Annotated in this window: 53 protein-coding genes and 1 pseudogene (2 of these 54 cut by a window edge); 28 read left to right on the top strand and 26 right to left on the bottom strand. The window is 70.6% G+C overall.

Going from position 1 to position 55,576, the window contains the following annotated elements; genetic code table 11:
- Positions 1–226, bottom strand: partial view of a MarR family winged helix-turn-helix transcriptional regulator gene (locus tag ACZOOI_RS31990; protein ID WP_465283042.1) — the start only. It extends 320 nt beyond the left edge of the window; only the first 226 of its 546 coding nucleotides appear in the window; it begins with the start codon at positions 224–226; its stop codon lies off the left edge, out of view.
- 85 nt (positions 227–311) lie between these two features.
- On the opposite strand from ACZOOI_RS31990, the gene ACZOOI_RS31985 reads away from it, so the two are divergent.
- From ACZOOI_RS31985 to ACZOOI_RS31970, 4 genes are all read left to right on the top strand, one after another.
- Complete coding sequence (locus ACZOOI_RS31985) at positions 312–1,346, top strand: alpha/beta hydrolase (protein WP_465283041.1); 1,035 nt, start codon at positions 312–314, stop codon at positions 1,344–1,346.
- Positions 1,347–1,632: 286 nt separating this feature from the next.
- Positions 1,633–2,229 (top strand): DUF7691 family protein, encoded by a 597-nt coding sequence (locus ACZOOI_RS31980; protein ID WP_465283040.1) that lies wholly within the window; start codon positions 1,633–1,635, stop codon positions 2,227–2,229.
- Between the two features lie 191 nt (positions 2,230–2,420).
- Positions 2,421–2,729 carry a hypothetical protein gene (locus ACZOOI_RS31975; RefSeq protein WP_465283039.1) on the top strand — a complete coding sequence of 103 codons (309 nt, stop codon included), beginning with the start codon at positions 2,421–2,423 and terminating at the stop codon, positions 2,727–2,729.
- 343 nt (positions 2,730–3,072) lie between these two features.
- The gene (locus ACZOOI_RS31970; protein ID WP_465283038.1) at positions 3,073–4,596 is read left to right on the top strand and encodes a M1 family metallopeptidase; all 1,524 of its coding nucleotides are present in this window, start codon (positions 3,073–3,075) and stop codon (positions 4,594–4,596) included.
- Between the two features lie 448 nt (positions 4,597–5,044).
- Here the strand turns inward: ACZOOI_RS31970 and ACZOOI_RS31965 are convergent, their stop codons facing one another.
- Positions 5,045–6,043, bottom strand: a complete 999-nt coding sequence (locus tag ACZOOI_RS31965) for a hypothetical protein (protein WP_465283037.1) — start codon at positions 6,041–6,043, stop codon at positions 5,045–5,047.
- Between the two features lie 284 nt (positions 6,044–6,327).
- On the opposite strand from ACZOOI_RS31965, the gene ACZOOI_RS31960 reads away from it, so the two are divergent.
- The 4 genes from ACZOOI_RS31960 (at position 6,328) to ACZOOI_RS31945 (ending at position 8,932) form a co-directional block, all read left to right on the top strand.
- Entirely contained in the window at positions 6,328–7,161 is an 834-nt protein-coding gene (locus tag ACZOOI_RS31960) for a hypothetical protein (protein ID WP_465283036.1), read from the top strand.
- Positions 7,162–7,308: 147 nt separating this feature from the next.
- Positions 7,309–7,812 (top strand): OmpA family protein, encoded by a 504-nt coding sequence (locus ACZOOI_RS31955; RefSeq protein ID WP_465283035.1) that lies wholly within the window; start codon positions 7,309–7,311, stop codon positions 7,810–7,812.
- A 132-nt stretch (positions 7,813–7,944) separates the two neighbouring features.
- Positions 7,945–8,091: a hypothetical protein gene (locus ACZOOI_RS31950; RefSeq protein ID WP_465283034.1), complete on the top strand. Its 147-nt coding sequence runs from the start codon at positions 7,945–7,947 to the stop codon at positions 8,089–8,091.
- Positions 8,092–8,116: 25 nt separating this feature from the next.
- Positions 8,117–8,932: a TY-Chap domain-containing protein gene (locus ACZOOI_RS31945; protein ID WP_465283033.1), complete on the top strand. Its 816-nt coding sequence runs from the start codon at positions 8,117–8,119 to the stop codon at positions 8,930–8,932.
- A gap of 136 nt (positions 8,933–9,068) precedes the next feature.
- Here the strand turns inward: ACZOOI_RS31945 and mtnK are convergent, their stop codons facing one another.
- Together mtnK and ACZOOI_RS31935 are read right to left on the bottom strand one after the other, a co-directional pair.
- Positions 9,069–10,373 carry an S-methyl-5-thioribose kinase gene (gene mtnK, locus ACZOOI_RS31940; RefSeq protein ID WP_465283032.1) on the bottom strand — a complete coding sequence of 435 codons (1,305 nt, stop codon included), beginning with the start codon at positions 10,371–10,373 and terminating at the stop codon, positions 9,069–9,071.
- 111 nt (positions 10,374–10,484) lie between these two features.
- On the bottom strand, positions 10,485–12,167 hold the full coding sequence (locus tag ACZOOI_RS31935) for a flavin monoamine oxidase family protein (protein WP_465283031.1): 1,683 nt from the start codon (positions 12,165–12,167) through the stop codon (positions 10,485–10,487).
- Positions 12,168–12,372: 205 nt separating this feature from the next.
- Between ACZOOI_RS31935 and ACZOOI_RS31930 the strand changes: the two genes are divergently transcribed.
- The 3 genes from ACZOOI_RS31930 to ACZOOI_RS31920 all read left to right on the top strand — a co-directional run bounded on the left by ACZOOI_RS31930 (position 12,373) and on the right by ACZOOI_RS31920 (position 16,952).
- Positions 12,373–13,131 carry a hypothetical protein gene (locus ACZOOI_RS31930; RefSeq protein WP_465283030.1) on the top strand — a complete coding sequence of 253 codons (759 nt, stop codon included), beginning with the start codon at positions 12,373–12,375 and terminating at the stop codon, positions 13,129–13,131.
- 30 nt (positions 13,132–13,161) lie between these two features.
- Positions 13,162–14,706, top strand: coding sequence for a flavin-containing monooxygenase (locus ACZOOI_RS31925; RefSeq protein ID WP_465283029.1), 1,545 nt, complete (start codon positions 13,162–13,164; stop codon positions 14,704–14,706).
- Positions 14,707–14,855: 149 nt separating this feature from the next.
- Positions 14,856–16,952, top strand: a complete 2,097-nt coding sequence (locus tag ACZOOI_RS31920; protein ID WP_465283028.1) for a SpoIIE family protein phosphatase — start codon at positions 14,856–14,858, stop codon at positions 16,950–16,952.
- Between the two features lie 21 nt (positions 16,953–16,973).
- On the opposite strand, the gene ACZOOI_RS31915 is transcribed toward ACZOOI_RS31920, so the two are convergent.
- Both ACZOOI_RS31915 and ACZOOI_RS31910 read right to left on the bottom strand, forming a co-directional pair.
- A complete protein-coding gene (locus tag ACZOOI_RS31915; protein WP_465283027.1) occupies positions 16,974–17,273 on the bottom strand; it encodes a nitroreductase/quinone reductase family protein in 300 nt (99 codons plus the stop codon).
- A gap of 8 nt (positions 17,274–17,281) precedes the next feature.
- Positions 17,282–17,428, bottom strand: a pseudogene (locus tag ACZOOI_RS31910) (hypothetical protein); the annotation flags it as partial.
- A 117-nt stretch (positions 17,429–17,545) separates the two neighbouring features.
- On the opposite strand from ACZOOI_RS31910, the gene ACZOOI_RS31905 reads away from it, so the two are divergent.
- The gene (locus ACZOOI_RS31905) at positions 17,546–18,781 is read left to right on the top strand and encodes an epoxide hydrolase family protein (RefSeq protein WP_465283026.1); all 1,236 of its coding nucleotides are present in this window, start codon (positions 17,546–17,548) and stop codon (positions 18,779–18,781) included.
- A 13-nt stretch (positions 18,782–18,794) separates the two neighbouring features.
- Here ACZOOI_RS31905 and ACZOOI_RS31900 read toward each other — a convergent pair whose 3' ends face one another.
- From ACZOOI_RS31900 to ACZOOI_RS31875, 6 genes are all read right to left on the bottom strand, one after another.
- Positions 18,795–19,070 (bottom strand): DUF4873 domain-containing protein, encoded by a 276-nt coding sequence (locus ACZOOI_RS31900; protein ID WP_465283025.1) that lies wholly within the window; start codon positions 19,068–19,070, stop codon positions 18,795–18,797.
- Positions 19,067–19,327, bottom strand: a complete 261-nt coding sequence (locus ACZOOI_RS31895; protein WP_391583174.1) for a hypothetical protein — start codon at positions 19,325–19,327, stop codon at positions 19,067–19,069. The genes ACZOOI_RS31900 and ACZOOI_RS31895 overlap by 4 nt, the downstream gene beginning before the upstream one ends.
- A 230-nt stretch (positions 19,328–19,557) precedes the next feature.
- Positions 19,558–19,716: a hypothetical protein gene (locus ACZOOI_RS31890; protein ID WP_465283024.1), complete on the bottom strand. Its 159-nt coding sequence runs from the start codon at positions 19,714–19,716 to the stop codon at positions 19,558–19,560.
- A complete protein-coding gene (locus ACZOOI_RS31885) occupies positions 19,713–20,846 on the bottom strand; it encodes an aminotransferase class I/II-fold pyridoxal phosphate-dependent enzyme (protein ID WP_465283023.1) in 1,134 nt (377 codons plus the stop codon). Before ACZOOI_RS31885 ends, ACZOOI_RS31890 begins: the two co-directional genes overlap by 4 nt.
- 5 nt (positions 20,847–20,851) lie before the next feature.
- Positions 20,852–21,496 (bottom strand): helix-turn-helix transcriptional regulator, encoded by a 645-nt coding sequence (locus tag ACZOOI_RS31880; protein ID WP_465283022.1) that lies wholly within the window; start codon positions 21,494–21,496, stop codon positions 20,852–20,854.
- A 397-nt stretch (positions 21,497–21,893) separates the two neighbouring features.
- Positions 21,894–22,646 carry a M50 family metallopeptidase gene (locus tag ACZOOI_RS31875; protein ID WP_465283021.1) on the bottom strand — a complete coding sequence of 251 codons (753 nt, stop codon included), beginning with the start codon at positions 22,644–22,646 and terminating at the stop codon, positions 21,894–21,896.
- Positions 22,647–23,244: 598 nt separating this feature from the next.
- Between ACZOOI_RS31875 and ACZOOI_RS31870 the strand changes: the two genes are divergently transcribed.
- Together ACZOOI_RS31870 and ACZOOI_RS31865 are read left to right on the top strand one after the other, a co-directional pair.
- The gene (locus tag ACZOOI_RS31870; protein ID WP_465283020.1) at positions 23,245–24,006 is read left to right on the top strand and encodes a hypothetical protein; all 762 of its coding nucleotides are present in this window, start codon (positions 23,245–23,247) and stop codon (positions 24,004–24,006) included.
- Between the two features lie 360 nt (positions 24,007–24,366).
- Complete coding sequence (locus ACZOOI_RS31865) at positions 24,367–25,356, top strand: PI-PLC domain-containing protein (protein ID WP_465283019.1); 990 nt, start codon at positions 24,367–24,369, stop codon at positions 25,354–25,356.
- A gap of 814 nt (positions 25,357–26,170) precedes the next feature.
- Here the strand turns inward: ACZOOI_RS31865 and ACZOOI_RS31860 are convergent.
- Entirely contained in the window at positions 26,171–27,724 is a 1,554-nt protein-coding gene (locus ACZOOI_RS31860) for an MFS transporter (RefSeq protein WP_465283018.1), read from the bottom strand.
- A 334-nt stretch (positions 27,725–28,058) separates the two neighbouring features.
- On the opposite strand from ACZOOI_RS31860, the gene ACZOOI_RS31855 reads away from it, so the two are divergent.
- Positions 28,059–28,190, top strand: a complete 132-nt coding sequence (locus tag ACZOOI_RS31855) for a hypothetical protein (RefSeq protein ID WP_465283017.1) — start codon at positions 28,059–28,061, stop codon at positions 28,188–28,190.
- Positions 28,191–28,432: 242 nt separating this feature from the next.
- On the opposite strand, the gene ACZOOI_RS31850 is transcribed toward ACZOOI_RS31855, so the two are convergent.
- Positions 28,433–28,999: a PadR family transcriptional regulator gene (locus tag ACZOOI_RS31850; protein ID WP_465283016.1), complete on the bottom strand. Its 567-nt coding sequence runs from the start codon at positions 28,997–28,999 to the stop codon at positions 28,433–28,435.
- Between ACZOOI_RS31850 and ACZOOI_RS31845 the strand changes: the two genes are divergently transcribed.
- Positions 28,985–30,730, top strand: coding sequence for an FAD-dependent monooxygenase (locus ACZOOI_RS31845; protein ID WP_465283015.1), 1,746 nt, complete (start codon positions 28,985–28,987; stop codon positions 30,728–30,730). The genes ACZOOI_RS31850 and ACZOOI_RS31845 overlap by 15 nt on opposite strands.
- Positions 30,731–30,902: 172 nt before the next feature.
- On the opposite strand, the gene ACZOOI_RS31840 is transcribed toward ACZOOI_RS31845, so the two are convergent.
- A complete protein-coding gene (locus ACZOOI_RS31840; RefSeq protein ID WP_465283014.1) occupies positions 30,903–31,874 on the bottom strand; it encodes a helix-turn-helix domain-containing protein in 972 nt (323 codons plus the stop codon).
- A gap of 115 nt (positions 31,875–31,989) precedes the next feature.
- On the opposite strand from ACZOOI_RS31840, the gene ACZOOI_RS31835 reads away from it, so the two are divergent.
- Complete coding sequence (locus ACZOOI_RS31835; protein WP_465283013.1) at positions 31,990–34,014, top strand: WD40/YVTN/BNR-like repeat-containing protein; 2,025 nt, start codon at positions 31,990–31,992, stop codon at positions 34,012–34,014.
- A gap of 783 nt (positions 34,015–34,797) precedes the next feature.
- Positions 34,798–35,040: a hypothetical protein gene (locus ACZOOI_RS31830; protein ID WP_465283012.1), complete on the top strand. Its 243-nt coding sequence runs from the start codon at positions 34,798–34,800 to the stop codon at positions 35,038–35,040.
- Positions 35,041–35,184: 144 nt separating this feature from the next.
- On the opposite strand, the gene ACZOOI_RS31825 is transcribed toward ACZOOI_RS31830, so the two are convergent.
- Together ACZOOI_RS31825 and ACZOOI_RS31820 are read right to left on the bottom strand one after the other, a co-directional pair.
- Positions 35,185–35,823: a TIGR03086 family metal-binding protein gene (locus ACZOOI_RS31825; RefSeq protein WP_465283011.1), complete on the bottom strand. Its 639-nt coding sequence runs from the start codon at positions 35,821–35,823 to the stop codon at positions 35,185–35,187.
- Positions 35,820–35,954 carry a hypothetical protein gene (locus ACZOOI_RS31820; RefSeq protein ID WP_465283010.1) on the bottom strand — a complete coding sequence of 45 codons (135 nt, stop codon included), beginning with the start codon at positions 35,952–35,954 and terminating at the stop codon, positions 35,820–35,822. The genes ACZOOI_RS31825 and ACZOOI_RS31820 overlap by 4 nt, the downstream gene beginning before the upstream one ends.
- A 127-nt stretch (positions 35,955–36,081) precedes the next feature.
- On the opposite strand from ACZOOI_RS31820, the gene ACZOOI_RS31815 reads away from it, so the two are divergent.
- Both ACZOOI_RS31815 and ACZOOI_RS31810 read left to right on the top strand, forming a co-directional pair.
- Positions 36,082–37,083 (top strand): RNA polymerase subunit sigma-70, encoded by a 1,002-nt coding sequence (locus tag ACZOOI_RS31815; protein WP_465283009.1) that lies wholly within the window; start codon positions 36,082–36,084, stop codon positions 37,081–37,083.
- 232 nt (positions 37,084–37,315) lie between these two features.
- A complete protein-coding gene (locus ACZOOI_RS31810; protein WP_465283008.1) occupies positions 37,316–37,765 on the top strand; it encodes a GNAT family N-acetyltransferase in 450 nt (149 codons plus the stop codon).
- A 22-nt stretch (positions 37,766–37,787) separates the two neighbouring features.
- Here ACZOOI_RS31810 and ACZOOI_RS31805 read toward each other — a convergent pair whose 3' ends face one another.
- Positions 37,788–38,435 carry a TetR/AcrR family transcriptional regulator gene (locus ACZOOI_RS31805; protein WP_465283007.1) on the bottom strand — a complete coding sequence of 216 codons (648 nt, stop codon included), beginning with the start codon at positions 38,433–38,435 and terminating at the stop codon, positions 37,788–37,790.
- A gap of 146 nt (positions 38,436–38,581) precedes the next feature.
- On the opposite strand from ACZOOI_RS31805, the gene ACZOOI_RS31800 reads away from it, so the two are divergent.
- Positions 38,582–40,051 (top strand): MFS transporter, encoded by a 1,470-nt coding sequence (locus tag ACZOOI_RS31800; protein WP_465283006.1) that lies wholly within the window; start codon positions 38,582–38,584, stop codon positions 40,049–40,051.
- A 121-nt stretch (positions 40,052–40,172) separates the two neighbouring features.
- On the opposite strand, the gene ACZOOI_RS31795 is transcribed toward ACZOOI_RS31800, so the two are convergent.
- From ACZOOI_RS31795 to ACZOOI_RS31785, 3 genes are all read right to left on the bottom strand, one after another.
- A complete protein-coding gene (locus ACZOOI_RS31795; protein ID WP_465283005.1) occupies positions 40,173–40,613 on the bottom strand; it encodes a hypothetical protein in 441 nt (146 codons plus the stop codon).
- A 167-nt stretch (positions 40,614–40,780) separates the two neighbouring features.
- On the bottom strand, positions 40,781–42,082 hold the full coding sequence (locus ACZOOI_RS31790) for a glycosyltransferase (RefSeq protein ID WP_465283004.1): 1,302 nt from the start codon (positions 42,080–42,082) through the stop codon (positions 40,781–40,783).
- A complete protein-coding gene (locus tag ACZOOI_RS31785; RefSeq protein ID WP_465283003.1) occupies positions 42,072–42,677 on the bottom strand; it encodes a TetR/AcrR family transcriptional regulator in 606 nt (201 codons plus the stop codon). The genes ACZOOI_RS31790 and ACZOOI_RS31785 overlap by 11 nt, the downstream gene beginning before the upstream one ends.
- Positions 42,678–42,835: 158 nt before the next feature.
- Between ACZOOI_RS31785 and ACZOOI_RS31780 the strand changes: the two genes are divergently transcribed.
- The gene (locus tag ACZOOI_RS31780; protein WP_465283002.1) at positions 42,836–43,126 is read left to right on the top strand and encodes a helix-turn-helix domain-containing protein; all 291 of its coding nucleotides are present in this window, start codon (positions 42,836–42,838) and stop codon (positions 43,124–43,126) included.
- A 381-nt stretch (positions 43,127–43,507) separates the two neighbouring features.
- Here the strand turns inward: ACZOOI_RS31780 and ACZOOI_RS31775 are convergent, their stop codons facing one another.
- A complete protein-coding gene (locus ACZOOI_RS31775) occupies positions 43,508–43,906 on the bottom strand; it encodes a VOC family protein (protein WP_465283001.1) in 399 nt (132 codons plus the stop codon).
- 124 nt (positions 43,907–44,030) lie between these two features.
- On the opposite strand from ACZOOI_RS31775, the gene ACZOOI_RS31770 reads away from it, so the two are divergent.
- Both ACZOOI_RS31770 and ACZOOI_RS31765 read left to right on the top strand, forming a co-directional pair.
- Positions 44,031–44,924 carry a sigma-70 family RNA polymerase sigma factor gene (locus tag ACZOOI_RS31770; protein WP_465283000.1) on the top strand — a complete coding sequence of 298 codons (894 nt, stop codon included), beginning with the start codon at positions 44,031–44,033 and terminating at the stop codon, positions 44,922–44,924.
- 265 nt (positions 44,925–45,189) lie between these two features.
- Positions 45,190–45,585 (top strand): SHOCT domain-containing protein, encoded by a 396-nt coding sequence (locus tag ACZOOI_RS31765; protein WP_465282808.1) that lies wholly within the window; start codon positions 45,190–45,192, stop codon positions 45,583–45,585.
- 94 nt (positions 45,586–45,679) lie between these two features.
- Here ACZOOI_RS31765 and ACZOOI_RS31760 read toward each other — a convergent pair whose 3' ends face one another.
- On the bottom strand, positions 45,680–46,894 hold the full coding sequence (locus ACZOOI_RS31760; RefSeq protein WP_465282999.1) for a hypothetical protein: 1,215 nt from the start codon (positions 46,892–46,894) through the stop codon (positions 45,680–45,682).
- 332 nt (positions 46,895–47,226) lie between these two features.
- Here ACZOOI_RS31760 and ACZOOI_RS31755 point away from each other — a divergent pair, with 332 nt between their 5' ends.
- Positions 47,227–47,649, top strand: coding sequence for a hypothetical protein (locus tag ACZOOI_RS31755; RefSeq protein WP_465282998.1), 423 nt, complete (start codon positions 47,227–47,229; stop codon positions 47,647–47,649).
- A gap of 92 nt (positions 47,650–47,741) precedes the next feature.
- Positions 47,742–49,298: a DUF1254 domain-containing protein gene (locus ACZOOI_RS31750; protein WP_465282997.1), complete on the top strand. Its 1,557-nt coding sequence runs from the start codon at positions 47,742–47,744 to the stop codon at positions 49,296–49,298.
- Positions 49,299–49,328: 30 nt separating this feature from the next.
- Here ACZOOI_RS31750 and ACZOOI_RS31745 read toward each other — a convergent pair whose 3' ends face one another.
- Entirely contained in the window at positions 49,329–50,642 is a 1,314-nt protein-coding gene (locus tag ACZOOI_RS31745; RefSeq protein WP_465282996.1) for a cation:proton antiporter, read from the bottom strand.
- Positions 50,643–51,282: 640 nt separating this feature from the next.
- Between ACZOOI_RS31745 and ACZOOI_RS31740 the strand changes: the two genes are divergently transcribed.
- Positions 51,283–52,734, top strand: coding sequence for a DUF1254 domain-containing protein (locus tag ACZOOI_RS31740; protein WP_465282995.1), 1,452 nt, complete (start codon positions 51,283–51,285; stop codon positions 52,732–52,734).
- 455 nt (positions 52,735–53,189) lie between these two features.
- A complete protein-coding gene (locus ACZOOI_RS31735) occupies positions 53,190–53,696 on the top strand; it encodes a DUF1269 domain-containing protein (protein ID WP_465282994.1) in 507 nt (168 codons plus the stop codon).
- Positions 53,697–54,129: 433 nt separating this feature from the next.
- On the opposite strand, the gene ACZOOI_RS31730 is transcribed toward ACZOOI_RS31735, so the two are convergent.
- Both ACZOOI_RS31730 and ACZOOI_RS31725 read right to left on the bottom strand, forming a co-directional pair.
- Positions 54,130–54,624, bottom strand: a complete 495-nt coding sequence (locus ACZOOI_RS31730) for a hypothetical protein (protein WP_465282993.1) — start codon at positions 54,622–54,624, stop codon at positions 54,130–54,132.
- A gap of 496 nt (positions 54,625–55,120) precedes the next feature.
- Positions 55,121–55,576 carry the 3' portion of an SAM-dependent methyltransferase gene (locus ACZOOI_RS31725; RefSeq protein ID WP_465282992.1) on the bottom strand. Its footprint extends 396 nt past the window's final position, so 456 of the gene's 852 nt are visible here — the last part of the coding sequence; its start codon lies off the right edge, out of view; it ends in the stop codon at positions 55,121–55,123.

Raw genomic sequence — 55,576 nt, 5'->3', positions numbered from 1 at the left:
GCTCGCCGGCGGAGCGCAGCCGCCAGAGGATCTCGTATTCCCACATCTTCAACCTGCGTTGGCCGAGCCCTGCTTCCTTGCGACGCTGGAGATGGCGCACCAGCATCTGCATCCGGGTGACGACACCCTCGACCATCGGGTCCAGATCGGCAACCTCGTGCCTCCAATGAGCGATGTGCCGGTCGACCGAGTCGGCAGCCGGGCCCTGGTCGTGCGTCGTGTCCATCGCGCCAGCATACCGGCAAGTATTACCAATTCATATAATTTGAAATCGTAGTAACGTCGAGGCTTCCCGTTCCGAGGAGGTTCCGATGGCCCCATGGCCCACCGCGCTCGCAGGCCGCATCGACGAGCACGTCATCGACAGCGTCCTGTTGCGCGACAATCCCCTGGGCGACGCGGCGAAAAGGCCGTTGTGGGTCTACACCCCGCCCGGCTACGACACCGATCCCGGGCGCCGCTATCCCGTCACCTATCTGCTGCTCGGCTACGCCGGGACCCTCCCGGTCTGGCGCAACCACACCCCTTACCGCCGGCCGGTGCCCGAACTCGTCGACGGGATCTTCGACCGCGGCGAGGCACCGCCGATGATTCTGGTGTTCGTGGATGCCTGGACCACGTACGGCGGCAGCCAATACGTCGACTCGCCGGGGACCGGCCGCTACCACTCGTATCTCTGCGAGGAGATCGTGCCGTGGGTCGATGCCCACTACCGGTCGCTCGCCGACCGCGATCACCGGGCGCTGGCAGGCAAGTCGAGCGGCGGGCTCGGCGCGATGATCACACCGATGCTCCGTCCCGACCTGTTCGGCGCGTTCGCGACGCACTCGGGCGATTCGTTGTCGGAGGCCCAGTACATCCCTCATTTCCTCATGGCGGCACGCCACTTGCGGGCATATGACGGCGACATCCTCCGCTGGTGGGACGACTTCCGCTCACGAGTGGCCTTCACCAGGGACGAGGACCTTCGGCTGCTCGAACTGCTCGGCGTCTCGGCCTGCTTCTCGCCCGCTCCGGACGGCGCACCACAGTTGCCCTTCGACCCACGCACCGGTGCGCTCCGGCCGGAGATCTGGCAGCGCTGGCTGGACTGGGACCCGGTCAGGATGGCGCCACTGCACGCCGAGGCGCTGCGCTCCCAGCGGGCGATCTGGATCGACGCGGGCACCCGCGACGAATGGTTCCTCGACCTGGGGGCCCAGGCGTTCCGCGATGCCCTCGTCGAGGCCGGAGTGGATGAGGACGTCGTCCGCTTCGAGTTGTTCGACGGAGGACACCACGCCGTGGAATACCGGATGCCGCCCGCACTCGCATGGCTCGCCCATCGGATCGCGCAACCGCGGTAGTGGTCGCGGGCGTTCCACGTGCCCGAGCCACCTGGGTGACACCTTCCGCGCCGAACTCCGCCCGGAATTGGCGACTTCGGGCAGCGCGACACCGCCCGCACCGATGTCGGTACGCACGTGGAGCCGCCGGCACTTGCGTTGTTGTGGCGGCGCGGCGGCACCGGCACCCGTTGCGGTGTGTGCTCACCCCCGCGGTCCCGTTCCGAGCCGGGCCGGCGACGGGACAGGGCCGGGGACGGAACGAGACGGGCCGAACGTGTCGTTCGGGGTGGTTAGGTTTGGCGGTATGAGTCTTTCCCTGAGCATTTTTGTCGTCGATCCCGAGGTCACGCGTGCGGTGGTGGGATCGCGGGACGTACGCGTGCGGCGGGCCATCGGCGGGCGGTTCAAGCAGGAGATGGCGCAGGACGACGACTACTTCGCGAGCGAGATCGAGGCCGGGGCGCCGACGCGGTACGAGGCGCTGACCGCAGTGGTCGACGGCGGACCGTTCAACGAGACGCACGCGTTCCAGTACGGCTACGCGTACCGGATGATCTGCGCCTTTCACGGGCGGAGGCAGTGGGGCAACAGCTACTCGCCGTTCAAGTTCGCGTGGCTGGGACACGTGGACGAGGCACTCCGGTCCCTCGGGATCACCGCGGTGCAGGTCTCGGAGTTCGGCTACGGGCTGCCCGCCCCGCTGCCACGCACCGACCTGCCGGGCCACGGAGTCTGGTCCCCGGAGGAGTGCGCCACCGCGCTCACGCAGTTCGAAGCGGTGACCGAGGCGCAACTGGCCGCTCTGGACGACGACGTACGTGAAGCGGTCGAGGAGTGCGCGGGCTGGCTGCACGCGGCGCGAGCGAGCGAGGGGCGGGGGGTGGTGGGCTTCATGTCCTGAGGCCGAGGCCCCCGGACGCCGACCCGGCCAGGTCGGGCCCGACTTGGCCCGGCCCGACCGGGCGAGTCCGGTCCGCCGAGGGTGACGCGTCCGGCACGCAACGGGGTGGGTGCTCGGAAGTCGGAAAAGATCTTCCCGGTGTCACCGGCGCGCAGTACGGTGCAGGGCCGATGATCTCGGAGGTGAACCCCATGTGGGTCATCCGTGAATGGCGCGACGGCGACGGACACAGAGTCAAGGTGGTACTGGACCCGCTCCGGGCCGCGCGGTCGGACGCCGAACTCCGGGAACGCTACCGCCGCATCCTCGATCACGTCACCGGGCCCGAACCGGCCGTGATCGACCGCGCCGAGCCCACCGGCGTCGTCGTCGGCGCGTTCACCCCGGCACTCCATGCAGCCCCTCGCACCCGCCGCCACCTCGTCGGGCTCGACGACCTCGTGCCCGGCCTGCTGCAACTCGACCTCGACCTCGACCTCGATCTGCGGCCGTCGGCCTGACCGGCCGAAGGTCGAACGCCGCCTTTCCTGGCCGCGAGCGGGGAACGGCGGGCCCCTGCCCGGCGTAGGCCATGCCCGAGTACGCGAGACCGGGCAACGAGCGCCGGGACTCCCGCGCCGGAACTCCGGCGCGGACCGGATCCCGGCCTCGGTATGCGGACGAGCCTGCGCGATCGCCGCCTCGAAGGGGCGGCCGCGGTGTCGTGACGAGGTCGCAGTGCCGCCACCGCCATGTCGGCTCGCTTTCTTCTTGCGAACATCCGGTCGTTCGGGCGTAGGACGGGCTCCGTTGGGACAAGGATCGATCCGACCCGTTGTCCCAGTGACCCTGTGGAGGACCACTGTGCGCAAGAGGCTGATCGTCTCTGCCGCTGCCGGCGCATTCGCCCTGCTCCTGTCCGTCCCCGCTTCGGCCGCCCAGGTCGGCCCGGGAGCGGCGGGCATCGGCGACCCCTATTACCCGACCGCCGGCAACGGCGGCTATGACGTCTCGCACTACGACATCCGGCTCAAGTACCAGCCCACCACCGACGAGTTAGAGGGCACCACCACGATCCTGGCCACCGCCACCCAGGACCTCACCCGCTTCAACCTCGACTTCGTGCTCAAGGTGAAGGAGGTGCTGGTCAACGGCCGCACCGCCGAGTTCGCCGGCACCGGTGAACACGAGCTGGAGATCACCCCCGCCCGGCAGATCACCAAGGGCAGCCGGATCACCGTCGTCGTCCGCTACGCCGACAAGCCCGGCGAGGTCGAGCGCGGCGGCCAGTCGGCCTGGCTGCGCACCCCCGACGGCGGCGTCGCGGCCAACGAGCCGGAGAGCGCGGCCTGGTGGTACCCGAGCAACGACCACCCGACCGACAAGGCCACCTTCGACGTCTCCGTCCAGGTGCCCGACGGCACCCAGGTGATCAGCAACGGCACCTCGACCCAGAGCTCGCGGGCCGGCTGGACCCGCTACAACTACCGGCAGACCAAGCCGCAGGCCACCTACCTGGCCACGCTGGCGATCGGCAAGTTCGACATCCGTACCGACACCACCCCGGGCGGGCTGCCCGTCATCACCGCGTACAGCAAGGACCTCGGCGACAACGCCGGCGCGGCGCAGGCCAGTGTGGAGCGCACCGGTGAGCTGGTCGACTGGCTGAGCGGCTACTTCGGCGCATACCCGTTCGGCACGGTCGGCGGCTATGTGCCCAACGTGCCCACCGGATACGCACTGGAGACCCAGGGGCAGATCTTCTACAGCCCGGCGCAGTTCGCCCGAGGCTCCAACACCTCCGTCGTGGTGCACGAGTTGGCCCACCAGTGGTACGGGGACAGCGTGTCCGTGCAGCGCTGGAGCGACATCTGGCTGAACGAGGGCTTCGCCCGGTACTCGCAGTGGCTGTGGTCCGAGCACGAAAACGAGGGCACGGCCCAGGAGTTGGCCGACTACGTCTACAACCTCTACCCGGCCGACCACGCGTTCTGGACCATCAAGCCGGGCGACCCGGGCGCGGACCATCAGTTCGCCAGTGCGGTCTACGACCGCGGCGCGGTGGCGGTGCAGGCGCTGCGCAACGCCGTCGGGGACGAGAAGTTCTTCCGGATCCTGAAGGGGTGGCCGACCGAGCGCAAGTACGGCAACGCCACCATCGAGGAGTTCCGGGCGTACGCCGAGCGGATCTCCGGCAAGCCGCTGGGCGAGCTGTTCAACACCTGGCTGTTCACGGCGGCGAAGCCTGCGGCGGGGTCGGCCGGTGTGGCCACGCCGAGCCCGGCGAAGCAGGGTCCGGCGCCGAATGGCACGGCGAACGTGCCGGCGGAGCCGAGGTCCTGGAAGAAGATCCAGGCGACCAACACGGTGCACGAGCACAAGGGTTGACGACTCGTCCGACCTGAATTCCCGACCGGCCCGGCCCTCCGCAGGCGAGCGGACGGCCGGGCCGTCCGGCGCGCCCGACTCCGGAGGGGACCGGGCCACGGGCAGGCAACCCTTCACCGCCGAGAGCACCCGGGTCGCGACCGAGCAATTCGCCTACTGCTTTGACTTCCCGCAGTTCCGCGCACACGACGCCGTCACCGTCGCCGACATCCAAGTCCGCACCCACCTGTGGGTGTTCTGGTGGGACCAGGCAAGGTATGGGACTAGGCATGGTATGGGGCGAGACAAGGTATCCGTGGCCGGCCTTGCGAGTGGCGGTTGCGACTTGAATGCGGCCGATCGGATAGGCGGAGCTGTGCGCCCGCGGCCTCGTTCGACGCGTACGCCTGGCCACTGATGATCCCGCCCGCCGTGATGGACCCGGCGAGGGTCGGTGTCCGGGGGTGGGTCAGTCGAAATCCTGTCCGCTCAGGACCCAGGTCAGCCCTTGGCGCGGGTCCTCGATGGCGAGGTGTTCGTACCAGATCTCGTCGGACGGGTCGTGCCAGGTGACGCACCGCAGCCCGGCGACGAACTCGCCGAGTGCGGCCGGGTCGAGCGACGGGCCGGCCGGGGAGGCGAGGCCGGAGAAGACACCGAGCATGCGCCACACGTTGATCCGGCCGTAGGTCTCGGACAGGCGTGCACCGTACGCCGCGGCGCCGCCCGCCGTGGTCAGCATGCTCGGGTAGGCGTGGGCGAAATCAACTTCGGCGCCGTACTGTTCGTGTCCGTCGTATCCGGCGCGGATCCACGCGAGCGCGGCCCCGTCCCAGGCGGTTCCGGCCACCTCGAAGGGGTCCTCGACGATCCAGTGGGAGTCGGGAAGCAGCCACGTGCGGGCGTCGAGCATGACCGACTCGAACGCGACCGCCGCGCGCGGGTCGATCCGTGTCCGGCCGACCGGGTCGTGCGGGGGATAGCCGCAGAGCCCGCCGACCGAACCGCTTCGGGAGTACCGGCTCATTTGGTTCGGTTCCCACTGGGACTCCCAGGGCACCGGTGCGAACGGCAGGCCCGAGTACACGGTGGGGTCCAGGCCGGTCGCGTGCGAGAGGTCCTCCCCGCGCAATACCCGTGCGTGCGCGACGAGATGTCGCACCTGCCGGTGGGTCAGATGCGGGTCCAGTTCCGCCCATGGGCGCATCGCCAGGATCTCCCAGATCCGCGGCGGCCAACGGCCAGGGTCGTCGAACTCCCGGGTCGTGGCATGGATCGCGTCCCGCGTCGGCGCCGCCACCGCCGACAATCGGGCCACGATCGCGCGATCACCGCGAGCCCGGTCGGCGGCGTCCGCACCGTCGCCCGCCGCCTCGGCGACCGCGTCGTCGAGGCGGTCGAAGAGCGCCCGGAGTTCGGGCCATCGGCCGGCGTCGGCGAGTTCGTGCGCGGCCCTGTACACGTTCACCCCCGCATTGAACCGCACCCCGGTTCGCCGAGCGAGTGTGTGGCGGGCGGAGCCCGGACGCACCCCGGGCGGGTGGGCCTCGGATCGGCGTATCCCGGCGGCCCGAGGGACGAAGACGCGGGCGGTGGGTGGCCCGCCGTGTGCGGACGCGGTGCGGGAGCGCGGCTCGCCACGGCGGGCAACGCGGGAAACGGGCGGCCCACCGGTGGGCATGGGTCCTCGAACTGGGGGCAGCAGACGGTTACTTGCGATCGGATGTGACCGATGTGGGAGATAAAATGAGCATGAGTGTGAATACCCGGACCCGTGGTCTGGCGGTAGCCTCCGTCGCGGGACTTCTGCTGCTCGCCGGCTGTGGTGACGACTCGAAGGACGACAAGGAGACCGCCCCGGCGGGGGATACGGCCGCACCGTTGCCCGGCACGTCGAGCACCGGTCCCGGGAAGAACCCCGGCTCGGGCGAGGGCGACAACACCAAGCTCGACGACGCGGCGCTGCGTACGAAGGTCCAGGAGTCCGCAGCCGCGACCAAGACCGTGCACACCGTGGGTACCGTGCGCAGCGCGAACGGCGAGACCCGGTTGGACCTGCGTGTGGACAACACCACGAAGAACTACTCCGGGACGTTGACCGCCTCGGGTCAGACCGTCGAAGTGATGCGACTGGGCCCGGACATGTACCTCAAGGCCGGCGCGGACTTCTGGACCAAGAGCGCGAAGGTGACCAACCCGAACGTGGTCGCCCTGCTCCAGGACAAGCACGTCAAGCTCAAGGCCGACGACCCCAGGTTCAAGGACATCACCTCGATCGCGGACCTGGGCGACATCAAATCGGCCGTGAGCGATTGGGGCCCCACCGTCCAGCGCCGTCCGGAAGCGGACGTGAACGGCAAGCGCACGATCGTTTTTGCGGACAATGATCCGCAGGGCGGCGAGACTCTTCTGTACGTTCCGGCGAAGGGCGATCCCGCCCCGGTTCGCATGGAGAACAAGAACCCCACCGACGGCGGGACGATCGACTGGAGCGAACACAACAAGCCGGTGACCGTCACCGCCCCCGGCCCGGAAACCACGGTCAACCTGCCGACCCTGACCGGCGAGACCCCCGCCGCGGGCTGAACCCCGTCTGCGGCCGAACCGATCGCGGTTCCGACGTGCGACGACGGTGCAGCAGTCCTACCGTGGCAGGAGGGGTGGGACCCAAGGCTGAGCCTCGGAGTGCCGCTGATATCGGTTCACGTCGCGATGGGGCGAGGAGTGAGCACCATGCCTGTGACGACGCCGCCTGACTTGCACAACCTGATCATCTCCGGCTTCGGAGACCACGACACGGACTTCGAGGCAGCGTTCGACAACAGTTCGGAGGAAGCGCAGGAGCGCATCCGGCAGCAGGTGGTCAACGAGGCCGCCCGCGCGGAAATGATCCTGGAGGAAGGTAAGTTCTGCTCCGTCACGGTCATCGCGCACTCGGACAGAGTGGACAACGCCGCCACATCGGAGCAGGCGCGCGCGGACGAGCTCCAGGTGAGCATCGAGCGAGGCGACAACGCGCTCCTATGGCTGTTCGACCAGATCCAGCAGGTTCTCCAGGACGCCGGAGCGACCGTACCGGCAAGCGTTGACGACATGCAGTCCGTCAGCATTTTCCGGGTTGCCTGCGGCGCGGCCCACCTGCTCTTCCCGGTGCCCACACCGGACGAGCGCCTGGAGAACCGGCGGGTCGAGTTCGCGGTGGCATCGTTCTCCCCCGAAGAGTCGCCCGTCCTGTAACCGGACATTCCCCGGAGTACGTGGTCGGTCCGGGCCGGGGCGTCCACGGGCTGGACCGGTGGAGTTTCGCCGCGCGAAGGCCCGCCCGAGGACCCGGAGGGGCGTCGGTGTCCGTCGGTAGCATCTGCGTCCATGACGATCAGACTGACTGACGCCGAGATCAACGATCTGGTCTCCCGGTTCCACGCCTTGGACATGGGGGAGTGGGATCGGAGCGCGGTCGAGCGCGCGACCGCCGGACTGGGGTGGGTGCTTCGCTCCGACGAGGGCGGGGGCTGAGGTTCGACGGGCCGCTGCCGGACGGGTGGACCTTCGCCAACCAAGGGCATGTCACGGTTCGCCGCGCGAGGGCTGCTTCACCTCGCTGGAGTGCGAGCTGGCGCGCACCGAGGACGAGGCCGTGCTGGGAGCGGTCTTCAAGGCGGCCAGGGAGGCGGCCGAGACCTGGAACGGGCCCGCTCCGATCCGGCGCGGGCCCGGACCGGTCCTGCGCTGGCGCCGCGACGACACTCTCCTGGAGATCGAGTGGACGACGGACGCGGTGCAGGTGTGGCTGCTGTCGGCGGCAGTGGTCGAGAACCACGAGTACCAGCTCTCGAAGTGGAGCGAACGCGACGACTCCGTCGCGGAGTTGGGGGTATGGCAGGCCTTCGGGAACGGCCACGCGGGAATGGAGGGCGCGTTCATACCCGGTTGTCATCGGGCCCGGACCTGGGAGGAGTTCGGCGAGTGGTTGAGGCAGACGCTGGCGGCGATGGTGACGGACATGGGCCGGCTGGACGACGAGCTGGTCCTGGTGATGCGGCCGGCCACGGACGAGGACGACCCACGGGTGGTGCAGCTGATCTGCAACGCTCGGGTGTTGCACATGGAGGCGAGCATCGGGACGCTCGACCCGCAAACGCTCGCGGGACTGGGCTGGCAGGTCGGCCCCGAGGACGGTTTCCAGGAATTCGACGTCCCGCACCCCCAGCGCCGGGACGCCGAACCCGCAGCCCGGATGGTGGTGGCCACCTTGCACGCACACGACGTACGCCTGGACGATCTGTGCCACACGGCATGGCTGAACAGGAGCGACTGCATGCTGAACCTGTACGGCCTGGGCCTGCCGAGAGAGTGAGCAACCCGGACGGGGCGGCGTATGCCGACGGACGCCGCGGCCTGCCCCCAGCGGAGAACCTGCGCCCGACCGGACGTGCCCGGCTCCTTTCGCCGGCGGGGCGGGGGCGGCGGGGCGCGGGTGTGATCCCTCGCGCTCAGTCGTGTGGCGTCTCATCGCGGATGCGTCGGGTGGTCTTGACGATGTCCTCGACGCAGGTGTGGGCGGCGGTGTCCACGAGCAGCGCACGACCCAGGCGCAGGGCCCTGCGCTCCGCGTCGGCGCGGCGCCCGGCGTCCTCGATGTCGGTGAAGTCGACCGGACGGGCGAACCCGACGACGCGACGGATCGTCTCGGCGCCGCAGAAGCCCACGGTGTCCCGGAAGACCCGGTCGAGGTAGGCCGACCGTTCCGCAGACAGCACGTCGTCCTCGTCGTCGGCGCCGGCCGGGAAGAGGATCGCCGGATACGCGTCGCCGTGCGCGGAAGTGCGCCACAGTTCGAGGAAGTGTCGGACGAAGGTGTGCCAGAGTTCCGCGACGGTCTCCAGGAGCCAGTGTTGTTGCGGCGTCTCCTCGGCGCCTGCTCCGGCGTTGCCGTCGGCGTGCCGCCCGTCCTGGGCGAGGTAGTTGACGAGCAGGTGCGCGAGCAGGCTGCCGATGTCGAAGCCCATCGGGCCGAAGCAGGCGAACTCCTGGTCGATGACGCGGGTGCTGCCCGGTCCGACCATGATCGATCCGGTGTGCAGATCGCCGTGCAAAAGCGCTTCCCGGCGGGTGAGGTAGCGGTTCTTCAGTCGCGCGGCGGCGATCACGAGCGCTGTGTCGGAGCGGAGCCGGCGCACGTCCGGGTCGAGTTCGGGACTCGTCCACCGGTTGCGGTGGAAGGGCCGGTAGATCTCGGTGAAGATCATCTCCTCCATGATGCGGCACATCTCGATGTTCGCCTCGAACTCGCCGACGAGGCGCCGCTTGTCGGCGGCGGGCAGGGCCAGATCGGAGCTGCCGAACAGGGTGCGGGCGAGGTAGTCGCCCATGTCGGCGCCGAAGCCGGCGCGGCTGCCGCCCGCATTGAGCAGGTGGCGTACGACGCAGTGGTCCTCGAGGAACTCGACAGCCAGCAGGTGAAGTTCGGGTGCGTAGTGCAGCGGCGCGGGCAGGTACGCCGGTGCGCACCGGGCGTGTTCCCGGATGGCCCGGAATTCGAAGCCGGACCGGGTGGGGGACAGCGGCCAGGTCTCGCCGACCGCGCGGACGTACGGCGGCGCCTGCTTGACGCACAGCGCGCCGTCGGGACCACGCACGGCGAAGACGTAGTTGACGTTGCCGTCGCCGATCTCGCGCACGTCCCAGGCGGCGGGCCCTCCGCCGAGCCGGGCGGCCAGTTCGGGCACGGTGGCCACGTACCGGGCGATCGAGCGCTCGTCGAGGATGCGGTGGTCGGGGCGATCGGGAGTGGGCACGAAGTTCCTCCGTGGCGCGAGTCGTTCGGGACGGTGAGGGAATCCGGGGGCGGTATCGGGGCCGAGGCGGCGGGAGTTCGGCACGGCGCCCGGGTGGTCGGCGTGCCGCGGCTAGGTTTCGGGCGGCCGGCGCCACGGGGGCGGGGTCAGGCCGAAGTGCTCGCGCAGCACGGTCTCGGCACAGTCGATCGTGCCTTCGATCGACCCCGGATCGGTCGTCCAGCAGTCACCGACGATGTGGATCGCCTCCCCGGGGACGGGCCGGCGCATGCGTGGCCCGACGATCCGGGAGTCGTGTCCCGGGCGCCACACGTGCCAGGCTCCGCCGTGTGGTGGCCGGTTCCAGTCCTGGCGACAGGCGGCCAGCGGTGTGGGCAGGTCGGATAGGCCGTGCATGTCGCTCAGCAGTCGGTGGGCCCGTTCGACCACGGCCGCGTCGGTGCCCGCGGGGTCGGTGTCGCGGGTCGGCCGGCCGGGCTCCGGGTCCGCCGTGCACCAGGCGTGCGCGGAGTGCCCGTTGGGGTAGGCGGCGAGGAGCAGCGCGGGGCCGTCGGTGTCGCCGATGTCGGGCCGGGGGCAGGTCCCGCCGTACCAGACCTGCCGCAGCGGGCCGTCCGTGGTGCCTCGGCCACCGGTGATGCCCAGCCGTCGCCACCACGCGTGCGGATACAGGAGGAAGAGTTTGTGCGCGGGTACCGATTCGACCGCGTCCAGGTCGCGGAGCACCGTGGGGGTGAACGGCAGTGCGGTTGCGTCGAGTTCACGTAGCGGGCCCTGAGGGAGGGCGAGGATCACGGCACGTGCGTGCACCCGGACGTGCACGCCCGTGGCGCGGCCCCGGTCGTCGTCGAGGGCGAAGGTCAGCCGGTAGCGCGGCCCGGCGGTGCGCGTGCGCCGATCCTGGTCGGGCGCGCGGTCCACGCGCAGGAGGCGGTGCCCGAGGTGGGTGTGTCCGCCGGCGGCCGTGAAGCGGGTGTGCAGGGTGCGCGGGAGGCCCTGCATGCCGCTGCGCAGGGTCAGGTATTCGGCGGCGGGCGGGGTGCGGAAGACGACGTCGAGGTGCTCGGCCGCGTTCTGCCGACCGGAGCCGGAGCGGGAGCCGTGGCCGCAGCCTGCGGCGATGTCGGAGCGGGCCCCCGGCCCGGAGTCCGAGCCGGACCCGATGTCGTAGCCGCCCGCGTCGTGGACGAGGGCCGTCGCCTCCGGGCCCAGCACCGCAAGCAGGACGTCCGCCCAGGCGAGGTGCCGCAACGGGGACGACCCGACGACGCCCCGGTCGCGCAGCGTCGCGAACAGTGCGGCGGTCCGCGCGGCCGCGTCCAAGGCGCCCCGCCGGCGGGCCTCGTGGTGGTCCCGCCGCAGTGCGCCGAAGCCGGGGAGCACGGCTTCGGCCGCGTCCAGGAGCAGGTCGTCGGGGCCCCGGCCGCACCGGCGATCGCCGAGGCGGTAGGGCACGGCGGTGCCGTCGGCGAGGTCGCGTCCGCGCAGCCGAACCCCGCGCACGTGCACCGGGTTTTCCGGTCGGCCGAACACGAACGGGGTCAAGTCCGGTGTCAGGCCCAGATGTTCGACGAGATCCAATACCTCGGTGAGGCCGCGATGCAGCCGCATGGCGCCCAACTCCGCGTACAGGTCCGGGGATCGGGACATCCGCACCGACCACACTCGGCCGCCGATCCGGTGTGTGCGCTCGAAGAGCGCCACCCGGCGGGCGGCGCCCGGCCGATCCCGGCCGAGTCGATAGGCCGCGTAACAGCCGCCCACGCCGGCTCCGACCACGGCCACGTCGAGCATGTGTCGTCGCCTCCTGGTGCGTCGGTCCACGATCGCGGGACCGCGACCGGGCGTCCCCTCGGTGGGATGGGCGGATCAATACGACCTTGGACGGATGAATACGACCTCTCGCGAATGTCTTGTATCCAGGTAATCGGGTCAGCACACTGAGTAAATTCTGTCGTCCCCCGGAAAACAGGGGGCCCTGCGTGGCCGAGGGGAATCGATGATCTTTCGCAAGGACGTCCTCGCCGAAACTACCGCAGCCTATGAGCACTTGTCGGGATACTTCCAGGACATTCGGTCATTCTTCGAAGTCCTCAACGTGCGGTTCGCGCTGCCCGAATACGGGGTGCGGCTGCGCCCGGTGGCCGGAAACGAACTGTTCTCCAATGCCAACAGCTACCTGTTGTCCGACGACAGCTCGTACCCCTACTACCTGTGGCTGCCGAGTTGGCTGGGGCGCTTCTACGTCGACGCGGATCGGGTGCCCGAGGGCAGCCCGGTCGACGAACTCACCACCGCACGGGCCCGCTTGATCGCGTTCGTGTGGCCCTGGCTGGGCTTCAACGACGCCTATGTCCAGGACGCGGAGAGCCCCGAGTGTTGGTTCGGCGTCGCCGACCCGAGGCCGCAGGATTTGGGGGAGAGTGTGCGTACGACCGCGCAGAATCTGTTCAACCACTTCCGCCTGGAACACACCCTCGACGGCGCGGCCGAGGGGTGGCTGACCGGCCATTTCGATCCCCATCCCGAGGTCGGTTGCAACCTCACCGGCCGCTGGCATCTGCGCCGGGTACCGCTGGCGGAGCTCACCAGCTACTACGAGGTGGAGAAGAACGTGATCCGGCCGCTGGGCGAGAAGTTCAGCGAACTCTCCGCCGTGCTCGACGACTCGGCGCACGAGGACGGCGACACGGCGGACGGCCGGCGGAGTGCGAACGGCCACCGCCAGGGGGCGACGACGCCCGGGACGCGCTCCTGATCCGAGCGGCGAAGCGGAAGGAGCGACGCCGTGCACAGGGGCGCTGCCGGGCATGGGGAGAACGCGGCGGGCGGGCAGGACGTCGGCGCGGGGGCAGGTTCCGGCCTCGGCGACGTGTGTGTGATCGGGGCCGGGTTCAGCGGCCTGGCCGTCGGCCGGGCGCTGCGTGGGCGCGGTATCCCGTTCACCCTCGTCGATCGGGGCGAGGGAGTGGGTGGCGTGTGGCACGTTCCGGCGGGGGAGCGGGCCGGGCCGACTCCCGGGTACCGGTCGCTGCACCTGAACACGTCACGGGACGCCACCGGCTTCACCGGATTCCCGATGCCGAGGTCGCTTCCGCGATTCCCGCAACACACCGAGGTGGCCGCGTACTTGGACGACTTCGCGCGCGCCCACGATTTCCGGCGGAACATCGAATTGCGGACCGAGGTCCTCGCCGTTCGACCCTGCGCAGGCGGCATGCGCACAGGCGCCGCACCCGGCCCGGTGCGGGTTCCGGCCGGGGCTCGCCGCGACGGGAGGGAGGAGAGCCCGAGCGAGGGGAACACGTGGGAGGTGATCAGTCGGAACCGTATCGGTGGCCTTGCGTGCCGACGGTTTCGCCACGTCGTGGTGGCGGCCGGGAACCACTGGACGCCCCGGCTGCCCGAGCCGGGAATCGCCGGTAGCGAGACGTTCGCCGGCGAGATCGTGCATGCCGTGGACTACGCGGACGCGGGCAGGTTCGCCGGCCGACGCGTGCTGGTGCTGGGCGCCGGGAACTCCGCGTGCGACATCGCGGTGAACCTGTCCCACGCGGCGGCGCTGACGATCCTGGCGATGCGGCGCGGGATCCATGTCGCGCCCAAGACGATCATGGGTGTGCCGGTCGACGAGATCGCCGGGAGCGCGTGGTGGACGCGGTTGCCGCTGCGCGTCCAGCAGGGCCTGGCCGACCTGGCGCTGCGGATCGTCCGGGGGCCGCTCGCCGCGTACGGCCTTCCCGAGCCGGACCACCGCGTCTTCGCCGGGCCCCTGACGATCTCGGACGATCTGCTGCCGCGCCTGAGCCACGGCGCGATCGTGGTGAAGCCCATGATCGAGCGCTTCACCGCCGACACCGCGCACTTCGCGGACGGCACGGACGCGCGCGTCGACGCGGTGGTGTACTGCACGGGCTATCGGATGTCGCTCCCGTTCGTGCCGCGTGACGCGCTGTTCTCCGACGCGGGGCAGGTGGCGCTCTACCACCGTGTGGTGTCGCCGTCCCACGCCGGCCTGTACTTCGCCGGCCTGGTCCGGGGCGTGATCCGGCCGGTTCGGGCGCTGACCCGGCTGTTCGAGGCCCAGGCCGAGTGGATCGCCGACCTCGTCGACGGCACGGCCGTGCTGCCCGCCGCGGGGGAGATGGCCGCCGAGATCGCCGCACACCTCGCGGCGACCCGCCGGCACGGCACGGCGGCCGAGGACTCGGTACGCGTCGACGTGGCGGACCACCTCCGCGCACTCCGCCGGGAACGCAGGGCCGGGAGCAAACGCACGCCGACCCGCCCCGGGCGGCCGACCGACGCCGCGCCGAGCCGCGCGCCGGTGTGACACGCGGCCGGTCGGGTGTCGATGCCCCCGCGCCCTCCTCGGTGATCGCGGCCCCGATCGTGGGGCGCGGGTTCAAGGCGCAGCATGGAAGGCAGGTGCCCGACCGGTGCGTGGACGAGAGGGTTCCGTGGAAGTAGGGAGCTTCGAGGATGGACGCACACGAGCCGCCCCGGGGGGACGAAGGACGGGACCGGGCGGTGCCGTCGCCGCCGGGTGGACTGCTCGACCTGCTCAACGTGGCCGCGATCGTGTTGGACGGCCAGGGAAGGATCGTGTTCTGGAGCCCGCAGGCCGGTGAGGTGTTCGGTTATACGGCCCAGGAGGCCCTGGGGCGGTACGCGGCTCACGTGCTGGTCCACAAGGAGCACACGGACCTGGTGATCAAGCTGTTCGCCGAGGTGATGAGCACCGGCGCGAGTTGGGCCGGCGCCTTCCCCATCCGGCACAAGGACGGCAGTACGCGCCTGGTCGAGTTCCGCAACATGCGGCTGCTGGACGACGTCGGAGACGTCTACGCGTTGGGTATCGCCGCCGATCAGACGATGTTGCGGCGGGTGGAGACCGATCTCGCGCTGACCGAGCGTCTGGTGTCGCAGGCTCCCATCGGCATCGCCCTGCTGGACAACGACCTGCGATACCTGCTGGTCAACCCGGCCCTGGAACGCATCAACGGCATCGCGGCGGCCGACCACATCGGCCGCCATCCCGGTGACATCCTGCCCGGGCTCGACATCGACACCGTCGAGTCCGCGCTGCTCCAGGTACGGCTCACGGGCACGCCTTTGACCGACCAGTACATCGTCGGCCGTACCCCGGCGGACCCGGAACACGATCACGCGTGGTCGGTGTCCTACTACCGGCTCGAAGGTGCCAGGGGTCGGGTGATCGGTGTGGCCGTATCGGTCATCGACGTCAGCGAACGCCACCGGGCGACGACCGAGGCGGACCGGGCCCGGCGCCGCCTGGCCGTGATCGCCGACGCCTCCGTCCGGGTCGGCACCACGTTGGAGGTGGACCGGACCGCCCAAGAATTGGCCGATGTCGCCGTGCCCGGCCTGGCCGACGTGGCCGCGGTCGACCTCCTCGACGCCGTCCTGGCCTTCCGCCGCAGCGCACCCTCGCACGATCCGGGCCCCGAGCTCTTTCGTGCCCTCGCGGTGGCGGCCGCCTACCCCACGCCCGCCACCGCCGCCGTCAAGGCCGGGGACCTCGCCGCCTACGGCGCGGATCGCCTGATCACCCGGTGTGTCCACAGCGGGCAACCCGTCGTCCTCGCCCACGTCGGCGCCGAGGACCTGCGGCGGATCGCCCGCGACGCCGACGGCGCGACCGCGTTCGCCCTCGCCGGCGTGCACTCCTACCTGGCCGTGCCACTGATCGCCCACAACGAGGTCCTCGGTGCCTTCGACCTGCTGCGCGCGCGCAACCCGTTGCCGTTCGACGAGGACGACGTGCTCCTGGCCGGGGAACTGGCGGCCCGCGCCGCCGTGGCCATCGACAACGCCCGCTGGCACCAGAGCGTCCGCAATGCCGCCGAGACCCTGCAACGCAGCCTCCTGCCGGGCCGTCCGCCCCGGCTCACCGGCCTGGAGGTCGCCTCCCGCTACCAACCCGCGCAGGCGACCAGCGAGGTCGGCGGCGACTGGTACGACATCATCCCCCTGAGCGGCGACAAGACCGCCCTGGTGGTCGGCGACGTCATGGGCAACGGCATCGACGCCGCGGCCACCATGGGCCGGCTGCGCACCGCCACATGCGCCTTCGCCGACCTCGACCTTGCCCCCGACGAGATCCTGCGCCACCTCGACAAGATCACGCAGGGACTCGAGCACTACATCGCGACCTGCATCTACGTGGTCTACGACCCCCGCGACCACCGCTGCCGCATAGCAAACGCCGGACACCTCCCGCCCGTCCTCGCCGCGACCGGACACACACCCGAACTGCTCGACCTGCCCACCGGGGTGCCCCTGGGCGTCGGCGGCGTCTCCTTCCACACCACCGCCTTCGACCTGCATCCGGGCGACCGACTCGTCCTCTACACCGACGGCCTCGTCGAAACCCGCCACCACTCCATCGACGACCGCCTGAACACACTGCTGCACACCCTGGACGGCCCCCGCAAGCCACTGGAAGACACCTGCAACTGGCTCCTGCACTCCCTGCGACACCCCGACGACCACGACGACGTCGCCCTGCTCATCGCCGAGGCCACCGCCACGCCCACCGGCCCGCACACCCCGTGACACGAGGGATCGGCGCGACGGCTACGGAGACCGAGGGGGTGGGCCGAACGCGCCGATGCCGGCGATGCCGCCGTTCAGGTCGGGGTGAGCATGTGCCGGGGCGTTATGCCTGAGGTTCGGACCGTGGGTGAGCAGGACGATCGCGATCGTGCGGTCGGTCTTTCGCGCATATTCGTCGTAGAGGGGGAAGATCCGCGCCGTCCGGGTCCAGAGGTGCTCGCGCTCGGCCGAGGACGCGACCCGGGCTCGGGCGGCGAATCGCCGGGTGCCGGCCTGTATCCCGACCCGACGCTCGGGTCGGCGAGGAGATTCCCGAACCATGCCGGGTCCTCGTCGGCACCGCCTTTGGAGGCGACGACGAGTCGTCGCCCGACCCGCCGTGGATCAGGGTCCGCGTCGATGCCAAGGTGGTCGAGTCGCGACGAAAGGAGGACATCGGTCGCCCGGTTGCCCTGGCCGACCGGCTCGACCCGCACCACCGGCAGGCACTCGCCGCGTCGGTGCCCGCACTCCGCGAACCGGCCCGGCCCACCGCCCCACCGCCCGACAGAAGCGACGACACCACTTTCGCTACCCGATTAAGGAACCATGCCATGACCGCGTCGCACGGCTTCCCCCTTGAGCCCGCCCCGATCCATGTGTCCGACGAGGTCCTCGACGACCTGCGCGCCCGTCTCGCCTCGACCCGTCCGCCGCTGGACGAGGGGAACGAGGACTGGTCCTACGGCGTCCCGGACAGCTATCTCCGTGAGCTGGTCGCCTACTGGCGGGACGGCTACGACTGGCGCAAGGCCGAGGCCGCCATCAACGCCCACGAGCACTACCGGGTGAACGTCGCCGGTGTCCCGGTGCACTTCATGCGCAAGCCCGGCCGCGGCCCTCGCCCGATCCCGTTGATCCTCACCCACGGCTGGCCGTGGACGTTCTGGCACTGGTCGAAGGTGATCGACCCGCTCGCCGACCCGGCCGCGTTCGGCGGTGACCCGGCCGACGCGTTCGACGTCATCGTGCCGTCCCTGCCCGGCTTCGGTTTCCCCGGCCCGCTCACCGGCTTTGCGGACGTCAACTTCTGGAAGGTCGCCGACCTCTGGCACACCCTGATGACCGAGACCCTGGGATACCGGAAGTACGCCGCCGGGGGCTGCGACATCGGCGGGATCGTCTCCAGCCAGCTCGGCCACAAGTACGCCGACGAGCTGTACGGCATCCACATCGGCTCCGGGCTGCCGCTGGACTTCTTCACCGGCCACCGCGCCTGGGACTTCGCCCGGAATCGGCCCCTCACCGACGACCAGCCCGCCGACGTCCGCGCCCGCATCATCGAGCTGGACCACCGCTGGGCGCCCCACCTCGCCGTGCACATGCTCGACGGCGCGACCCTGGCCCACGGGCTGAGCGATTCCCCCGCCGGACTGCTCGCCTGGCTGCTGGAGCGGTGGAACGCCTGGAGCGACAACGGCGGCGACGTCGAGTCCGTCTTCACCAAGGACGACCTGCTCACCCACGCCACGATCTACTGGGTGAACAACTCCATCGCCACGTCGATGCGTTACTACGCCAACGCCAACCGTTACCCCTGGACTCCCGCCCACGACCGCACCCCGGTCGTGCAGGCCCCGGTCGGGCTCACCTTCGTCACGTACGAGAACCCGCCCGGCATCCACACCGCCGAGGAGCGCGTCCGGGCATTCGAGACCGGCCCGCAAGCCGATTGGTTCAACCACGTCAACGTCAACGCCCACGACCACGGCGGCCACTTCATCCCCTGGGAGAATCCCGACGCCTGGGTGAGCGACCTGCGCCGCACCTTCCACGGCCGCAGGCCCTGAACGACCCGCGTGGTCAAAACGGTGCGATGCCGGTGCCGGTGATGTGGGCGTGGTGGTCCAGGATGCGGTCGACGGTGAACGAGGCGGCGCGTTGGCCGACGCGCAGGAGGCGGGTCGTGGCGGAGGCGACGCGGTTCATGTCGACGGTGGGGTCGTCCGTCCACACGCGTCCGTGCCAGGTTCCGGCGCTCTCCAGGCGCAGGTGGGCCTCTACGGGGATGCTCGTGCCGTCGGCGGCGACGATCGCGGGCCCGTCGTAGTGGTCCCGGATGCGGGAGGCCCCGGTCATGTCCGGTGTCCGCTGATCCGGGTGACGTGCTCCCCGCTCGCGACGACGACGAATCGATGTCCGAGCGCGGTGGGCTCGGTGTCGAGGTGCAGGACGCCCTCGGTGCCGGTCTCCAGGACGGGCCCGCCGTCGATGATGGCGCTCCAGGTGCGGGGGAGGGTGTCGCCGTCGATGGGCCAGTCGAACAGATCGGCCGTGACCTCGACGTCGCCCAGACCGGGGACGGTGACGTGGCCGTGTGCCGACATGATCTCCATCCTCCGAGTGTGCGTCGGCCGGCCCGGTCCCGCCGGCGCCGGAACCGGTTACGGGGGCGGCTCGCGCGCCTCGGCGACGAGGACGGTCAGGGCGGCGAGGAGCGCCGGGGCGGCGTTCTTCGAGGGTGCCGCGGTCCTCGGCGTCGCCGCCCCCGCTTCCTCGTCGGTGGGCGGCGCGCACACCCCACATGGCACGCGTCCGCGCGGCCCGACCCGGACGGCTTCGGCGTTCAGGGCAGGAGCCGGGCGAGGAAGAGCGCCGGCGGCAGCTCGTTCCGGTCGGGCCGGGCCATGGCGTGGGCGATCAGCGCGTCCCGGACGGTGGCCAGGACCAGTTGCCTGGTGGCGGCCTGCTCGATGGCGGCCGTGTCGAAGACGGGGAGGGTCATCGGCGCGCTCGCATCCACCGGGCGAAGGCGGCCAATCCTTCCTCCGGGGCGCGGCGGCCGATGCCGATGCGGAACCGGTCGGCGGGGGTGGCGGTGAGTTCGGAGCGGTAGATGCTCGCGGGCAGCAGCAGGACGCCGGCCTCCTCCACCAGGCGGGTGCAGAACTCCTCCACCCCGTCGGCGCCCAGGTATCGGGGGTAGGCGACGCATCCGCCGTCCGGCGCCCGCCACTCGAAGTCGTCCGCGAACTCGGCGAAGAACGCCTGGAAAGCCGGCAGATTGGCTGCGATCAGGGCCCGGTTGCGATCCAGGATCATCTCCCGGGCCTTCAGCGCGATGCGGGCCAGCACCTCGCCGGGCGCGGAGTTGCAGATGGTGGTGTAGTGCTTGGCCCGCTCCAGGCGCGCGCGCAGCGCGCGGTCGCGGCACGTGATCCAGCCGATGCGCAGCCCGGGCAGCCCCAGAGACTTCGAGGTCACGTTCAAGGACAGTGCCCGCTCGGACAGGTCGGCGGCCTGCGGCAGGGTACGGGCGGGGTCGCGTTCGAGGCCGCGGTAGACCTCGTCGCTGAACAGGCGGACCCCGCGCTCGTCGCACAGGCGGACCAGCGCGGCGAAGTCGGCGGCGTCGATGACCTTGCCGGTGGGGTTGTTGGGGAAGTTCACCGAGACGACCCGGGTGTTCGGCCGGATGGCCGCAGCCACCTCGTCCAGGTCCAGAGCCCAGTCCCGGTCCGCGTCGAGAGCCACGCCGGTGACCTCGCACAGCGCCAGCGGCACGGTCTCGGCGGCCTGGTAGTTCGGGGTCACCACGACGGCGTGGTCACCCGCGTCGAGCAGCACGTTCATCGCCAGGTAGAGGGCTTCCTCGGCGCCCGCGAAGCAGATGACGTCGTCCGCGTCGACGTGCTCGTGCGTCCGGGCGATCACCTCGCGCAGGGCCGGGTCGCCGAAGGTCTCCGTGTAGCCCAGGGACAGGTTGTCGAAGGCGTCGCGGTCCTCGTCGTCGGCGAGGGCGAGCAACTCGCCGAGTGTCATCGTCTGGGCGTCGGAGGCGGTCAGGTGATGGCGGGCGGTGAACTCCCAGCGGGAGAAGTACGTTTCCAGGCGGAAGTCGGGCAGCCGGGTCATGTGCGTCAGTCCTTCGTGCTCTGGGCTCGGAGCTCGGCCAGCAGGCCGTAGACGGTGGAGCGGGACACCCGCAGGGCCTCGGCGACGACCGGGGTGGCCCGGCGCACCGCGAACACCCGGGCCTCGTCCAGCCGGCCGAGGACGACCAGGCGGTCCTGGCGGGTCATCCGATCGACGGGGCGACCCGTTTCGCGAACGTGGCTGCCGACGATATGCCGGATGCGCTCGGACCAGTCCTGCTCGAACAACGGCTCGGGACGCCCTACGGTCGGGGCACCGAAGGCGGACAGGACCGCGGCTGCCCGCTCCAGCGGCGTGCGGTCGAGATTGATGCACAGCACCGCGGACGCCCGGTCCCGCTCGTCCCGCAGGACCGCGCTGACCGAGGACAGCCGGCGGCCGTCCGCGAGCAGTTTCTCGTACGGCCCGTACACGTCCCGCGTCGCCGGGTCGAGCTCGTCCAACTCGCCGAGCAGCGAGGGATCGCCGGCGCGGCGGGAGGTCATCGGATTCCAGATCTCCAGGACCCGGTCGGTCTCCGGGTCGTGCAGGACGACCTCGGCGTACGGTCCGAGCAGGAGCGCGACGGCCCGGCACACGGGCGCCCACGTCCGCACCCGAGGGTCCCGGCTCTCTTCGACGTCCACCATGACTTGGACTGTACGTCCAATCTGGATACAGAGTCCAGACCCGGGCGCGAGCGGCACGAGCCGGCGGGACGGACGACGGCGGCCCCGAAGGTCGGGCAGGCCCGGCGAGCAGGGCCGGGCGGCGGCCATCGGGTGACGATCGTGTCCTTCTACGAGGCCCGACGCCTGCGCCGACACCACGGCCTGACCCCGCGCAACGCCCTGCCGTGGCAGGGGAGCGCGCGGGGCGAACCGGTGGCGGTCGACGCGGGCGCAGGCGGACGTCGATCGGCTGCGTGTTCCGGGGCGACGGACAACAGGTCCTCGCCCAGGACGGTGCGGGAACGGGGGCGGCCATCGCGTGATCCCGGCGAGGTGTGTGGGTTCGACGGGATCGGGCGGTGGCCGCCGACCGCGTTCACCAGCGGGGCAGCGGCGGTGGATTCCAGGCCGTGGACACGTCCCCGTCGTCGAGCAGCCAGGTGGCGCCCAGCCAGGCCAGGGCCGTCGAAATCAGGCCGAAGGCCGCCACCCACACGGGCCACGGTATTCCGGTGGAGGTCGCCAGTGTCGCCGCGTCGGACGAGGAGTTGCCCCTCAGATGGCGTTGTAGCAGCTCGACAACGTGCCGCACCGCGGCGATCAGCAGGAACCAGACGACCACGTACGCGGTGAAGGCCTGGACTTCCACCCGGCTCCGCCAGGACACCGCGGCCAGGACACCGGACGCGAGGAGGATGATCACCACGCCGAACGTGTTACGAATCGTCGTCAACAGCAGGAGCATCAGAGCGGTCACGGCCCACAGCGACGCCGTGACGTGCCCCGCGCGCAGAAGAGCCGCACCACCGACGCCCGCCAATGAGGGCGCCGGATAGCCGGCCGCAGCGATCAGGAGTCGGCGAAGGCGGCCCTTGCCTCGATGAAACGTGGTTCCCGAGTTGTCGACCTCCAAGCGGACGGCGACGACGCGGTGTCCGCACAGGAGCGCGGCCAGGACGTGGCCCGCCTCGTGTGCCATCACCGAGTAGCAGCGCACGGTGGACCATGCCAACCGATGCACCACACAGGCCAGGGCCACGCCCCCGGCGACCAGGACCAGCCCCGGAGGCGGGTGCGGCTGCGTGGCGAGGGCGTGCTCCCACAGGAGCCGCGAGAACGACAAGGTCATGCAACTCCGATGCTCTGACCCGCCCTCGGACGCGAAGCAGCCGACCCGCCGGCCGACAGGGCCTCACGGGTGCGTCGGGGCAGAGGTCGTGGGACGGTTCACCGACGACACACAGTCGGTGACCGTCCCGGGCAGGTCAAGCCATCCGGCGCATCGGGGCCGGACCCCGCGTTTTCCGGATCACACACCCCCCGACACGCGAGAAGCCGGTCGCCGGACCGTCGGGAGCCCGTCGGGGTGCGGGTGTCGCGCGTGGGCCCGCGAGGAAGCCGTGTACGCCGCCGCCCCGCGCGGCACAGCCGATGGGAGCGGCGGTTCGGCGGGACCCTCGCGGCCTCAGGGGCGCGTCCGACTCCATGGACCGGCTGCTCGACGACGTGGCGGCGGCGCCGTCCGCGTCCCCGCGTCTCGGAGACCCTCAGGACACGCCTCTCCCCGGCCATCAATCCGCCGGTAGCACTGCCGGCTGCCGTTGTTGGTGGTCAGAGGGGGATCCCCAGGACACAGGGCCCGGCGCTACGGCAGCCTGACGGCCCGTCACGTCGATTGGCGGCCGCTCCGGTCGGCTACGAGAAATCTTGGAAAGGACCCATTCCTCATGCGTTTTCGCGCCCGCTTCGCCGCTGCCGTCATACCCCTCCTCGTGGCGGCCGCCGCGTGCGGCGGGTCCGAGGACGTGAAGGACGACGCGAAGGCGCCGGGCGTCGGCGGCACCGCGGACGCGACCACCGGTACCTCGGGCGGCGGCCCCGTGGGCAGCGGCGCCATCGACGCCGGCACCAAGGGCTACAAGCTCGTCGTCCCGGAGTCGGTCGACGCCTACACCAAGTCGAGCCAGGGCAGCACGCCCGGCGAGAAGGAGGCCGAGAGCCTCGGGGTGGGCAACGCCCGGACGGTGTCCGGCGTCTACAACGCGCCCGCCACCGACCCCGACGACCCGGCGAAGTTCGGCGGTACGCGGCTGAGCTTCGAGGGCTTCTCCGGCGAGATCGCCGACCCCGCCAAGGCACTCGACACATACCTGGCCAACGTCGGCAACAAGGGCCTGAAGGGCACCGGGAAGGTGCAGGGGATGGAGATACAGCCCGTCGCGAGTGCCAGGACCGTCAAGCCCGCCGGCTTCGAGGGCGCGCTGATGAAGTGCCAGGACATGAAGGTCACCCGCAGCACGGGCGACGGAGCCCCGAAGAACGTCGCGGACTTCCAATTCCCGGTCTGCGCCTGGGCCGACTACTCCACCCTCGGCGGCGCCAACGTCGTCGGTCTGGCGCAAATGACGAAGGGCGGCGAGGGCGCCTCGCAGGACGAGGTCGCCGCGTTGATCGCCAAGCTCTACAGCACGGCCCGCCAAAAGGCCTGACGCAGCGGCGGGAACAGCCCGACCCAAGCAAAGGTCGTCGGGCCGGTCGGCGGGCTTGTGATACGTGAGGTTCCCGTGACGTGGGGATTGTCTTGATCTCTTCTGGCGACGGTGATTCGCGTGGCCGCGGCGTGACGTGTGTGGATGCTCGCGTCGAGAAGCCGGCGCGGGCTGCCGACACACCAACTGCCCACGGCGTTGCGACGATCGCGGGGTCGTCCCCCGGTCGGCTCACCGAGCGAGCGCTGTCGCCGGAACCTGCGGCAGCCGATCCGGCGCGCACTCGCCCGCCGACGCCGACACGGGCGTCGACGACCGGTGGTCGTGCGCTTCGGGACACCGAGATGAAGGAGTAGCTCCTTGACCACTCACCTACGGCGGGTCACGCGCCCACGGATGTCAGTGGCGCTGATGGCGGCCCTGTGTGGGCTCCTCGCCACCACCGTGCTCGGTTCGACTCCGGCGGCGGCGGCCGATCAGCGGCAGGCGATCTACGACATCGCGCATCGGGTCGACACGTTGGACGGCGTGGACGCCGCGATCAACCACGGTGCCAACGCCATCGAGATCGACGTCTGTGCCTGGTGGAATCCGAACGAGTGGCGGGCCTGGCACGACTGTTCCTCGGCCGGTGAGAACCGCCTGGGCCCCAGCTTCGACGCCATGCTCGACCGCATCCTGTCCAACGCCAGGGCGGGCCGCCGGCTGGCACTGGTCTGGCTGGACATCAAGGACCCGAACTACTGCGGGGAAGCGCCGAACCGCACGTGCAGCGTCGCCGGACTGCGGGACAAGGCACAGCGCCTGACGGCGGCCGGGATCCAGGTGCTCTACGGCTTCTACGAGTACCACGGCGGCAACACCCCGGACGTCGGCGGCAGGGGTTGGAAGAGCCTGGAGGGCAGGCTCGGCCCGCTGGAGGGCATCACCACGACCGGGACCCGCGATCAGGTCGTGAACGCGTTCGACCGATCCGGTTCCGGATTCCCGGCGGGCCGGCGGGTGATGGACTACGGCGACAGCGACATCACCAACGGGTTCGGCAACTGCACCGAGGCCACCTGGAACACGTGCGCCGAACTGAAGAAGGGCGCTCGGGACCGCGCCGCCGGACGACTCGCGGCCACACTGTCCTGGACAACCACCTACAACGATCCGTGGTACGTCGACAAACTCCTGGGCGACGCACGCGTGGACGGCATCATCGCGGGCTACGGGGCTTACACGGGAGTGCGCGACTACGACGACAACTGGCAATGCGGCAACGCCGTCAAGATGATCCGTGACTGGGTGAACGCACACAGCGGCACCCACCGCATGGCCAACAGCAGCGACCGCATGTTCAGGTAGCATCACGCGGCCCCCGGGGCCGGACGAATACCGTTCCGCGCCCCGTGGGTTGCCCCGGGCCGTCGGCCGCCGTCCCGGCCGACGGCCACTTGCGCACCTCGGTGTATCGACACCGTGGTCCCGTCCGGCCCGGATGATGTCGCCGAGCACCGCGGGTTTGCTGCGGAACATCGGTCGCTCAGGACTCATCCACGCGCGTCCGGCGGGGTGTGGAGGGGGCCTCAGGCGCGGCGCGGAGAGCGTGGGTCGGGGGAGTCCGCGTCCTGGGGATCGACGCCGGTTTTCGCCGTGGCGTCCTCGCCTCCACTGGGACGACGGGAAGGCCCCTTGGGGCCTCGGTCGTGCCTGCCCTTCCCACCGGACCCCTTGCCCTGTTCCTCGCCTCGGCGCCCCGTGCTTTCCACCGTGTCGCCGGGGACCTCCTCGGTCTCCTCCTTCGACTCGATCCGTCCGGGTCCCGCCGGAGGGGCGAATTCGTCCGGATGGAACGACCGGTGCGCGCTGTCGTTGTCACCTTGGCTCGTGGCGTTCACGGAAGGGGACCAACCGCGGTTGTCGGCATCCACACGACCTGCGGCGCTTTCGTTGCGGGGCTTTTCGGTAGGGTTTTTGTGCGCTGTCATGGTGCACCACCGGCATCGTCCCCGAGACCCCGCCCAAGCGGACGAGGGCGCAACCAGTCTAACGGTCACACTGTCCGAGCGACGGGTTCGGACGCGCGGTGCGGCGAGCCACGGTGCCCCCGGGCGGCCCACCCGGCCGGTGGCCCGGCACGGGTCCTGTCCCGCCGGGGGACCGCCTCGGACCGTCGGGATCAGGTGTGTGCCGGCAGGGGCCTGGCGCGGTGGTCGTCCGCGATCGCGGCTGTCTTGTCGGTGCTTGCGGAACCTTCGGCTTCGGCGGAGCCTTCGGCGCCTGTCCCGGCGCCGAGTTGCTCGGGACGCGCCGTATTCATCAGCGCGGCAACGATCAGCGCGCCCACCACGATGATCCCCGCGGCCCACGCTCCCGCCTCCGCGAAGCCTTCCACCAGTGCCTGCTTCGCGGTCGCCGAGCTGCTGTCGTGCGAGGCCAGGTAATCCACGGTCGCGCTCGTGGCGATGGTGTTGAGCAGCGCGGTGCCGAGCGAACCGCCGATCTGCTGCGCGGTGTTGACGGTGGCCGAGGCCACACCCAGGTCACCGTGGTCGACGCCGTGGGTGGAGTAGTTGATGGCGACCGGCATGACCATGCCCGCTCCGAAACCGAGCAGGAGTTGCGAGATCAGCACGCCGCCGGCGTACGAGGTGTCCGGGTCCACGGTGATCATCCACAACATGCCGCATGCGTTGACGAGCATGCCGGGCACGATCAGCGCCCGCGGCGCGAACCTGGGCATCAGCCGGGTGCTGAGCCCGGCGGCCGACACCAGGACCGCAATGGCCATCGGCAGGAAGGCCGCCCCCGTCTTGGTCGGCGAGTACCCCTTGACCACCTGCAGGTAATAGGTCATGAACAGGAATGCCCCGAACATTCCGATGATGGCCAGACCCACGGCCAGGTACGCGCCGCCGCGGGTGCGGTCGGCGACCACGCGCAGTGGCAGCAGCGGCTGCGTCACCCGGCTCTCGACGAAGACGAACATCGCGAGCAGCACCGCGCCGGCGCCCAGCAGGCCGAGTACCGTCGCCGAGCCCCAACCGTCCGCCTCGGCCCGGGTGGTGGCGTACACGATCGCGACCAGCCCGCCGGTCACCAGCAGCACGCCCGGGATGTCCAGGCGCGCCTTGCCCTCGCGCCGCGACTCGGCCAGCACCATGTACCCGCCGATCGCCGCGACCAGCGCGATCGGGATGTTGACGTACAGGCACCAGCGCCAGTCCAGGTAGTCGGTCAGCGCCCCGCCGGCCAGCAGCCCGATGGTGCCGCCCGCGGCGCTGACTCCGCCCCAGATCCCGAACGCCTTGGTGCGGTCCTTCGGTTGGGTGAACGTCACCGTCAGCAGCGACAACGCGGACGGCTGGAGCAACGCACCGAACGCCCCCTGCACCGCACGGGCGAGCAACAACATCTCGAAGTTTCCCGCCGCCCCGCCGAGCGCCGACGCGGCGGTGAAACCGAGCAACGCGATCAGGAAGGTCCGCTTGCGCCCGACGTAGTCGGCGATTCGGCCGCCGAGCAGCAGCAGGCTGCCGAACGCCAGCGTGTACGCGGTGATGATCCACTGCCGGTCGGCATCGGAGACCCCGAGGTCTCCCTGGATGGACGGCAGCGCGATGTTCACGACGGTGGCGTCCAGTACGAGCATGAGCTGGGCCAACCCGATGAAGAACAGCGCGACCCAGCGGCGCGACGGGCCTGCCGGGGCCTGCGCCTTCGTGGTTGCCATGACGTGGTCCTCACTCGTGGTGGTACGTGCCGCGCCGACTCTGCACGCGACGTCCTGACGTTCACGAGACGTGGGCGATTCGACCCGCGTGACAGCGGCGTGATGTGCTCTACGTCACCCGGCCGTGGGTGTCACAGAGCGGTGGGGACCGTCGTCTTGTGCGTACTGGTACGGGTACCGGCCATGGGAACGAACGGGCAGGAGAGCCAGGCATGAGCGCAGGCAGCGAGGAACCGGAGGCGGGCGCGGCGGGTACGACGCAGCCGCCCCTCGTCGGCGAGGGGCGCGCGGACTCGCTGCGGCCACCGAGGCGTTCGTAGCCCACCGCAACCTCATGCGCCGCGCCGGAGAGATCCACGGCGTCATGGCAATGCGCGTCGAGGCCGGCCTCATCACCGGCCTCTACACGGTGCGCAACCCCGAGAAGCTGTCCCGCCTGGAGCAGGAGACCGCGCTGAGCCGCTGAGGTGGCAACGATCCGAGGCCGGTCCGTGAACGCGCGGCTCGCGCTTGCGGAGTCGCCGCCCGGTCCTCACGCGGCAGTGGGACCGGACGGCGGGTGTGGGTGACGATGCCGGTGCGATCCCCCTTCGCCGAGCGCGAGCGCACCCCCCTGGCGGAGCGCGGTGCCCGGCGCATCGCCTCGACGCGGGTGGAGCGCCTGCGCCTCGACCCGTCGGCAGGCGGCCGGGGGCCCGGCGAATCTGCTCACGTTTCGGCAGGTTGGCGCCGGTGCGGGTGGGCAGGCTCGGCGCGATCGAGTTGCTCCAGGGCCCAATGGGCCCACCGCTGCTGCGCCTCGTACTGGTGGACGCCGTACTCGATGGCCAGCCGGCCGAACCGCAAACGACCACGAGAGTGGGGCTCGGTATCGGCGGCGTCGGCGAGCGCGCGTAGTTCGGCCGCCACCCGGGCGGCTTCCTCGAGGTGGCGGAGCACCGATTCGCGAGCCTGCGGAATGTCCAGTACGGACAGCAGGGACATGCGCAACACGTGTTCGTCGCGGACGGCCCGGGGCCTGGGTGGGGACAGCAGCCAGTCGCGCAGCTCCGCGCGGCCCGCATCGGTGATCGCGTAGGTACGGCGTCCGCGCGCGCCTTCCTCGGTGACGGTGATCAAGTCGTTGTCGGCGAGGCGCTTCAGCTCCGGGTAGATGTGGCTCTGCCGGGCGGTCCATGCGTATTTCTGCAGCGAGCGTTCGAAGCGAGCGGTCAGGTCGTAGCCGCTGGCCGGCCCATCTTCCAGCAGACCGAGCAGGGCATGGCGCAGGGACATCTTGTGCTCCTTCGACGACAGGTACCGATTGACAGGTCCGATTGTAGGTATCAGAGTAAGGGAGGGCCAGAGGTCGCCTGGACCCGCCTGCGCTGCCGGGAGAGGGACGGGGCAATGAATGATGTCGATGTACTGATTACGGGGGCCGGCCCGACCGGATTGACTCTGGCCTGTGACCTGGCTCGCAGGGGAATCGCATGCCGAGTGATCGAACAGGCCCCCGGTCCCACGGAGGGTTCGCGGGGATTCACCCTCAAGCCGCGCAGCCTGGAGATCTTCGACGACCTCGGCATAGCAGGCCGCCTCGTCGCCGCTGCCGACATCCAGTCGAGGACCCGCTTTCACCTCGGTACTTCGTTGCTGTTCGACATGCGGGTGCCGCCCGCGCCGCCCACTGGCTCGCGCCCCTACCCGAACTCCGTGGCGCTGCCCCAGTGGCGAACCGAGTCGATTCTGCGCGATCGGCTGGCAGAGCTGGGCGGACAGGTGGAGTTCGGCCGACGTCTGACCGGCTTCACGGCCGATGGCGAAGGTGTGACCGCCACCGTCGAGAACCCGGACGGGGTCGGGACGGAGACCGTCCGGGCCGGCTACCTGATCGGGGCCGACGGCGGACGCAGTCGGGTGCGCCGCACACTTGCCCTGTCGTTCTCCGGGTCCACCGAAGAGGACACCAGAGCACTCATCGCCGACGTGCGCATCGACGGGCTGCCCGACCGTGACGCGGTACATCTGTGGATGGCGAGCAACGGCCACATCCTTGTCGCCCGCCCCACCCCGCACGCCGAAACCTGGCAAGTCGTGGCCTCGCTCCAGCAGGACCCCGGCGGCAAATGGCCCCAGCCGTCGCTCGATACGCTCCAGCACGCGGTTGTCGAGCGGACCGGGCGCCGCGACATCCGCCTGGCGGACCCGGCCTGGTTGTCGGTGTGGCGCTACAACCTGCGGATGGTCGACACCTACCGGGCCGGACGCGTGCTGCTGGCCGGTGACGCCGCCCACGTGCACAGCCCCTTCGGTGCGCACGGTATGAACACCGGCATCCAGGATGCCTACAATCTCGCGTGGAAACTCGCTCTGGTCCTTCAAGGTGTCTGCGCCGAACGTTTGCTGGACACCTATGAGGACGAACGGTTGCCGGTTGCCCGCGCCGTGCTGGCCGACAGCGACCGGCGATTCTCGGCGGCCACCCCACCCCGGGCCGTCCGTCCGGTGGTGCGGTTCGCCGTCAAGTCGTTCCTCGCCCGGCAGCAACGCCGCGACCGCAACGACCACCCCACCTACCGAACCGGCCCGCTGACCAGCCACCTTGCCGGCCGGCGCAGCTCTCTGCGCGCCGGCGATGTCGCCCCCGACGCCCCTGTGCAGACCGTCGACGCTGCGACACGGCTCTTCGACATCCTCCGCGGCCCCCACTTCACCCTCCTCGCCTTCGGCACCGGACCCGCCGCGGAGATCCGTCGGGCAATCAGCGGACTCGAAGACCACCTGCACGTCTGCACCGTCGTCCAGGCGCCGGACTACGGCACGGCCGCCGGTCCGAGGGTGCTGATCGACCCGGCGCGCCGTCTCTTCCGTGCCTACGGTGCACGCGAAGGCACCCTCGTGATCATCCGTCCGGACGGCTATATCGGGCTGATCGCCCATCGCCCGAGCGCCTCCACACTTCGCGACTACCTTCAGCGGGTGGGCATCCGGCTTCCACGGCGGGAAGGTGAAAGCGCGCCTTGAAGCGGCGTACGACAGGACCTCACCGCCACCACCGCCCTCGGCGGCCGCGCCCGCCTGCCCGGACTCGATCCCCCTCGCCCTCGGGCAACTGCTCGCCGTCCAGGAGAGCTTCGGCCCCTTCCGTCACGGCCCATGCGTCGCCGTGCTCCTCCGCTCCCGGTCCGTCCGCCCCCTACACCCAGCCGCGCCGCACCGCCTGCACGCCGGCCTGGAATCGGTTCTCCGCACCCAACTCGTCGAGGAGCACGCGCATTCGTCGCCGCAGGCTCCGGGTGCTGGTGCCCAACTGCCGGGCGATCGTCTCGTCCTTGAGCCCGGACAGCAGCAGGTTGAGGATTCGCCGGTCCTCCGCGTCGAGTGGGTCGCACTCCTCGGGGCCGGTGGTGGTGAGTGGGACGGCCTGTGTCCAGAGCTGTTCGAACAGGGTGACCAGGGCGTCGACGAGAGTGGTGCCCCGGATGACGACGCTGCGGGTGATGGGCGAGTCGAGGTGCAGGGGCAGCAGGGCGATCCGGCGGTCGGCGACGGACATCTTCAACGGGATGCCGGCGAGGACCCGGGCCTCTTCGCCGGCCTGCGACAGGCCGGTCACGTCGTCGAGATTGCCGGGTATCTCGAACGACTCGGGGGCGTAGATCGTGCGGTACCGGACTCCACGGCCCAGGAGGGTGTGTTGGAGCGGGTTGCCGTGGGCGAGGACGTACGGCGGCCGGTCCAGGCTCATGATCTCCTCGGTGGCCTCGTGCTGGAGCCGGGCGAACCACCGGCCGAGCTCGTCGGCGCTGGTCAGCAATTCGACGCCCTCGCCGGGGCGGGCGGCCTCGCCGAGCGCGCGGTAGACGGCCTCGAGTTCGGCGGCCGTCTCGGTGACCCTGCCGAGGTCGGCGTGGGCGTTGCGGACCAGGGCGGCGAGGGCGGCGGTGGGGCTGACGGCCGCCCACCGGGTGGGGCGGCCCGAGAGTCGGCTGACCAGACCGTGGCCGCGCAGCCGGGCAAGGGCCGAATGCAGCCGTTCGGCGCCCGAGCCGGTGCGCTCCGCCAAGTCGCGCACGGTGACCGGCGGTCCGGCCAGAACGGTGCGGTAGACCCGCTCGTCGAAGGGTGCGACCCCGACGGCGCCGAACACGAGCTCGTCGTTTTCCATGGCGAGCGAGCATGTCCGATTCCGGCGCCGGCCGCAATCGGACACCCGCCACACCTGGCCGACCGTCGGGAGCCGCGACTACAAAGAGCACACCACCGGCCCCATGGGAGACCGAATGTTCAACGCACAGCATTCACGGTCGGGTTCAGCGAAGCTGTCCCGGCGCCGACTACTCCTGATCGCCGCGGTGGCCTTCGGCACCGTGTTCGGCGCGTTCGGCGCGGCGCCCGCCGAAGCGCAACCAGTGGCCCCCGACGACCCGCCGACGTCCCTGGCCACCAGGGACAACGAGTGGCGGCAGGTCGGCCCGAACGGCAGCGGCGGCAAACTGGCCTTCACCCCCGCCCGGCCCGAACGGGCCTACGTGCAGACCCCGATCGGCAACGTCGTCTTCCGATCCGACGACCGGGGCACCACCTGGCAGCAGAGCAACGAACTACCCGTGAACGCCACGGACGCCGGCGGCATCGCGGCCGGCCCGCTCCGACCCGACGTGGTGTTCGTCGGCGGCGTGGAGAAGGACAACTGGCACGGATACGTGTTGCGCAGCACCGACGCCGGCAAGACGTTCACCCAAGTGCTGGACACCCCGAGCCGGGTCACCGGCGTCGTGTTCGACCCGACCGGCGCGCGGCTGTACGTCACGGCCTCCGACGGTGTGCACGTCACCACCGATCACGGCAACACCTGGCGGCCGCTGCCCGGTTCGCCCGCCGACGCCCGGAATCCGAAGTTCACCGGCGGCGACCTGTACTTCACGTCCGGCGCCGACGTCTGGGTGCTCCGTCAGGGCGCGCGGACCCCGACGAAGCTGCCTCGCCCCGGCTCGACCGGCGCGGGTGTCGATCAGTTCACCGGCACCGGTCGCACCCTGGTCGCCAGGGGTGACCTGCAGGTCGCGCAGGTCTCCACGGACCGAGGCGCGCACTGGCGGACGCTGCGCGGACCGTGGGGCACCGACGTGGTCGTCCTGGCCGCGATCGTGGACGGTTCGGGCCGGCTGCACATCCAGGTCAACCAATCCACCGGCGAGATGCAGCAATGGGGCAGCCGCGACGACGGCCGCACCTGGCACGCCGAGGCGGGCCTGGCCCGCATCGACCTGTACGAGAGCACCGGCACCTTCCCCGGACGGCCCGGCACGGACGTGATCTCGGCCGGCGCGGGCATCTACACCACCGACGACCACCAGTCCTTCCGCCGGATCGGGGTGCCCGGCTCCGAAGTGTTGTCGCTGACCGTCGCCCAGGGCAGGTCGGGTCCGGCGATCGTCGCGGGCACCATGACCGGCAGCTACCAGTCGTCCGCGCCACTGAGGAGCCGGCTGCCGCGCGGGTACCAGGAATGGGGTTTCTCCGGCGCCGCGCCGCACACCTTCGGCAACCGGATCGACGGCCTGGCCACCGATCCGTCGAACCCTTCGACGGTGTACCGGGTACGCAACACCTGCACCTTTGATCAACCCTGCTTCTACCTGGAGAAGTCGACGGACGCGGGCCTGCGGTGGACCATCGTCCAGACCGCCGTGCCGGGCAAGGCACTCGGCATCACGGTCAGCCCCACCGACCCGAAGCGGCTGTACATCGCCACCCACTCGCCGTCGGCCGTGTACACCAGCAACGACGGCGGCGAGTCCCTCACCCAGAACGGGCACGACGACCTGAAGGGCTTCACCAGCGTCGCCGTCGACCGGGCCGATCCCGACAGCGCCTGGCTCGGCGGCCCGGACGGGCTGTTCCGCACCACCGACGGCGGCGTCACCCTGAACAAGGTCCTCGACGGCTGGGTGAGCGCGATCGCGCTGAACCCGCGCACCCCGGGCCACGCGGTCGTCGCCGCCATGGACGCGCTCTACGTGACCACCGACAACGGCAAGCACATGACCAAGGTGGCCGCCGACCTGACCGGCTCCCTGAGTTCGCTGGCGTTCACTCCGGACGGCTCGACGGTGTTCGCGGGCTCGCACTACTACCTCACCCCGGCGCTCGGGGTGCTGCGCAGCACCGACGGCGGCCGGACCTGGGGCTCGATCACCAGGAACCTGCCGGAGCCGTCGGTGTCGTCGCTGACCGTCTCGGCGGACGGCCGGTGGCTGTTCGCGGGGACGACGTTCGGGAGCGTGCACCGACTGGCGGTGTGACCACACACCAGGCGCGCCGCCCCTGTCCGGGTGTTCGGACCGGGGCGGCGTCGTGTCGTGTGTGATCGACCGCGGCCCGGCGCGGCGCGGCCGCGCTTGCGCGTCCCGCCCGAGGCACGCGACGCCCTCGCGACACGGGACGCGAAGACGCGGCCCGACAGCCGGCGGGGGTGAACCGACGTCGGGCCGCGCGGGTACCGGCCACGGGGGGAGCCGGTACATCCGTACGACTACCCCGGTTACGTAGGGCGATACTCCAACAACATTAGGTACTCACGTTGTTCACATATTCGCGGCACCGAACGGGCACCGCGGGAGCGGGATCGTGTGGACGAACTCGCAGGCCGAGATGGCGCTATCGTCGCAGATGGGAGTAATGCCGAGACGCGGAGGTCCCGATGGCAGGGTTCGAGTGCCTGTGCGGTCATGGGCGTTCCTGGCACAGCGGGCCGCCTGATTGCCGGGGCGGGTGCAAGAAATGCACATGCGCGGCGTACGTGTACGCCGCCGAGGCCGTCGCGCGGTCACGTATCCGCCCGGAGGAACCGGCGGACGGAGCACGGGAACCGCATCCGCTCTGCCCGCTCCAAGACCCCGACTGCATAGGCTTCCACCCGACGATCGGTTGGTAGCACGAACGGCGGACGAGCCGAGTTGCCGCGAGTGGTGTCATCGGGGCAACTCCGTTACCCGAAGCGGAGATCGAGGAATGCGCATCTCCCCCGCAGGCCCTCGCCGGCCGCGCGCCGCGAGGAAGTGTGTCGGCGTGGTCCGGAGGTGGCGATGACCGCGCTGACGAATCTTCTCTACCTCGTCGGCGCCTTCGCCGCGATCGGGCTCATATCCCTCCTGCCGATGCTCATCGTCGAAACGCCCAAGGAATGGTGCCGCACGTGCAAGCACCAGCGGTCCGATCACCAGGGCGGCACCGGGACGTGCAGCGGGGACGAGTTCCCCGTGGGCGAGATCATTCCGAGCGGCACCTGTGACTGCTCGACGTATGTGTCGAACAAGGAGCCCCGATGAAGGATTGCCCGGGAGTTGCTTTCGAGAAGGAAGGCCCGCCCGGCCACGTGGACCGGGGGGAGATCGCGGGGGAAGCGAATGCGGCCGGCCCGGGGTCCATCGGTGCCGTCACCGGAGCCGGCCGCGGGCCGCGGGTGGTCTTCTTCAGCGGGGCGGGTCGACCCGGCGGCCCAGGAGGGCGGCGAGTCGATCGAGAGGTGGGGCGTTGTCGGGGGACGGTTGTGGCGGTGCGAACGGTGCGCGGCCGGGCGGGATGTCGGCGAGCCTGTCGCGGGTGAACGCCAGTTCCCGCTCGACGATGTCGTCGGGGAACCGGAGTTGCCGCCCGATTGCCCGGGCGAGGTCCCACCCGTGGACGAGTTCCTCGACGGTGCGCAGGTGCACGGCGGCGATGCCGGGGACCACCCCGGCGGGGACGTGGAAGAGCCGTGTCGGCACGTCCGGCTGCCCGAATGCGGAGAGGAGGTGCTCGGCGGCGTCCCGATGGGCGGTCGCGGGTGGGTCGCCGAGCGTGTTCCGGGCCGCCGTGGGGTCCAGGGCGTCGGGCGCGGCGCCGGACTCGCCGCGCAGAACGGCGGTGAACAGCCGGCTGCCGAGGACCAGGTGATCGACCAGCGCGCGTACGTCCCACTCCGGGCATGGGGTGGGCGCGCCCCATTGGTCTTCCCGGACGTCGGCGACCAGGTCGCCGACGAGTTCGAGAACCACGGCGAGGTCGGCGAGATCGGTGCGGTCGTCGAGGTTCGCCGCATCCGTCGGCGCGGGTTCGGGTGTGTGGGTCACTGTTCTTCTCCTCGTGTGCTCGGTGTTTCGTGGCGTCGGTCGTCGAGGCCGGCCACGAAGGCCCGCGCCTCCATGAGGTAGGCGGTGCAGGCGTCCGCGCCGGCCGCGCGTTCGAAAACGTCCATGTCCATGGCCGATCGTCGCTCCTTTCGTGCGTGCAGCGGTCGTTCTCTTGTCGAGACACCACCGGCGCCGCGAACGGAACGGTCCCGGTCGGACGAATCCCGGTGAGTTTGGCCGGCATGCGAGGATGCCGCGGTGAGTCAGGACATGTTGGACCGCGCGCGGACCGGGGACGAGCAGGCGTTCCGCGAACTCACCGAGCCATATCGGCACGAGCTCCAGGTGCACTGCTACCGGATCCTGGGGTCGCTCGCCGATGCCGAGGACATGCTGCAGGAGACCCTGCTCGCGGCCTGGCGCGGCCTGGACGGTTTCGCCGGCCGGGCATCGCTCCGGACGTGGCTGTATCGCATCGCCACCAACCGCTGCCTCAACGCCCTCCGCGACGCCGGGCGACGCCGACCGCCCGAGCCGACGCCGCCGTTCGATCCGCCCGAGCCCACCCGCCGCAGCGACGTGACCTGGCTGCAACCGTGTCCGGACACGCTCCTGGAACGCATCCCCGACAAGGCGCCGGGTCCCGAGGCCCGATACGACTCCAGGGAAGCGGTCGAACTGGCCTTCGTCGCAGGGCTGCAGCACCTTCCACCACGCCAAGCCGCCATCCTGGTACTGCGTGACGTACTGGGCTACCCCGCCGACGAGGTCGCGAACATGCTCGGGACCGGCACGACCGCCGTCAAGGGCGCCTTGCAGCGTGCTCGCGCACAACTGCGCCGACACACCATCGACCCCGAGCGGATGGCACTTCCGGGCGCGCCGGGAGAGCGCGAGTTGTCCCGACGCTTCGCCGACGCGTTCACGGCCGGCGACATCGACGGCCTCGTGACGCTGTTGACCGACGACGCGTGGCTGACCATGCCGCCGGCGCCACACGAGTACCACGGCCCGGCGGCGATCGCAGCCTTCCTCACCACGTTCCACACCTGGCGCGGACGCCGTCGCCTGCGGCTGATCCCCACCCGCGCCAACACCCAACCGGCCCTGGGTTGCTATCTCACCGGACCCGACGAGTCGACCGCGCACCCGGCCGGGCTGATCGTTCTCGCCGTGGGCGACGAGCGAATCCACGCCGTCACCTGGTTCCTCGGCGACGACCTGCCACACCGGTTCCAACTCCCGGAAACCATCGGCTGATCCGCTGCCTGTGCGCCGACTCTCGGGACGAGCTGCGCCGCAGGCTCCGGGCGACCGGTCGGTGCTTCGGCGGCGCCGCGCCGATCATCCCGTACGGGGAGGCCGTCGCGCTCGTGGGGCACAACGGCGCAGGCCAGAGCACCCCTGAACGCTCGCGGCGCGGTTTGCCCGGCACGCCCGGTCATCCGAAATTCGGATGCCCGTCCGTGCGGGACCCGGTAGGAATACGCCCGTGTCGATTCATGTGCAACTTGCCGACCTGAACCGCGAGAACTGGGAGGAGGTGATCGATCTGACGGTATCCCGAGAACAACGCGACTTCATCGCACCGAACCTGTACTCGATCGCGGAGAGTCGTTTCCTCCCGGGCTTCGTGACCAGGGCGGTGCTGCACGAGGGGCGCACGGTGGGCTTCGCGATGTACGGCCCCGACCCCGACGACGGGGAAATCTGGCTCTACCGCTTGATGATCGACGAGGATCACCAGGCGCGGGGCCTGGGTCGCGCCGCTCTTCGGGAGATCATCACCCACGTAGGGGAGGCGTTCGGCGCACCCGTACTTCGGCTCGGTGTGCGCGCGGACAACGTCGCGGCCAGGGCGCTGTACATCTCCGCCGGGTTCGTCCCCACCGGGCAGACCTTCGGCGACGAGGAGATCCTGGAGCTTCGCTCACCCCGGTGAGGCCGGGCGAGGCCGGGCGGGTTCACGGGTTCGCACGGCCCCGGGCACCACCGTGCCCGACATCGAGTCCGAGGGCTGATTCCGGGAGCGGGCCCGGTTGCGGCCGCAACAATCGGTCGACCAGCCCGTCGACGTATTCCGGGGTGAGCGGGCCCACGCCGAACAAGACGCGGATATACATCGGGGCCAGGATGTGGTCCAGCACGCCGAACGCGTCGGGTGCGGGCTCGCCGCGTTCGCGGGCGCGATCGAGCATGGACTGCAGTTGCCGGGTGCGTTCGGCGCGGAGGTCGTCACGCGCCTGTAGGCCCTGTCGGCCGTTGCTCGACAGGGCGACGGCCAGGTGCAGCAGCGCCGGGCCGTCGGGTCCGGTGATCTCGCGGGCCACGTTGGCCGCGTAGGTGCGCAGGTCGCCGGCCAGGCTCCCGGTGTCGGGCATCGGCGACCGCGCGTTGAGGCGGGTGAGCGCCACGTCGGTGAGCAGGGTCTCCAGGTTGCCCCACCGGCGGTAGATGCTGCTGTCGGCCACGCCCGCACGGGCTGCGACCTCGCCGACGGTGAAGTTGCCGTAGCCGCGCTCGCTGATCAGGTCGGTGACGGCCTGGTGTACCTCCGCGCCGACGCGGGCGCTGCGCCCGCCGGGCCGTCGGGCTCGCTGTCGTTCGTTCATGCCCCCACTTTAATGCAGGCGAGACTTGCGTTTGTGTGCCAATCCTCCTTACAGTCGCCTAACGCAGCCACTGACTGCTTTAGAGCGCCCGGAGGCCGACCGCGTCGGCCGCGGAGAGGCGCAACCAACGATCGAGAGGAATCCCCATGGCTGCATCGCCTGCGGCCGTAGGCAGTCGGCCGAACCGGGCCGTGCTGCTCACGGTGACCTGCCTGGGCCAATTCATGGTCCTGCTCGACAACACGATTGTCGGAGCAGCGCTGCCCGACATGCAGCACCGGCTGCACACCCAGCTGACCGGTCTGCAATGGATCGTCGACGCGTACGTCCTGCTGGTCGCCATGCTGCTGCTGTCCGGCGGTGTCTTCGCCGACCGGTTCGGCCGCAAACGGGTGTACCTGACCGGAGTGGCGGTGTTCACCGCCGCGTCGGTGGTGTGCAGCCTCGCGCCCTCGGTCGGTTGGCTGGTCGCGGGTCGGGTGCTGCAAGGTATCGGCGCCGCGGCGCTGAGCCCTGCCTCGCTGGCCCTGCTTGCCGCCGCCTATCCCGTGCCGCAGGAACGCATGAAGGCGATCGGGCTGTGGGCCGGGTTCAGCGGAATCGGTCTGGCCGCAGGCCCCGTGGCCGGCGGCGTGCTGACGGAGTCCTTCGGCTGGCCCGCCATCTTCCTGGTCAATCTGCCCATCGGCGTGGTTCTGCTGCTGGTCGGTCTGCGCAGCCTCGAAGAGGCCCGCAATCCGAGCGCCCCCGCGATCGACGTCCCGGGGACGGTGCTGTCGGTTCTGGGAGTGGGGGTGCTGACCTACGGGCTGATCGAGGGTGGTGCCCGCGGCTGGACGTCGCCGGTGATCCTGGGCAGCTTCACCGTCGCGGTGATCCTCCTCGCCGCCTTCGTCGCCGTCGAAGCGCGTCGTTCCGCTCCGATGCTGCCGCTGCGGCTGTTCCGGCAGCGGCTGTTCACCGTGTCCAACACCGCCATGGTCGTGGTGGGCTTCGCGCTCATGGGTTCGTCGTTCTTCTTCTCCCAGTTCTTCGTGTACGTCCAGGGCAGCTCGATCCTGCGCGCCGGCTTGCAGACCCTGCCGGTATCCCTCGCCATGGTGATCGTCAGCCCGTACGCGGGCCGGCTCGCCGCCCGGTACGGCTTCCGCATCGTGGTCACCACCGGCCTGACCTTGGCCGGCCTGGGACTGCTGGCGCTCGGCATGGTGCACGCCGACACCGGCTACGGGAACGTGTGGTGGCGACTGGGAGTCGTCGGCATCGGCTTCGCCCTGACCATGTCCCCCCTGACGGGAGCCGCCATCCAGGCAGTCGACCCGCAGGAAGGGGGCCTCGCATCAGGCATCAGCAGCACCACCCGGCAGATCGGCGCGGTGCTCGGCGTGGCGGTACTCGGAGCCGTCGTCCGCACCCGGGAATCCGGCGGCGCCTCGTTCGAGACCGGCCTCAACAGCGCCTTCCTCGCTGCCGGCGCCGTCACTTTGGTCACCGCCGTGTTCACCGGCCTGTGGCTGACGAGGTCCGAGCCCGCGAAAGGCGCCGCGGCGCCGCGACGTTCCGCCGTTCCGGATGCGGTCGCCACCTCGAACAAGGCATCGGTGAACAGCCGTTGACGGCGACACCGACCTCGGCCGGGAGGCGTCCCGCCGGGAGTCATCCGGCGGGACGCCTCCGGGCCGACAGGCTCGGCCTCACGTGATCGAAGGCCGCCCCGGCCTCCGGGGCGGCACGCGGTCAGCGGCGGCCGGCGGCCAGGACGACGAGGAACTGACCGCCGCCCGCCTCGATCTCGGCGGTCACCGGCAGCCCCGGTACCAGCCGGGAGAACCGGTCCACCAGCCAATCCGCCGCCTCCTGGGCGTCCTTCCTGGTCGGACAACGACCCACCATCTCGCGGCCGCCCTTGCGCTCCAGCCTCCCGGCAACGGTGATCAGCGGCGCGGGCTCGACCACGTACAGGTGGTCCGGCCAGGCGATGACCACCTTGACCGCACCCTTGCGGGTGTTGCACCCGCGGTGCGCAAGCCGCTCGGCGACCTTGGCCTTTCGGTCGGTGGTCCGGCTGTCGACACTGGGCCCCCGTGGGTCGTTCACCGACTCGTCGGGGTCGACCGGTTCGTCGCACACCCAGCATCGCCAGCCGTCGCGCTCGGCCACATCATCAAGGAGACTCATCCGAGCAAACTAGCCTGCCCGGCCGCCACCCCGGTGCGGCAGGCCCGTCGGAACGACGCGGCTTCCATGACCGGCTTGCGCTTGGGACGCGGGCGAGGTGCACCGCCGGTACCCGAGTGCGGTCATGCCGCACGGCCACGCGGGTGCCAAGGCATGCGTGATGGCGATCAGCCCGCGAACCCGGTTTGCGCTGCCTGCTCGGTCGCGTCGCGGTTGCGCAAGGCCAAGGCTTCGAGTTCGACGACCGCCCGGTCGGTGGCCGTCTCGGCGGTGATCGCATTCGCCATTCGCCGGGCAGCGGAACGGTACGACGGGTCGTTCAGCACCCGCTCGACAGCGCGGGCGATCGTCCGCGCCGAGCTGCCCTTGCCCACCGTGACGCCGGCGCCCGCGAGCCGGACGTGCGCCGCCACCTCGATCTGGTCGCGGCCGAGCGGCACGCAGACCATGGGGACCCCGGCGGCCAGCGACTTGACGGTCGTCCCGTGGCCGGCGTGCGTGATGGTCACGGCGGTGTGGCGCAAGGCGAGGCGGTGCGGCGCGGCCGCGACGACCCGGACGTTGGCGGGCGCGCGCACCGTCGCCGGGTCCACGGCGGGACCGGTGGTCAGCAGCCCGCGCACCGGCAGGGTGCCGAGGGCGTCCGCGATGCGCTCCAGCAGGTCGCGCTGTTTCATGAAGGAGGAGCTCAGGCCGACCAGCACCAGCGGGGCGTCGCCGTCCGGGAGCATCAAGTCCCCGGCCCAGGCGGGGTCTTCGAGGCGCGGGCCGACGTGGCGTATGTGCTCGGGGAACCGCCGCCCGGCGTGGTCGAGGGCTCGCGGCGAGAGCACGAGCACCCGGTCGGCGCGTTCGAACGCCTCGACGACGGAACCGAGCGGCCTCAGGCCGTTCGCGACGCGGGCGGCGTTGAGGGCGGGCAGGCCCTTGGCCCATGGTTTGCCGGACAATCGGGTCACCAACCGGTCGCGCAGCCGGCCCGGCACGCCCTTGGCCGGGGCGAAGCCCGGACCGGGCGGCGGCGCCCCCGGGCTGGGGAACGGATATATGGTCGTCGCCAGCGAGGCCACGGGGACGCCGGCCGCCTCGCCCGCGGTGACCGCGCCCAGCAGCATGTGCTCCGTGACCAGCACGTCCGCCGGGCGGGCGCGCAACTCGGCGAGGGTGTCGCGGGCGTAGTCGGCAGCCGGTCCGCAGACGATGCGGTCCCGCAGCCGCGCGGCCGCGCCGAGCGGCGTGCGGGCCTCGAAGTCCCTGATGACGTCCTTGGCCGGGTCGGCGGGGTCGCCTTGCGGCGCGGTGGTCCAGACGACCGGCTCCAGACCCGCGGCCGCGATCTCGTCGCGCAGGGAAGCGTCGCCCAACACCCGCACGTGGTGGCCGCGTTCGGCGAGCGCGCGGGCGACCGACAACACGGGCGGTACGGCTCCGCCGCCGGCCCACGTGGCGAACAGGAAGTTACTGGGCATGGTGTCCCTTCCGGGGGTCGATCGCGGTCAACAGGTCGCGCATGGCCCGCTCGGCGTCCTCGCGGGACAGGCCGAGATCTCGGCGCCACAGCTTCCACAGGTAGACGTCGGTGGCGGCGTAGTGCAGGTTGAGCGCGTGCTCGCGGGCCGGGCCGTCGGCGGGAAGCCGGTCGGCGAAGACCCGTTCCAGCCACGCCCGGTGGAGACCGCGGGCGTGCGCGGCGGCCCGGGCGGCCGACGGGATCCGGTCCATCTGTGCGATCCAGAGCACGTTGGCGTCGCCCTGCTGCTCGTAGTCGGCGAACAGGACGGCGACGATGGCCGGCACGTCTCCCGTGGGAGCCTGGCGAGCGAGTTCGGTCTGTGCCGCCACCGCGTCGGCGACGGCGTCGGCGAGCCCGTCCTTGCCACCGAAGTGGTTGACGATCGTCTGCACCGATACGCCGGCCGCCTCGGCGATGTGCTGCAAAGTGACCTCGTCGTGCCAACGCTGCGACCACAGCCCGGCCGCCGCGTCGATCACGCGCGCCCGGGTGACCTCCAGAGCCGCGGCCCTGGCGCCCATGCGGTACGAGCGCCTGTCCTTGCTTTCCATGGAGCCGATTCCATATTGAATTTAATACCAAGTCAAGCGAAAACCTCGGCGAATCGAATCGAATCGAAGCGAAGCGACGCGACGCGCAGCGTCCCGCCCTGCGTCCGCCGCTGCGGTGCGCGGACGGCAAGGGCTTCGCCCGCGCGGTCGCCCGTGCGATGTCCCACAACCCGGCGGACCCGACGCGCCTCGACGAGTGGGCGGCGCGCCTGCACATCAGCCCCAAGACCCTCCAGCGGGACTTCGTACGCGAGTTCGGCATGTCCTTCACCCGCCGTCGCACGCTGCTGCGGCTCGGCGTCGCCCGCGCCCTGCTCGCCGGCGAACCGGTCTCCGTGGTGGCCCGCCGGGTCGGCTACGCCGGCGTCTCCGCCTTCGTCCTCGCGTTCGCCAAGGAGTACGGCTGCCCACCCGGCCGGTACGCCCGCACCCGCCTGGCCGCAACCTGAACGTTCGGAGCCGCGCGCGACGGTTGTCCGGCCGGCGCGATCGTGCGTTCGGGTGTCAGCCGCGTAGGTCGGCGACGGCGTGAAACTTCACGATCGCTCCTTGCTTGCCGTTCTCGGTGCCGGTGGACGCGCCCCGGCCATGTTGCGGAGGGCCGGGGCGTATCCGGCGGATCCTGGTGGGGTCGTGCCGCCCGACTTCCGCGCTTCGGGTCCCTCGCCGCGCTGGTCTCGCCGGGATCGGAGGAACCACCGGAGGGAACCACCGCGCAGCCGCTTCTCCGGCACGCCGATCCACGGCACCGGACGACGCGACCCGATCACCGAGGTCCAGCGAGGTCCACCGAGGTCCACCGAGGTACACCAGGATCCACCGGACACGGTCTAGCCGTTGCCCTGGGCGGTGTGGCCGACGCGCCAGATGTAGCCGTCCAGGTCGGCGAAGGTACCGCCGTAGCCGCCCCATGGCAGGGCGTCGGCGGGCTTGAGGATGGTGGCGCCGGCCTTCGCGGCCTGCGCCATCATCTCGTCCACTCGCGCCTCACTACCGAGTTCGGAGGTGAGGACCAGCCCGCTGAAGCCGTTGCCGTCCGGGTTCGTGCCCACCAGTTCGGCCAGACCTTCGCGGCCGTAAAGGCCGATGGGCGAGGCGCCGTCGGACTCGAAGAACACCGAGATGCCGTAGTCGTTCTCGATCTTCCAGCCGAGTCCGTCGGTGTAGAACCGCTTGGCGGCCTCCATGTCCCGGACGCCGAGCAGGGTCGGGATCGCGTGCGCTGTCATGGCGCATCTCCTTCTGTTCGCGGTGTATGTGCTGCCTGAACCGGCAGGTGACCCGCGGGATGTCACACCGGAGTGGGTTCGCCGGTCAATTGGTATGACAGGCGCCGACGAAAGAATGTGACCGATGACTGAGCAGGACTGGCTGAGCGCACGGTTCGCCGAGCACCAGGACCGCTTGCGGGCGGTGGCCTACCGGATGCTCGGCTCACCGGCCGAGGCCGAGGACGCGGTCCAGGAGGCCTGGCTGCGCGTCGGCCGTGCCGACACGGGCCAGGTGGAGAACCCGGCCGGGTGGCTGACCACGATCGTTGCCCGGGTCTGCCTGAACATGCTCGAGGCGCGCCGGGCCCGGCGCGAGGACTCGGCCGGGGCGCTGCCGCCCGAGTCGGACGCACCGCACCGGAGTTCCCATCCGAACATTCCGGCCACCCCCGAGGACGAGGCACTGATGGCGGACTCGGTCGGCGTCGCGCTCACCGTGGTGCTGGACACGCTCACTCCCGCCGAGCGGCTCGCGTTCGTCCTGCACGACGTCTTCGCCGTGTCGTTCGCCGAGATCGGCGCCATCATCGACCGCTCCCCGGCCGCGACCCGGCAACTCGCCAGCCGCGCCCGGCGCCGGGTCCAAGGAACGGCAGACGCCTCCGATGCCGCGAGATCACCCAAGCGCGAAATGGTCGCCGCCTTCCTCACCGCGGCCCGGGACGGAGACTTCACGAGCCTGCTGGAGTTGCTCGATCCGGACGCCGTGGCCCTCGAGATCCGCGGCGCCCACGCGGTGGCGGCCTTCTTCGCCGGACGGGCTCAGGCCGCCCGCATCGCCCTGGTCGACGGTGTCCCGGCGGCCGTGTGGTGGCACCGAGGCCGACCGCAGGCCGTCTTCACGTTCACCATCAGCGGCGAGAGGATCACCCGCATCGCCATCGACACCGACCCGAACCGGCTCCACGGCCTCGACGTCGTCCTCCTTCCCACCGGCGACAATGTCGGTCGTCCGTCCGGTCGCGCATGCGATTAAGGGCCTCGGCCCGGGTGGCTCGGGCGGGTCAGGCACGGGCACGTGACGGTGTCGCTCGGGATGCGGGACGGGCATCGGGACGCCCAATGGTCGGGCCCGTCCGGCTCGCGGGGTGGGATCGGCATCGGGCCGGCGGTTGCGAGCCGGGGTGGGCGGGGTTCGACTGGTGGGAGGGGGCCAAGAGCGCGCGGGCCCGCGCGTCACCAGGGCTGACACTACGCCTGGGGTCGACGGTCACCGCCACTCACGAACAGGAGCCTTGCCCATGGACGACTACCCGCTTCTGAACGCGTTCCTGACCATGTTGTGGCTGTTCCTGTGGATCCTGTGGTTCTTCCTGCTGTTCCGGATCATCACGGACGTGTTGCGTGACGACAGCCTCGGCGGCTGGGCCAAGACCGGATGGATGGTCTTCGTGATCGCGCTGCCGTTCCTGGGCGTGTTCGTCTATGTCGTCGCCCGCGGCAGCGGCATGGGCAGGCGCGACGCCGCCCGGGCCGAGCAACAGAACGAGGCCTTCCAGGCGTACGTCCGCGACGCCGCCGGCACCAACAAGGGGTCCACCGGCGTCGAGGAACTCTCCAGGCTGGCGCAGCTCAAGAGCAACGGCGACATCTCCGCCGAGGAGTTCGAACGGGCCAAGCAGAAACTGCTCGCGTGACCTGCCCCCGGCGTGGATACGCGTAACGCTTGGTGCGGTCAGGCGCCCGGCCGATGCGCCCGTCGGCGACGAGCCGATCGGCGGCGGCCGGGCGCTATCGCGCTTGGGTTCGTCCGGTCGGTTCGCGGTTGCGCCCGGTGGCGGCCAGCAGGGCGATCACCGTGAGCAGGACCAACAGGAGGACCACCCACAGCAGGATGACCAATGCCGTCGGGTGGTTCCACAGGGCGAAGCCGAGGGTGACCAGGAGCAGCGCGCCGAGGGTGAGCCACCGGCGTTGCGCGGCCACCCAGGTGCCGGTTTTGCCGGTGCCCATGTGGTGCCTGTGCGCGGAGCGGGCGAGGGCGTCGGCGCCGCGGTCGGCGCCGGCGCGCAGGGCGCGTGGCAGGCGTCCCGCGCCCGAGAGGTAGGCGCCGATGCCCACCACGACGCCCAGGACGAGCGCGGTGCGGACGCTGTTCTTCAAAAAGCGCAGCAGCGTGTCGAAGATCGCTCCGGCGGCGGCCGGGGACTGCACCGTCGCGGGCAGGTGGTCGAGATAGTAGCGGCGGGCGATCGCCAGGCCGACGGCCAGGATCAGGCAGGCGAAGGCGGCGCCCAGGGCGGTGGTCACCAGGGCGCGGCGGCGCCGACGGGCCAGGAGGACCCCGATGGTGCCGAGCAGCACGGTGAGCACCGGAAGCCAGTTGCCCAGCACGTCCAGTGCGTGCGCGGCGTCCTGGATCTTCTTCAGCTTGTCCGACTTGACCAGCACCATCTTCTTGTCGACGTCGGGGATCTGCTCGGCCGGGGTGACCCCGTCCGCGACGAGGTCCTGTTTGACCGTGTCCACGGCGGCGCCGACATCGAGCGTCACGGTGCCGTCCTCCACATCCACCGAGCCGCGGCCCTTGCCGGTGAGCACCTTGACGACGTCGGAGTGGGCGGTGCGGTTGGCGTTCGTCCAGACCTTCTCGAACCGGTCGCTGTCCACGAAGCGGGTGGCCGCCCGGTGGGCCACCTGGTCGACGGCGTCGTTCAGTTGTGGGCCCAGCCCCTTCACCGCGGTGCCCACCCGTGGCGGGAGTCCCTGGGCCTCCAGCCAGGCGGCGATGTCCGCGGTGACCTGGGCGCCGTCCACCCGCACGCCGACCGCTTCGGTGATGCGGTCGGCGGCGGCGGCCTCGATCGCCGGGTTCGAGGCGAGCGGCTCCACCGTCGAGACGTACCGGTCGGTGTCGAGCACGATGTCGTGCACCCACACGGTGATCAGCGATACCGGCACGAGGACGCAGGTGAGCGTGATCAGCACTGCGGAGACGGTGCTCATCACGATCCGCCTCGCCCGCCGAGCGCCCCGGTGCCCGGGCTCTCGCCGGGCTGAGGCCGGTGCCGCACCGGTGGGCGGCTCGGACGGCGTACTCATATGGCACTCCCGGGGACGGTGCGGCGAACCGCCGCATCATTGGATACTCGCTGTTGCCACCGCGCACCCTGGGTTACACCCGCCGGATGGACGACCCGATCGGCGACACCGACCACCGTGTGGGAGACCGCGCCCGCCGTGTGGCGGCTTTCAGGTCACCACGACGGCCCCGCCCGAGCTGCTCGGCGTGTCTCCGCGGAAGGGCGGCCCGGCCGACCTTGCGGGAGGCTTGGACCATGTTGATCGCGCTGTTGGCCGTGCTCGGTATCGATCTGGTCGTGATCGTCGTCCTCGTCGCCGGTGTCGCGGGTCGTCGGCGATGGGTCGGTCGGCGGCCGGGGGCTTTCAAGGGGGCCGTCCGGGTTGTTCACGGCGAGGTGCCGAGCCTGACCGTGAAATGGCGGCGCGGTTACGGTCGGTGGGTCCGCGACGTCCTCGTCTGGGAGAAGGCGCCGTTCCTGCTCCGAAGCGCATTCGTGCCGGCGGACGCGTCGGTGGGACCCGGCCGTGCGGCCGAGCGCGGTGAGGTCAAACGTCTCGGGAAGCAGGTCACGGTCGCGTGCTTCGAGGTCGAGGGCGGTGCCCGGATCGAGGTTGCGACTGCGGCGGGCGGCCGGGACCGGGCCTGGGGCCCGTTCGCCGAGGGCCGCCGGCACTGAGTCCAGCCGGTCCCCTCGCCGGGCGCGACCGGCCCTCCGCGGCACTCGGTGTTGCGCGTGCGGTTCCGGCGAGAGGCCCGCAGGGTTGAGGTATGAGCAATCTCGTGAATGCGAAGGCGTTGGCATCGGTCTCGACTCCCGAGGTCGTCGAAACCCGGTTCGGAGAGCTGAGGTTCACGGACGGCGTACCGGATCCGGCGACCTGCGAAAAAGTCTTCGACAATCTCGACCTGGCACACGGCGTCGACGCGTATCTCGCCGGATTTCCGGGGGTATCGCTGGCCGCGCTCCGTAAAGGATTCCTCGACGCCGGGGTCGAGGACAACGCCGTACTCCTGTTCTCGGGGCTGATGGACTGCAAATCGCTGTTCCTGACCGGCAACGCCGACACCGTGTACTTCTGGACCTTCCTCGACCTCACCGACGGCCCCGTGGTCCTGGAGGTTCCGCCCCAGAGCCTGGGCGTGATCGACGACATGTGGTTCCGCTGGGTGACCGACTTCGGACTGCCCGGCCCGGACCGCGGCACCGGCGGAACCTACGTGATCGTGCCACCCGGCTACGACGGGCCGCTGCCCGAAGGCGGCGCCTTCGTCTGCCATTCCGCCACCTCCCGGGTCACCGTCGCCGGCCGCAGCTTTCTGGAGAACGACGACCCCGCGCCGACCGTCGCCCGGATCAAGGACACGCTGCGCATCCACCCCTATGTCCCCGGCGGCCTCGGGTCCAGCGTGGGGTCGTTCCTGCGCGGCAGGAGCCCGCTGGCGCAGCCGGCGCAGCCCGACCCACCCGTGTTCGTCGAGGGCACCGGCCGGGCGATGAACACCCTGCCGCCGAACGACTTCTCCTTCTACGAACTCCTCGACGACCTCATCCAGTCCGAGGGCGCCGACGCCCCGGACCCGGAGGCCGCGGGTGCGTTCCGCGCGATCGGCATCGCCAAGGGCCACACGTTCCACCCCGCCCCCCGCATGCGCGCCCTGCTGGAGGAGGCCGTGGCGATCGGCAACGCCACCGCCCGCACCCTCGGCTTCCGGCCGCGCCCCGAGGAGGAGTTCGGGTACTACGACGACCAATCCGCCTGGTACAACCCGCTGTTCGTCGGCGGCTACGACTGGTCCGTGCCCCCACCCGAGATCACTCCCGAGGGCGTCGAGCCCTATCCGCCGACGACCGGGCGTGCGCTGAACTCGCGTGCCGCGTTCTTCTACATCGCCACGTGCGTGACCCCGGCGATGTGCATGCGTCTGACCGGCGTCGGCTCGCAATACCTGATCGTCGCCCTCGACGCGGACGGGGAACCGTTCGACGGCGGCCGCGGATACCGCGTGACCCTGCCGCCCGACATCCCCGCCGCCCGGTTCTGGTCCCTGACCCTCTACGACAACCAGACCCGTTCCATGCTCGAGACCCCCCAGCGTTACCCGCGTGCCGGAAGCCAGAACTACCCCACCCCCGCCGCGACCCCCGCCGGCGACGGCTCCACCACCGTGCACTTCGCGCCGTCTCTGCCCGACGGCGTCACGGAGGGCAACTGGATCCAGACCACACCGGGCAAGGGATGGTTCGCCCTTCTGCGGCTGTACAGCCCCCTGCAGTCGTTCTTCGACCGCACCTGGCGTCCCTCGGAAGTCGAAGCAACGGAGTGACCACACTGTCGGACCGGTACCGGAGAGGCATCACCCCTTGCCGAGGTCCTTGCCGCGTTGCGCACCCGGGTCGTCGTCGGACGCCAGGGCGTTCTCCCGCAGGCCCGGTTCGGCGCGAAGCGTGCGGGCGAACCAGTCGCCGTAGCGATCGCCCAGGAACGGGGCCGAGGCGCCGTGCAGGAGGACGCTCAGACCCACGGTCATCGCGATGACGCCGCTCAGCAGGGTCGTCCCGGCCAGGTGCTCCTCGAAGGCGATCAGCCCGAACACCACGGAGGCCAGCCCACGCGGGCCGAACCAGCCGAGGTAGGCCACGGAAGCCGGACGCAGGCCCGTGCCGACGAGCGCGCCGGCGACCGGCAACATCCGCACGACGGTCAGGCTGATCAACGCGTAGACCACCATCCGCCACGTCGGATGCTGAAGTACCGGGCCCAGAATGATCGCGCCGAACACCAGAAAACTCAGCGAGGCGAGCAGCAAGCCCAGACGGTCGGTGAACTCCGTGCTCCGCGCAGGGTCCGGGACATCCACACGGGCACCTCGGCGGGACGGGGCCCTGCGCAAGCAGACGCCGAACGCCAGACCCGCGGCCCAGGCACCGATGAAGCCGCTGCCGTCGACCGCGACGCACGCCACATAGGTGACGACCGGAACGGCGAGACTCAGGAACTGCCGCCACTCGTCGCCGATCCAGCCCCGAGCGGCCGACCAGCGCAACACGCACGCCCCGACCCAACCGGCCACGAGCCCGATGACACCGCTCAGCAGCAACGCGCTCAGGAACGTCTCGACGACCCCCGGACGATCATGGCCCTCACCCGCCGCCGCCAGCGCCAGCACGAAGAACGGAAGCGCCAGACCGTCGTTCAGACCCGACTCGACCCGCAGGCCACCGCGGACCAGCGCCGGAACCCGCTCGTTGGTGAACGCCTGCTGTCCCAGCGCGGCATCCGTCGGTGCCAGGACGATGCCGACCAAGGCCAACTCCCACACGCCCAGGCCGGGCAACAGCGGCCAGGCCACCAGCCACCCCAGCGCGATCGTGACCGGCAACCCCACGACCAGCAGCCGCAGCGGCAGGAACCCCTCCCTGCGCAGGTCCCGACGCCGAATCGACGCCGCGTCCGTGAACAGCAAAAGGGCAAGCGCGCTTTCCAACAGCCCATTGGTGATCTCCGGATCCTGGTTCCGGTCCAGCAGATCCAGGCCCAGCGGACCGATCGCCAACCCGAACGCCGTGAACACCAGGGGACCGGAGAGCACGGTCGTCGACAACCGCCGCGACAACGCCGCGTACCCCACGACCACACCGGCGGCCACGACCACGGCCCACGGGTCCATCAGCACTCCTCACGCCGGACGTCGAGTCACGTCGAGTCATCGACCCGGCGACAGCCCCGGGGCGCCGCGCCCGATTCCCCGGGCACACCTCCGTGCCTCACGTAGAGGCATGAGTCATCACCCTACGTGTCTGCGAAGTGGAATCCAGCAGCCGCGCCCTCGCGCGGCGTGGAACATTTGTCGCCGACAAGTCAGGCGAGGGCCCGGGAGTGCTCGGCCCGGAGGCCCCTGCCGGGGCCATTGGGGTGCGAAATCTGGCAGTTGGATGTGATGCGCCAATAAAATGGCATTTGTCTGTCCTGGTCGCGGCCCGACATTGGGGACGGGCATGCGCGGCCACAGCCATGGAGAGACTTCATGGCTGGTTCGGGCGGCCCGGGCGCCGGCTGGGTTCAGCCCTGTGTCGTTCCCAATGCAGCCCAATGTCGTATTCGCGTGGACGACAAGGTGGAGATGGCGCCCCGACCATCAAGCACCCACGCCCGCCTGCGACTTGCACTGCTCCAACATCCAGGAGTCACAGATGAGCGTTTCAAGGGATACGCTTCGGTCGATTTCCACGCCTGCGCGGGTCGACAGTCAAAGGGTCGGAACGCTGGACTTCGTCAATGGGTTTCCGAGCCCCGAGACAAGCGATCTGGTGTTCGACCATCTCGACTATGTGCACGCCCTGAACGTATTCCTCAATGGGTACGCGGGGGCCTCGACGGTGGCGCTGCGCAATGGGCTCAAGGAGGCGGGAGCGGCCGACAACGAGGTCCTGATCTTCTCGGAGCTGATGGACTCGGCATCGCTGTTCCTGACCGCGAACGCCGACACGGTCTATTTCCTCAGCATGATCGATCTCAGGCCCGGGCCGATGGTCGTCGAGACGCCTCCGCAGTCGCTCGGAATGTTCGACGACAGGTGGTGGCAGTGGATCGTCGACTTCGGCCTGCCGGGCCCGGACCGCGGCGAGGGCGGCCGGTTCCTGCTCCTCCCGCCGGGGTACGACGGGCCGTTGCCCGACAGCGGCTACCACGTCGGTCGTTCGCGCACGACGAGGGCGTTCATGCTCGGCCGCGCGTTCATCAACGAGAACCCGGGCATGGACCCCGCGCCGACCGTCGAGCTGATCAAGCGCACGACGAGGATCTACCCCTACGTCCGGGGCGGCTTCGGCACCAGCATCGCCACCCTCCTGGAGGGCGATGTGCCGCCGGGGACGGCGGCCGAGATTCCCGAGACGGTCTTCGTCGAAGCGAGCGGGAAGGCGTTCAACACGATCCCGCCGAACGACATCGGCGTCTACGAAATGCTGAACGAGCTGGTGCAGGACGAACCGGCGGGCAGCACCGACATCGAGTTGATGGGCCAGCTCGCCTCCATCGGGATCGTCAAGGGCAAGCCGTTCGACCCCGACGAGCGGATGCGGCGCATCCTCGAGGAAGCGGCCGCCGTCGGGAGCGCGACCGCGCGGGCACTGGTCTTCGACCCGCGCGCGTCGGAAGGGTACGCGTACTACGACGACTCGGCGTGGGGCAACATGCTGTGGGCAGGCGGCTACGACTTCGAGACGCCGCCGCCGCTCGTCACCGAGGAGGGGATCAAGCCGCTTCCCCCGACCGGAGTACGGGTGCTGGATGCCCGAACCTGGTGGTGGTACGCCTACACCGCGTCCTCACCCGCACTGTGCATGCGGCTGACCGGAATCGGGTCGCAGTACATCATCGCCACCAAGGATGCCGACGGAAACCCCCTCGACGGCGCCAAGACCTACCGAGTGACCCTGCCGCCCGACATCCCGGCAGCCCGCTTCTGGTCGCTCACCGTCTACGACAACGAGACACGCTCGATGGTGCAGACACCCCAGCGCTACCCCCGCGCCGGAAGCCAGTCCTATCCGACGCCTGCGGCGACCGCGGACTCCGACGGCACGACGACCATCACATTCGGCCCGGAGCGACCTGCCGAAAGCCAGGAGGGCAACTGGATCCAGACCGACCCCGGCAAGGGCTGGTTTGTGCTCCTGCGTCTCTACAGCCCGCTTCAGCCGTACTTCGACAAGAGCTGGCGCCCGAGCGAGATCGAGCCCGTGAAGACCAACGCGTGAGCCGGATGTCCGCGAGCGTCGGGGTTCCCTTCAACCCCAGATCTCATCCGAGCCCCCTGCGCGGGGCTCACGCTTCACCGTCACGTGGGAGGGAGCGGGGAGAAAAAATGCCCTGGGATCGGGCGCAGTCAACCCCACACCGCCGGGTTCCCTGTGACCACGGTCGCGCACCGGTGAGCGTTGCGTCGGCGCGGACCGCCTCCGCCGCGCCACCGGGACGGTGGGTGAAGGGAAAGGCTGAACGCGATCCGCAGCGCCGGTGGGGCAAGGTGGCCGGCTTCCCGCGGCCTGCCGGCACGGGATGCCGAGTCGGGCGCAGGAGTACATGCTGGAACCGACGGACAAGATCCGCACGGCTTTCGACCTGGGCGGGGCCGTCGCCTACGTTCCGTGGTGTGGCCGTCGATCGCCGCCGTGTCCTTCCGGGTGCGGTGGGCACAGGAAGGATCCATGCGATGGCGAAGCCCGAGGCAGTGTTCATCTACATCGGGACCTATCCGGACGAGACCGAGGCGCGTGCCGACTACCAGGTCGTGAAGGAGCTTCACACACTCGGTGCCGTCGGCAGCTACGACGCGTCGGTGGTGACCAAGGACGACGGGAAGGTGCACGTCAACAAGGACGAGACGGCCACCCGGCACGGCGCGTGGGGCGGTGCCGCGGCCGGTGCGCTGGTCGGCCTCCTGTTCCCGCCGGCGATCATCGGCACGGCCGCCGTGGGGGCGGCCGCGGGCGGGGTGGGCGGCCACCTGTGGCGCGGCATGTCCCGAGCCGACGTGAAGGAATTCGGGGAACTCATCGACGAGGGCGAGGCCGCCTTGGTGATCGTCGGTGAGAGCACGCTCGAGCGGGCGCTGGCCAAGGCCGAGCTGAAGGCCGAGAAGCAGGTGGCCAAGGACCTCGACGTGAGCTCGAAGGACATCGACAAGGCCATCCGGGAAGCCGCGGGCGAAGTCTCCTGACGCCCCCTCAGGCAGCGGGCCCCTCCGGTAGCCGGTCGGGGCCCGATCCGTTGCCATCCGTCGATCGACGGGTATCCGGGCCGCTGAGGAATCGGTGTCTCCGTCCCGAGAGGGGCCGGCGATACCGCCCCGATCATGGCGAGGCCAACCACGCATCCCAAGGACGAGGGCCGTTGCCGGCCGTCACCGATTGCCTCAGGCACGTGGACGTCCGGCTGATGCGTCCGAGCGTGCTCCTCCTCGCGGTGTGGTTCCTCCCGTTCCGGCCGCCGATTGCCCGGGTCACCGGCCACGGCGGCGCCGAGGTGGCCGGGCGCGCGGGCGGCCGGTGGCCGTTGCCCGGCCCGAGGCCGTGGGAGCCGACGCCGGTCGGCCGGCGACCCCGACCGGCGTGCCGGTCCGGAACCGGCCTTGCGGCCCGGGTTCGGCGTGCTCAGTGCCGGATCACGCGGCCGATGTCGGCCTTGGTGGGGCCCGAGAGTGTGCGGTGGCTGCGGGCGGTGGTCTTGGCCTGCTTGCCGGCGCCGACCTCGTCGACGTCGACGACGACGACGTCCAGGAGGTTGCCGGCGTCGTCGCGGAAATCGACGGTGAGCGTGTAGTCGGCACTCTTGTCGGTCCCGTTGGTGACGGTCACCTCGGCCGTGGTGCGGTCCCCGTCGACAGCGGTCGGGCCGACGCTCGCGTCCGCCTTGGCGTCGACGCCGTCCTTGATCTCGTCCAACTTGGCCGCCGCGGACGCGCTCGCCGACGCAACGGCCTCCTTGGCCTCCTTGCCCGCGGATTCGAGCGCGGACGCGATCGCGGAGGACGTCGAGGTGTCGCTGCCCCCGTCGTTGTCGTCGTCATCACCGCATGCCGCTGCGGACAGGACCAGCACCGCGGCCATCGAAATCGCACCCGCGGTACGCCCGTACCTGCTTGCCATGTTCATCGCTCCTCGCGTGACACCGCAGGACGAAAGCGCCCACGGACGAACACCCGGGTGTCCACAGCACGGAGCACGTAAACCCCACAAAGAACAGGTAAGCCCCACAAACGCACCCATCGGAGCAGTGAGACCTGAAGCCGACGATCCCGACGATCCCCACTCCGTGGGAGGTCCAAGCTCATGTCTGACCTTCGAGACCGTGGAGATCTCGATGCCGGGAGAGACGCTGCGGCGGTGACCGGCGCGGACAAGAGCATCAAGTCGATCGTCCGAGCCCCGAAGTCGCTGCCGCAGCCCGGTCCTGTCCCGTTGGGCCTCCTGCACGTCTCGGCTCGGCCGCCCTCATCCACTTACGCCGACTGCGTTGCCTCGGTGGCGTGTTGAGGGTGTGGTGTCCTGAGGGCCCGTGGTGCAGTACGGATTGTGAATGTCGGCCTGTGCCGGGGGATCTGCTGCGGCGGTCGGACCGGTGCGAGCGCCGACCGCGAAGTTGTCAGCTCTTGCGGGCCACGCCGCCGTACAACCAGACCAGGTCGGGATCGTACTCGCCCGTCTCCCGGGAATCGGGGTGCCACCGCGGCAGGTTCACCAGACCGGGGTCGAGCAACTCGAAGCCCGCGAACAACTGCTCGACCTCCGCGTGCGAGCGCAGCACGACCGGCGCGGTGGCCCGGTCGTACACCCGTGCGCCGCTGCTCGCGCGGGCGGGGTCGAAGTCGGCGGAGGCGTGCGAGAGCACCAGGTAGCTGCCGGTGGGCAGCGCGTCGCGCAGTTCGGCGACGATCGCCGCCGGGTCGTCGCTGTCGCGGACGAAGTGCAGGATCGCCAACAACATCAAGGCGATCGGCTCGTCGAAGTCCAACACCTCGCGTACTTCGGGGATCCGGGCAAGGGCGCCCCCGTCGCGCAAGTCGCCCTGGATGTAGGTGAGTCGTCCGCGCTCGTCGCC

The sequence above is a fragment of the Embleya sp. L77 genome, assembly GCF_055557415.1.
The sequence above is the reverse complement of the archived record's forward strand: the minus strand, read 5'-3'. Positions and strand labels throughout refer to the sequence as shown.

Coding starts and splice junctions, on each gene's coding strand:
- ACZOOI_RS31985 (WP_465283041.1), top strand. CDS start 312: ATGGCCCCATGGCCCACCGCGCTCGCAGGCCGCATCGACGAGCACGTC.
- ACZOOI_RS31980 (WP_465283040.1), top strand. CDS start 1,633: ATGAGTCTTTCCCTGAGCATTTTTGTCGTCGATCCCGAGGTCACGCGT.
- ACZOOI_RS31975 (WP_465283039.1), top strand. CDS start 2,421: ATGTGGGTCATCCGTGAATGGCGCGACGGCGACGGACACAGAGTCAAG.
- ACZOOI_RS31960 (WP_465283036.1), top strand. CDS start 6,328: ATGAGTGTGAATACCCGGACCCGTGGTCTGGCGGTAGCCTCCGTCGCG.
- ACZOOI_RS31955 (WP_465283035.1), top strand. CDS start 7,309: ATGCCTGTGACGACGCCGCCTGACTTGCACAACCTGATCATCTCCGGC.
- ACZOOI_RS31950 (WP_465283034.1), top strand. CDS start 7,945: ATGACGATCAGACTGACTGACGCCGAGATCAACGATCTGGTCTCCCGG.
- ACZOOI_RS31935 (WP_465283031.1), bottom strand. CDS start 12,167: ATGCTCGACGTGGCCGTGGTCGGAGCCGGCGTGGGCGGCTGTTACGCG.
- ACZOOI_RS31930 (WP_465283030.1), top strand. CDS start 12,373: ATGATCTTTCGCAAGGACGTCCTCGCCGAAACTACCGCAGCCTATGAG.
- ACZOOI_RS31920 (WP_465283028.1), top strand. CDS start 14,856: ATGGACGCACACGAGCCGCCCCGGGGGGACGAAGGACGGGACCGGGCG.
- ACZOOI_RS31915 (WP_465283027.1), bottom strand. CDS start 17,273: ATGGTTCGGGAATCTCCTCGCCGACCCGAGCGTCGGGTCGGGATACAG.
- ACZOOI_RS31905 (WP_465283026.1), top strand. CDS start 17,546: ATGACCGCGTCGCACGGCTTCCCCCTTGAGCCCGCCCCGATCCATGTG.
- ACZOOI_RS31900 (WP_465283025.1), bottom strand. CDS start 19,070: ATGACCGGGGCCTCCCGCATCCGGGACCACTACGACGGGCCCGCGATC.
- ACZOOI_RS31895 (WP_391583174.1), bottom strand. CDS start 19,327: ATGGAGATCATGTCGGCACACGGCCACGTCACCGTCCCCGGTCTGGGC.
- ACZOOI_RS31890 (WP_465283024.1), bottom strand. CDS start 19,716: ATGACCCTCCCCGTCTTCGACACGGCCGCCATCGAGCAGGCCGCCACC.
- ACZOOI_RS31885 (WP_465283023.1), bottom strand. CDS start 20,846: ATGACCCGGCTGCCCGACTTCCGCCTGGAAACGTACTTCTCCCGCTGG.
- ACZOOI_RS31880 (WP_465283022.1), bottom strand. CDS start 21,496: ATGGTGGACGTCGAAGAGAGCCGGGACCCTCGGGTGCGGACGTGGGCG.
- ACZOOI_RS31875 (WP_465283021.1), bottom strand. CDS start 22,646: ATGACCTTGTCGTTCTCGCGGCTCCTGTGGGAGCACGCCCTCGCCACG.
- ACZOOI_RS31870 (WP_465283020.1), top strand. CDS start 23,245: ATGCGTTTTCGCGCCCGCTTCGCCGCTGCCGTCATACCCCTCCTCGTG.
- ACZOOI_RS31860 (WP_465283018.1), bottom strand. CDS start 27,724: ATGGCAACCACGAAGGCGCAGGCCCCGGCAGGCCCGTCGCGCCGCTGG.
- ACZOOI_RS31855 (WP_465283017.1), top strand. CDS start 28,059: ATGCGCCGCGCCGGAGAGATCCACGGCGTCATGGCAATGCGCGTCGAG.
- ACZOOI_RS31845 (WP_465283015.1), top strand. CDS start 28,985: ATGGCGCAGGGACATCTTGTGCTCCTTCGACGACAGGTACCGATTGAC.
- ACZOOI_RS31850 (WP_465283016.1), bottom strand. CDS start 28,999: ATGTCCCTGCGCCATGCCCTGCTCGGTCTGCTGGAAGATGGGCCGGCC.
- ACZOOI_RS31840 (WP_465283014.1), bottom strand. CDS start 31,874: ATGGAAAACGACGAGCTCGTGTTCGGCGCCGTCGGGGTCGCACCCTTC.
- ACZOOI_RS31835 (WP_465283013.1), top strand. CDS start 31,990: ATGTTCAACGCACAGCATTCACGGTCGGGTTCAGCGAAGCTGTCCCGG.
- ACZOOI_RS31830 (WP_465283012.1), top strand. CDS start 34,798: ATGACCGCGCTGACGAATCTTCTCTACCTCGTCGGCGCCTTCGCCGCG.
- ACZOOI_RS31820 (WP_465283010.1), bottom strand. CDS start 35,954: ATGGACATGGACGTTTTCGAACGCGCGGCCGGCGCGGACGCCTGCACC.
- ACZOOI_RS31805 (WP_465283007.1), bottom strand. CDS start 38,435: ATGAACGAACGACAGCGAGCCCGACGGCCCGGCGGGCGCAGCGCCCGC.
- ACZOOI_RS31800 (WP_465283006.1), top strand. CDS start 38,582: ATGGCTGCATCGCCTGCGGCCGTAGGCAGTCGGCCGAACCGGGCCGTG.
- ACZOOI_RS31795 (WP_465283005.1), bottom strand. CDS start 40,613: ATGAGTCTCCTTGATGATGTGGCCGAGCGCGACGGCTGGCGATGCTGG.
- ACZOOI_RS31790 (WP_465283004.1), bottom strand. CDS start 42,082: ATGCCCAGTAACTTCCTGTTCGCCACGTGGGCCGGCGGCGGAGCCGTA.
- ACZOOI_RS31785 (WP_465283003.1), bottom strand. CDS start 42,677: ATGGAAAGCAAGGACAGGCGCTCGTACCGCATGGGCGCCAGGGCCGCG.
- ACZOOI_RS31780 (WP_465283002.1), top strand. CDS start 42,836: ATGTCCCACAACCCGGCGGACCCGACGCGCCTCGACGAGTGGGCGGCG.
- ACZOOI_RS31775 (WP_465283001.1), bottom strand. CDS start 43,906: ATGACAGCGCACGCGATCCCGACCCTGCTCGGCGTCCGGGACATGGAG.
- ACZOOI_RS31770 (WP_465283000.1), top strand. CDS start 44,031: ATGACTGAGCAGGACTGGCTGAGCGCACGGTTCGCCGAGCACCAGGAC.
- ACZOOI_RS31765 (WP_465282808.1), top strand. CDS start 45,190: ATGGACGACTACCCGCTTCTGAACGCGTTCCTGACCATGTTGTGGCTG.
- ACZOOI_RS31760 (WP_465282999.1), bottom strand. CDS start 46,894: ATGAGCACCGTCTCCGCAGTGCTGATCACGCTCACCTGCGTCCTCGTG.
- ACZOOI_RS31755 (WP_465282998.1), top strand. CDS start 47,227: ATGTTGATCGCGCTGTTGGCCGTGCTCGGTATCGATCTGGTCGTGATC.
- ACZOOI_RS31750 (WP_465282997.1), top strand. CDS start 47,742: ATGAGCAATCTCGTGAATGCGAAGGCGTTGGCATCGGTCTCGACTCCC.
- ACZOOI_RS31745 (WP_465282996.1), bottom strand. CDS start 50,642: ATGGACCCGTGGGCCGTGGTCGTGGCCGCCGGTGTGGTCGTGGGGTAC.
- ACZOOI_RS31735 (WP_465282994.1), top strand. CDS start 53,190: ATGGCGAAGCCCGAGGCAGTGTTCATCTACATCGGGACCTATCCGGAC.
- ACZOOI_RS31730 (WP_465282993.1), bottom strand. CDS start 54,624: ATGGCAAGCAGGTACGGGCGTACCGCGGGTGCGATTTCGATGGCCGCG.